Raw genomic sequence first — 54,857 nt, forward strand, 5'->3', positions numbered from 1 at the left:
AGCCTCGCACCGACGCATCGAGCCCCGCCGCGAAGTATCCGCGGCGGGGCTCGTTCGTCGATGGGACCGGGCCGTCAGGTGGCGTCGGCGTCGAAGGGCGGACGCTCGCCGGACTCGAGCGGCTTGGGGTCGGGTCGCGCGGTCGGCGGACGTGCGCTCCCGTTGCCGTTGCCGCTTCCGTTGACCGCCTTCGTGATGTCCAGGTCCTTGAACAGCGAGTCGTCGCCGTCGAGTAGATGCTTGGTGATCACCGTGCGCGGGGTCATCCCCCGCAATTGCTGCAGGTCGGACAGGGGCTTGCGCAGATCCTCGAACTCCGGGCCCAACTCGTCCTTGAGTTGCGCGGTGGCGCCGCCCGCGTAGTCACGCACCTGCCGCAGGGACTTGGTGACCCACGTGACGGCACCGGGAAGCCGCTCGGGTCCGAGGATAACGAGCGCCGCGACGAGGAGGACCATGAACTCGCCCCAGCCAATGTTGCCAAACACCTGACCAGACTACGTGTCTGTCAACCGCCGCGCCGCGACGAGTGCAGAATTCGGGGCGACTTCACAGCCGAGTCCGGGCATTCAGTCCGAAACCGGCGTCACCTGCACCTCGACCTCGCGCCCCGAACGGATCAACTGGACCGGAACGGACTGCCCGACGGGCTGCTGGTGAACCGCGACGACCAGTTCGTCGGCATTGGCGACGGTCCGGTCCCCCACCTTGACGATGACGTCGCCCTCGACGATGCCCGCCTGCTGCGCGGGGCTGCCTGCCTGCACGTTCGCCACCTGCGCGCCTGCGGTCTGCTCGTTGGTCACCGAACGGGCGTTGACCCCGATCTCCGAATGGTGCATCGCACCGGTGCGAATCAGTTCCTGCGCGACTCTGGTGACGTCGTCGACCGGAATCGCGAATCCGAGGCCGACCGAACCGCCGCTCTCGCTGCGGATGGCCGAGTTGATGCCGATGACGCGACCCTGGTCGTCGACGAGGGGGCCGCCCGAGTTGCCGGGGTTGATCGCCGCGTCGGTCTGCACCGCGTCGATCACCGCGTCGGTATCGGTGCCCTCTCCGCTCAGCCGCACCGGGCGGTGCAGCGCGCTGACGATGCCGCTGGTCACGGTCTTGCTGAGTCCGAGGGGTGACCCGACCGCGACGACGTCCTCCCCCACCTGCAGGTCCGCCGACTTGCCCAGCTGCGCGACCGTCAGATTGCCGACGTCGACCTTGAGCACGGCCAGGTCGGTCTTGGTGTCGCGGCCGACGATCCGGGCCTCGGCCCGGGTGCCGTCGGAGAAGACGGCACGCAAGGTGGCCTTGGCGGGATCGGTGGCGGCCAGCGACACGACGTGGTTGTTGGTGACGATGTAGCCCGCGCCGTCGACGACCACGCCCGAACCGGTGCCCGACTGGTCGCCGAGCGCGACCTGGATCGAGACCACGGACGGCAGCACCGCCTGCGCCACCTTGGCGACCTGACCGGCCTCGCGGTCACCGCCGCCGGACTGCGTCAGCTCGACCTTCTGACTGGTCAGCGCGCCGACGTTCTCCGCCGTCACGCGACCGATGATGCCGCCGACCAGTCCAATGGCGAGGGCGGCACCCACCAGGACGGCCAGGGCTCGCGGCGCGATGCGTTCACCGAACAGCACCTCGCGCACCCCGAGCTTCGCCGCCGGCGGCAGCGGGGCGGGGGGCGGTGTCCGCACGGCCGCACCGCCCAGCCGCACCGCGGAGGCGGGGTCGCGCCACGGGTCGGCGACGGCCGTGTCCGCGGGCTCGTCGGCGACGGCCGCGTCCGGGTCGCGCTGGATGGTCCCGGTCTCACCCTCGGGGCGGCCGAACGCCTCGGCCAGGACCGGGTCCGGCGGCCGGACGGACAGCGCCGGATCCGCCTCGGACCGTTCGCCGCCTGCATCCGGGGCGAAGGGCTCGCTGACCCCGGCCGGACGCGAGAACGCCGCGGCCGACGCGGCATCGACGGTGGGACGGTACAGCGGTCGCGGCGCCAGTCGCTCCGGAGTCGAGCCGTCGGGCGTGGTCGGCAGGGCGGAGTCCGAGTTCACGCGGCCGAGCACCGCTCGTAGTCGTCAGTCACGCGACCCAGTATCGCCGACGCCCGCGTGCCCGGGGCGCGCGACGCAGCATCTAACGCCGTCGGCGCCACGACGAGAGCGAATAGGAGGTGACCATCGACGAGATCGACGCCCGGCGCCTGCCGAACTGCACGTCACGGCTCGCGGGGTTCGACGGGTCGTTGCCCTCGTCGACGGGCGGGGTGCAGGTCGGGATCTGGCTCAGCAGACCCAGCAGCGAGCTGGGCATGCTGATCTCGGAGGCGCGTCGCAGCGCACCGCGGACGTGCTGCTGGGCGTCGACCGAGGCCGCACATTCCGGGCACAGCGACAGATGCTGCGCCGCCCGCAGGTAGGCGTTCATCTGCAGCTCGCCGTCGACGTACGCGGCAACCGCCTCACTGGCCAAGTGCTCGGTCGAGCTGAACTGGCGCGGTTTGCGGGCCTGCGTCATCCATCCCTCCTGCACTGTCACGCGACTGTCAACTTTCCTGTCCCCGACCGCCGGCCCTGTGCCGCGGTCAGGTGCTCTCGCAGGGCCTGCCTGCCGCGGTGGATGCGGCTGCGGACGGTGCCGAGCTTGACTCCCAGTGTGGCACCGATCTCTTCGTACGACAGACCTTCGACGTCACACAGTACGACCGCGGCGCGGAATTCCGGCGCGAGGGAGTCCAGCGCGGACTGCAGGTCCGGGTCGAGGCGGGCATCGTGGTAGATCTGCTCGGGATCGGGGCCTTCGGCGGGCACCCGCTCGTAGTCCTCCGGCAGCGCCTCCATCTTGATCCGGTTCCGGCGGCGCACCATGTCGAGGAACAGGTTGGTGGTAATCCGGTGCAGCCAGCCCTCGAAGGTTCCGGCCTGGTAGTTCGACAGCGAACGGAACACCCGGATGAACGTGTCCTGGGTGAGGTCCTCGGCGTCCTGGGCGTTACCCGACAACCGGTAGGCGAGTCGGTAGACGCGGTCGCCGTGCTCGCGGACGAGTTCGTCCCAGGACGGCATGGTCGACTGGTCTCCGCTGGCGTCGAAGGCGGCGGTGCCGCTCAGCTCGGCCGACTCGGCGACCTCGGGGCTCGTGACTGACTGGGCGTTGACCATCGAGATTGGTGGAACCTCCTGCTCGGGACAGCTGGTGGCAAGTGCGCGGACTACGTGCGCGTGTGGGGTACAACTCCCGGGTTGTCCGGATTGTTCCCTCGACGCGATCGCCGCGCCTCCCTCCGGTGCAGTCTGCGGATCTCGTGATGGCCTCAGCCTGTCGCATCGGAATGTGTGCCGAATGTGAGCAACCTGAGCGTCGCCTGAGAATGTCGGCGGAGCGCGCCCTGTGAGGGGCCCCGCAGAGCGCGCCTGGAGGCGGGCGGAGCGCGACGGCGATAACCTCGTGGTCGTGCAGACCAATGGCGACCAGATGCTGGCCCACACCGAGGACTCGGTCCTGGAGGACGACGTCCTTGTTTCCGCACGTGAACGCGCCGAAGACCTCGGCGCGGACCCGGTGCCGCCGTCGGTCGGAGCACTCCTGAGCCTGTTCACCCAGATGCTCGACGCCAAGACCGTCGTCGAGATCGGCACCGGCGCGGGCGTGAGCGGGCTGTGGCTGCTCGACGGCATGCGCGGCGACGGCGTACTCACCACCATCGACCACGAGCCCGAACACCAGCGCGCCGCCAAGGAGGCCTTCCGGGCCGGCGCCATCGCCCCGGGCCGGACCCGACTGATCAACGGCTGGGGCCTGGACGTGCTGCCGCGGCTCGCGGACAGCGCCTACGACCTGGTGTTCATCGACACCTCGCCGGACGACCACCCGCAGTACGTCGAGCAGGGCGTGCGACTGCTGCGCCCCGGCGGGGTGATCGTCCTGCACAATGCCCTGCTCGGCGGCCGGGTCGCCGATCCGGCGGCGCGGGACGCCACCACGCTCGCGGTGCGGGCGGCGGCCCGGGCGATCGCGGAGGACGAGCGGCTGACCAAGGTGCTGCTGCCGGTCGGCGACGGGCTGCTCTGCGCCTCCCGCGGCTGATCCCATCTTGACGACTCCTTGACGGGCCGAACCCTTGCCATCGCACTGAACACCCGTTTAGTGTTTTGAACATGCGTTCAGCCCTGTCCGATCGACCTGGCCCCGACCGGGACCTGACCACCCGCGCCCGCATCCGCGACGCGGCCATCACCGTCTTCGGCGAGCAGGGGTTCGCGACCGGGGTCCGCGCCGTCGCCGCGGCCGCGGGTGTGTCGCCGGGACTGGTCAACCACCACTTCGGATCCAAGGACGGCCTGCGCGCCGCATGCGACGCGCACGTCCTCGAGATCATCCGGGTGGCCAAGACCGAGTCCCTGACCCGGCCGAGCGCGGCCGGGCTGCTCCAGCAGCTCGCCGAGGTCGAGGAGTACGCGCCTCTGATCGCCTACGTCGTACGCAGCTACCAGGCGGGCGGCACGCTGGCGCAGTCGATGTTCGAGCACATCGTCGCCACCACCGAGCAGTACCTCGCGGACGGCGTGGCCGCGGGAACCCTTCGGCCGAGCCGAGATCCGGCCGCTCGGGCCCGCTACCTCACCATGCAGTCGATGGGCAGCACGCTGCTCTTCCTGCAGATGCGCGGCGAGCAGGGCGATTCGGTCGACTGGGGTCACGCGATCCGAGAACTCACCGACGAGATCATGTTCCCGGCCCTCGAGCTGTACACCGAGGGACTGTTCACCGACACCACGTTCCTCGACGCCGTCGTCGACCAGCGAGCCGAAACCACAAGCGACACAAAGAACTAGGAGAATCGATGACCGGCATCATCGAAGTCCACGACCTGCACAAGCATTTCGGGCCCGTGCGCGCACTCGACGGCCTGAACCTCGACGTCGCCGAGGGCGAGGTGCACGGCTTCCTCGGGCCGAACGGTGCGGGCAAGTCCACCACCCTCCGGGTACTGCTCGGGATTCTGCGCGCCACCTCCGGTCGCGCCCGGGTCCTCGGCCGCGACCCGTGGACCGACGCGGTCGACCTGCACCGGGACATCGCCTACGTGCCGGGCGACGTCACGCTGTGGCCGTCCCTGTCCGGCGGCGAGACCATCGACCTGCTGGGCCGAATGCGCGGCGGCATGGACGAATCCCGACGCGACGAACTCGTCGAACGCTTCGACCTGGACCCCCGCAAGAAGGCACGCACATACTCGAAGGGCAACCGGCAGAAGGTCTCGCTGGTGTCCGCCCTCTCGTCCAACGCCGGCCTGCTGCTGCTCGACGAGCCGACCTCCGGCCTGGATCCGCTGATGGAACAGGTATTCCGCGAGTGCGTCACCGAGGCGGCCGCGCGTGGCGTGACCGTGTTGCTGTCGAGCCACATCCTGTCCGAGGTGGAGGCGCTCTGCCAACGGGTCACCATCATCCGCGCCGGCAAGACCGTCGAGAGCGGCGCACTGTCGGACATGCGACATCTGAGCCGAACCTCGATCAGCGCCGAATTGCTGAGCGATCCAGGCGATCTCAGCAACCTCGAGGGCGTCGAGGACATCTCGCTCGAGAACCACACCCTGCACTGCCAGGTCGACGGCGAACACCTCGGCGCCCTGATCCGCGTCCTCGGCGACGCCGGTGTCCGCACCCTCGTCAGCAAGCCGCCGACCCTGGAGGAACTGTTCCTGCGGCACTACCAGATCGACGGACCCGAACCCACCGGGGAGAAGGTGTCGGCATGAGCACCGCCACGATCGCCGGCGGCGGACGCCGCGCCACGACTGCCACCCGCGGCGACCCGAACTTCGCCGGCACCCTGCTGCTGCTCCGCCTGGCGCTGCGCCGGGACAGGATCGTCCTGCCGCTGTGGGTACTGCTCCTCTCCCTGCCGCTGGCGTCGGTCTACGTGGGCAGCATCCAGAGCATCTACCCCTCCGAGGCGGATCGCGCGGCCTTCGCGGCCACCATCATGGGAAGCCCCGCACAGCGGGCCATGTACGGCAACATCTACAACGACAGCCTCGGCGCGGTCGGCATCTGGAAGGCCGGCATGTTCTACACGCTGATCGCGGTCGCGGTGATCCTCACCGTCATCCGGCACACCCGCGCGGAGGAGGAGTCGGGCCGGACGGAGTTGCTCGACTCGACGTCGGTCGGCCGGTACGCGGGCCTGACCGCCGCACTGTCGGTCGCGTTCGGCGCCTCGCTCCTGACCGGATTGATCGGGGCCGCAGGCCTGTTCACCACCGACGTCCCCCGCTCCGGGTCGCTGGCGTTCGGGCTCGCGCTGGCCGCCTCGGGCTTCGTGTTCACCGCCGTCGCCGCGGTCGCCGCGCAGCTCAGTGCCAGCGCCCGGGTCGCCCGCGGTATCGCCTTCGGGGTCCTCGGGACCGCGTTCGCGCTCCGCGCGGTCGGCGATGCCGGCTCGGGGGCGCTGTCGTGGCTGTCCCCGCTCGGCTGGTCACTCCAGGTCCGCCCGTACGCCGGTGACCGCTGGTGGGTGCTGCTGCTGCCGCTGGCGACGACGGTCGTGCTGACCGTGGCCGCGTACGCGCTCCTGCGCAGGCGGGACGTCGGTGCGGGGTTGATCGCCGAGCGCCTCGGCTCACCGACCGCAGCCCCCTCCCTCAACGGTCCGTTCGGGCTCTCGTGGCGGCTGCAGCGCGGCACGCTGATCGCGTCGACGATCGGGATCTGTCTGTACGCCTTGCTGATCGGCAGCGTCGTGCACGGGATCGGCGACGAGATCGGCAGCAACCAGACGGTGCTCGACATCGTCAACCGAATGGGCGGCTCGCAGGCACTGGAGGACTCGTTCGTCACCATCTCGTTCACCATGCTGGCGGTCGGCGCTGCGGCGCTTTCGATCTCGTCCGCACTCCGGCTGCACAGCGAGGAGAGCGCCGACCGCGGCGAGCTCGTCCTGTCCGGCGGGGTCGGCCGGACACGGTGGGCCTGGAGCCATGTCGTCCTCGCGATCGCGGGACCGGCGGTGGCGATGCTGGCAGCGGGACTCGTCGCCGGCATCACCTACGGCGTCGCGGCCTCGGACGTCGGTGGCACACTGCCCGGGGTGCTCGCCGCCGCGCTGGTGCAACTGCCGGCGATCTGGATGCTCACCGCCGCGGCAGTCCTGCTGTTCGGACTGGCGCCGCGCTTCGCCCCCGTGGCCTGGGGTGTGCTGGTGGCGTTCGTCGCCCTCTTCCTGCTCGGCTCGATCTCCGGTGTCCCGCAGTGGGTACTCGACCTCGAACCGTTCACCCACACACCGCGAGTACCCGGGGCCCAGTTCGAGCTCGCACCGGTGCTCTGGCTGCTCCTGATCGACGTCACGTTGATCCTGGTCGGACTGGCCGCATTCCGGCGCCGCGACCTCAGGTAGTTACCCCGAGATGGACAGTTGACCAACTTCGGGTCGCACGGCCGCCGACCGGCCGCGATCGGGGGCAGCATGGGATCTCGTGATCTACTCGAGCAACGTCCGGCCGGCGATACCGCACACGTGGACGGCCCGTGCGCTGTGCCGTGCCGAGCACCCCGATCAGATGTTCGTGCGCGGCGCCGCCCAACGCGAGGCGGCGGCCGCGTGCCGTCAGTGCCCCGTCATCGTTCAGTGCGGCGCCGAGGCCCTCGACAACAGAGTCGAATTCGGCGTGTGGGGCGGGATGACCGAGCGCCAGCGCCGAGCACTGCTCAAGCGCCACCCGAACGTCGAGTCGTGGGCCGAGCTGATGAGTTCGACCGAGCCGCTACGCGCGACCGCGGGCTAGGGCGCGACGCGCCCTAGATCCAGACGCCCTTGCCGATGGCGACGACTCCCCCGGAACTGATTGCGAACCGCTGACGGTCGCGCTCGAGGTCGACGCCGATGATCTCCCCCTCGCCGACCACAACGTTCTTGTCGAGGATGGCGCGGCGCACCACGGCGCCCTTGCCGATCCGGACGCCGGGCATCAGCACGCTGCCCTCGACGGTGGCGCCGTCGTCGACCATCACGTTGGAACTGAGCACCGAGTTGCGAACGGTCGCGGCGGAGAGGATGCAACCCGCCCCGACCACGGATTCCTGCGCCAGTCCGCCCTGCACGAACTTCGCGGGGGCCAGGTTCTCGGCCGCGCCGCGGATCGGCCAGCGCCGGTTGTAGAGGTTGAACACCGGGTGCACGGACACCAGGTCCATGTGCGCGTCGTAGAAGGCGTCGAGTGTTCCCACGTCGCGCCAGTAGCCGCGGTCCCGGTCGGTGGCACCGGGCACCACGTTGTCCTTGAAGTCGTACACCGAGGCCTCGCCCGCGGCGACCAGCGCGGGGATGATGTCGCCGCCCATGTCGTGGTCGGAGTCCGAGTTCTCCGAGTCCGCCCGAATGGCGTCGACCAGCACCTTGGTCGTGAACACGTAGTTGCCCATCGACGCGAACGTCACGTTGGGATCGTCGGGGGTTCCGGGCGGGTGCGCCGGCTTCTCCAGGAACTGGACGATCTTGCCCGACTCGTCGCTGTCGATGCACCCGAAGGCGAACGCCTCGCTGCGGGGCACCCGGATACCGGCGACGGTGACGCCCGCGCCGGAGGCGATGTGATGCTGGACCATCTGCTCGGGGTCCATCCGGTACACGTGGTCGGCGCCGAACACCACGATGTACTCGGGATCCTCGTCGTAGACCAGATTGAGCGACTGGAAGATCGCGTCGGCGCTTCCGGTGTACCAGCGCGGGCCGAGCCGCTGCTGGGCCGGGACCGGGGTGATGTACTCCCCCGCGAAACCCGACAGTCGCCAGGTCTGCGAGATGTGGCGGTCGAGGGAATGGGACTTGTACTGGGTGAGCACGCAGATCCGGAGGTAGCCGGCGTTGACCAGATTGCTGAGCACGAAGTCGATCAGCCGGTAGGCGCCGCCGAAAGGGACGGCGGGCTTGGCCCGGTCCGCAGTCAGGGGGTACAGACGCTTCCCCTCACCGCCGGCGAGCACGATTCCAAGCACATGCGGCTGGCTCCTCACCCTGCCAACCTATCGGCCGTGCCTGACCCCCGCTACCGGGACATGCCCGAGAACGGGACATGCCCGGGGTTTCGCCCGGCTCGGGACACACCCGAGGCTTCGCCCGAGGGTGAGCGGTGGCCCGAACACTGTCGGGCGGCTACCTTTAGCGCGTGCGCGTGGCGATGATGACCAGGGAGTACCCGCCGGAGATCTACGGCGGCGCCGGTGTTCACGTCACCGAGCTCGTGGCGCAGCTGGCCCGGCTCTGCGAGGTCGACGTGCACTGCATGGGCGTGCCCCGCGAGGGCGCCCTGGTGCACCAGCCCGACGCCGCGCTGGCATCGGCGAATCCCGCGCTCGCGACGCTGTCCGCGGAGCTGCGGATGGCCGCGGCCGCGGGCGGGGTCGACGTCGTCCACTCACACACCTGGTACACCGGCCTCGCCGGACATCTTGCGGGCGAACTGCACGGGGTTCCGCACGTGCTCACCGCGCACTCGCTCGAACCCCGCCGCCCGTGGAAGGCCGAGCAACTCGGTGCGGGATACCGGATCTCGTCCTGGTCCGAGGCGAACGCCGTTCGCCACGCGGATGCGATCGTCGCGGTCAGCGCCGGCATGCGGACCGACCTGCTCGACGCCTACCCGTTCGTCGATCCGAACCGGGTGCACGTGGTGCGCAACGGAATTGACACCGACGTCTGGTATCCGGAGCCCGGCGACGGCACGCCGTCGTCGGTGCTGGCTGCGCTCGGCGTCGACCCCGACGCGCCGGTCGCGGTGTTCGTCGGCCGCATCACCCGGCAGAAGGGGGTCGCCCACCTGATCGCCGCGGCCCACGACTTCGACCCGGATGTGCAACTGGTGCTGTGCGCGGGCGCACCCGACACCCCCGAGATCGCAGCGGAAACCGAGCACGCCGTCGCCGCGCTCGCCGCCGCGCGCGGCAGGGTGTTCTGGGTCCGGGAAATGCTGCCCACCGCACAGCTTCGCGAAATACTCTCCGCGGCTACGGTGTTCGTCTGCCCGTCGGTGTACGAGCCGCTGGGCATCGTGAACCTCGAGGCGATGGCGACCGAGACCGCCGTGGTGGCCTCCGACGTCGGCGGCATTCCCGAGGTCGTCGACGACGGCGTCACCGGCCGGCTCGTGCACTACAACTCCTACGAGCCGGAGGCGTTCGAGCAGGCACTGGCCGCCGCGGTCAACGACGTCTGCGCGGACCGCGGCGCGGCACGTGCGATGGGGCGGGCCGGGCGCGTCCGCGCGATCGCGGAGTTCTCCTGGGCGCAGATCGCCCGACAGACAGTGGCCGTCTACGAGGCCGCGGTCGTGGGGTACAGCGGCCGGTAGCGCGAGATCGTGACGGAGGCCGTCACGGTGGACGACTCGGGCAGTTCCTCGATGCGACGGGCCCGCGCCTGGCCGTCGAGGTGACGGGCGGACGGCCCCATCGCGACCAGGCTGTCGACGTCACTGTGCGAGAGGGCCATCTGGTACTCGACCTCGACGCGGTCGATCCGCTCGAAGTGCCCCGCCATCGCCGCCCCGAGTCGCGCGGTCTTGTTCTCGTCCACCCGCACCATTCCGAGCAACTCGACCAGCTCGCGCAGGTGCCGGTCGGTCGGCGTGAGCACCACCAGCGTGCCGTCCGGCCGCAGCACCCGGCGCAGTTCGGCCGCGTTCCTCGGCGCGAAGATCGACAGCACGTGGCTGGTCACCCGCTCACGCACCGGCAACTGGGTCCAGATGTCCGCGACCACCGACGCCGCGCGCGGATGGCTGCGGGCGAGCCTGCGGGCGGCAGCCTTCGAGACGTCCACACCGATCCCGCGGGCCGAGGGGAGGGCGTCGAGGACCGCAGCGAGGTAGTGGCCGGTGCCCGCACCCACCTCGAGCACGGCGGGCCGGTCGGACGGGTCGGCGACGCACGCGCGGGCGACCGCGTCCATGAGCGGATCGAAGTGACCGCCGTCGAGGAATCGCACTCGCGCGGCGATCATCTCGGCACTGTCCCCGGTGATCTTCGATGCCCCCGACAGCAGGCTCACGTAGCCCTGCTTGGCCATGTCGAAGCTGTGGCCGCGCCCGCATAGCAGGGTGCGGTCGGACACGTCGAGTTCGGCGCCGCAGTGCGGGCACGCGAGCAGGTCTACGACCTCGTCGAGCACGACTGCCGCACCTCCCCCGTGCGCCCCGCCCGGCGCGACAACCACAGCAAGACCCCGCCTGCCGTGACGGCGAGCGGGGCCCTGTGCACGTCGGTGATCACACCGACCGCGAGGAAGCTAACTGGTAACGCCCTTCAATTCGTCCCCCAGCGCGGCGGCTTCGTCCGGGGTCAGCTCGACCACGAGCCGACCTCCGCCCTCGAGCGGGACCCGCATGACGATTCCCCGTCCTTCTTTGGTTGCTTCGAGGGGACCGTCCCCGGTCCGGGGCTTCATGGCCGCCATTGCCTGCTCCCTCCAGATCTGCGCCGCCGTGCTCTGCGCCTAGGCTTACCGTCAGTCCCGGCTGCTTGTACCGGGTCCACCTGTGTCATTCTTCCCTATTGCAACTAGCGGCGGGTAGCTGAGTCGCCCAAAGCGCCCGTCGGACCCATCCGGCAACCGGTTTTCAGCGTCCGCGAACCCAGCAGTCGGCCAGGTGATCGTCGACCATGCCGGTGGCCTGCATCAGCGCATATGCCGTGGTGGGGCCCACGAATCGGAAGCCTCGACGCTTGAGTTCGCGTGCCATCGCGGTGGACTCGTCGGTGATCGCGGGAACCTCGGACACAGTACGGGCGCGCCGCAGCCGGGCGGGCGGGGCGAACGACCACAGCAGCGAGTCGAGGTCCGTGTCCGACATCGCGAGCACGGCGCGGGCGTTGGAGATCGACGCCTCGATCTTGGCCCGGTTCCGGATGATCCCGGGTTCGGCCAGCAGTCGCTCGACATCCTCGGCGCCGAACGCCGCGACCGCCTCCACGTCGAAGCCGGCGAAGGCCTCGCGGAAGGCCTCCCGCTTGCGGAGCACGGTGATCCACGACAATCCGGACTGGAACGCCTCGAGAGACACCCGCTCGAACAGCTCGTCCCGGCCGTGCAGCGGAGTCCCCCACTCCTGGTCGTGGTAGTCGCGGTAGAGCGTGCTGCCGTCCGTGTCCACGGCCCACGGGCAGCGCACCCTGCCGTCGTCGTACCCGGTGGTCGTCATCGCTTCTCCACCGGTCCGGGAGCCGTGGGTCGCGCCTCCCGCAACTGCGCCACCTCGGCTCGGAGCGCGTCGATCTCGGCGCCGAGCCGGTCCAGAGCCCAGTCCACCTCACTCGCCTTGTAGCCGCGCAGCGTCTGCTGGAACCTCAGCTGCTGCACGTCCGTTCCGGTGACGTCCCGGGCAGGCAGCGTGGTCGCGGTGGTTCCCGGCGGCAAGGGCTCCATCTGCTCGCCGCGTCCGAAGACCATGGACACCACCAGGAACAGCAACCCTCCGACGAGGGCCATGATCAACAGGTATAGCAACACCGTGAACATGACCCGATCCTGTCACGAGCCTCCGACACTGTGTTCAGGGACGCAGTGTGTTCATCGGCGGCCGGTCGGCCAGCGACACCTCGGTGGTCAGGGGCAGGAACGAGTCGCCGTCCGCCCTGAACTGGGTCAGCCCGGCACCCGAGTCCTCGATCCCGCAGCGGCCGAGCATGGTGCCGATGATCTGCCGGCTCATCACGCCGAGTTCGATCAGCGGTCGGTTGCGATGCTTGCGGACACCCAGATTCACCTGACCGATCGCGCTCAGCCCGAGCCGGTCGTAGGTGTCGAGCAGCAACCCGATCTCGACGCCGTAGCCGGGCGCGAACGGGACCGCCGACAGCAGCTCCCTCGTGCCCGCGTACTCGCCACCGAGCGGCTGCAGCACCGAGGTCAGTTCCGGACGCATGGCCGCCAGCAGCGGCCGCGCGACCAGTTCGGTCACCCGACCACCGCCGTTCGCGTCCTCGGTTCCGCTGACCCGCAGCGGTCGGCGGTAGTACCCCTTCACCAAGTGAATGCCGTCCACGGTGAGCAGCGGCCCGAGCAGCTTCGGCACGAACGCCGGATCCGGGTTGATCAGGTCGGCGTCCACGAATGCGATGAGGTCGCCGGTGCTCGCGGCGATCGAGCGCCACAGCACCTCACCCTTGCCCGGTACCGGTGCCAGCTCGGGGACCGCCTGCTCCCGGCTGATCACGGTCGCCCCGGCCGCTGCCGCCCGCTCGGCGGTCTCGTCGGTCGACCCGGAGTCGAGCACGATCAGCTCGTCCACCAGCCCGCCCAGCAGGGGGTGGATGGTGTCCACGACCGCGGAGACGGTCTTCTCCTCGTTCAGTGCAGGCAGCACCACCGTCACGGTGCGCCCGGCCTTGGCCGCCACCAGCTCGTCGACGGTCCAGTCCGGGTGATCCCAGCTGTTCGCCTCCGACCACAGGCGCAGCCCGCTCGCGTTCATCGTGCTCATGCCAACCCCCGTACGGTCCTGACCGGAGCTCTGGTGCCGACGATCGCGGCAACCATGTCCACCACCCGGCGGGTGGACGCCACCTCGTGGACACGGAACACGCGGGCGCCACGTGCCGCGGCCAATGCTGTCGCTGCCAATGTGCCCTCCAACCGGTCGGCGAGTTCCACCCCTAGAGTCTCCCCGACAAAGTCCTTGTTGCTCAGTGCCATCAGCACTGGCCATCCGGTCTTAACGAGATCGTCCACTCGTCGCAACAACTCGAGGCCGTGGAAGGTGTTCTTGCCGAAATCGTGGGTGGGATCGATGAGGATTGCGTCCTCCGCGACCCCCAGCACGCGGGCCCGCTCGGCCGCCGCGACGACCTCGGCGACCACGTCGGTGACCACGTCGGCGTAGCGAACCCGGTGCGGTCGCGTCCGGGGCACGGCGCCGCCGGTGTGCGAGCAGACGTATCCCGCACCGAGCTCCGCGGCCACCGCGACAAGTTCCGGATCGGCGCCGGCCCAGGTGTCGTTGATCAGGTCCGCCCCCGCGGCGCAGGCGAGCCGCGCGACGGGCCCGCGCCAGGTGTCCACCGAGATCAACAGGTCCGGATAGCGCCCGCGGATCGCCTCGACGAACGGCACCACCCGGCGGATCTCCTCGGCGGCGTCGACCTCGTCACCGGGCCCGGCCTTGACCCCGCCGATGTCGACCAGGTCCGCGCCCTCGGACACCGCGCGGTCCACGGCCGCCATCGCGGCCTCGTCGGTGAACGTCGCGCCGCGGTCGTAGAACGAGTCCGGGGTGCGATTGACGATGGCCATCACCAGGGCACGGTCGGTCGCCACGGGTCGGCCGCACAGGGTCGGCAGCGGTGCCGGCGGCAAGTCTGGTCGCTGCGCAGGCTCCGCTCCGGCGATCTCGGTCATGACTTCATAGTTGCATGCGTGGGGCGGGGCACTCACCGCATGCAGGCGTCGAGCGCAGCGCCGACGTCCGCGGTCACCACCAGCGCGTCGAGGGCCCGCTGCTGCACGAAGCCGCCCTCGCGCAGCCCGCCGAGCCATTCCAGCAGACCGGTGTAGTGACCGACCGGATCGAGCAGAACCATCGGCTTGTCGTGCATGCCCAGATACCCCGCGGTCCAGGTCTCGAACAGTTCCTCGAGCGTGCCGATTCCGCCGGGCAGCGCGATGAAGGCGTCGGCCCGGTCCTCCATGGTCTGCTTGCGCTGCCGCATGGTGTCGGTGACGATCAACTCGTCGGCGTCGGTGTCGGCGACCTCCCTGTGCACCAATGCCTTCGGGATGACGCCGATGGTGTGGGCGCCTGCCTCGCGGGCGGCCGCGGCCACCGCACCCATCATCGAGACGTTGCCGCCGCCGGAGACGAGTTGCATGCCGCGAAGACCGATCTCGGCTCCGACGCGGGCAGCGAGCTCGAGATACGAGTCGCCGACCGGGCCGGAGGCGCAGTACACGCAGACCGCGACCGGTCGCCCGGTCACCACTCCTCCTCGGTGCCCATCAGTGCCGCGGCGTCGACGCCGTGCTGGGACTCGACGACGATCCGCACGGCCTCCTCGACGCTGTCGGTCACGTGCAGCAGCTCCACGTCGGCCTCCGAGATCTTGCCGCTCACGACCAGCGTCGACTTGATCCACTCGACCAGGCCCGACCAGTACTCCGAGCCGAACAACACGATGGGGAACCGGGTGACCTTGCGGGTCTGCACCAGGGTGAGCGCCTCGAACAGTTCGTCGAGGGTGCCGAATCCGCCGGGCAGGCAGATGAATGCCTGGGAGTACTTGACGAACATGGTCTTGCGGGCGAAGAAGTAGCGGAAGTTGATGCCGAGGTCGACCCACTCGTTGAGGCCCTGCTCGAACGGCAGCTCGATGCCGAGGCCGATCGAGTAGCCGCCCGACTCGCTGGCGCCGCGGTTGGCCGCCTCCATCACGCCGGGTCCGCCGCCGGTGATGACGGCGTAGCCCGCCTCCGCGAGCGCCGCGCCGAGCGCGCGGCCCGAGTCGTACTCGGGGTGGTCCTCGGCGGTGCGCGCGGAACCGAACACGGTCACCGCGCGGGGCACCTCCGCGAGCGCGCCGAAGCCCTCGACGAACTCGCTCTGGATACGCAGCACCCGCCACGGGTCGGTGTGCACCCAGTCGGTCGGGCCGCGCTGGTCGAGCAACCGCTGGTCGGTGGTGCTGGTGTCCGCCTTGCGGTCGCGACGCAGGAGGATCGGGCCGCGATGCTTGACCGAAGCGCTGCCTCGCTTGGCGGTGCTGCGCTTCGCGGGCCGTCCGGGCGTCTTGTCGGGTGCCATGGCGGCAAGGCTAGCGGGTCGGCGCGGACTCCTCGCCCGCGCCGCGACCGCATCGTGAGGCGGTGCCGGTCGACGGTTCAGGCGCTGAGGTAGCCGCGCAGCACAGCGGTCACGTCGGCGATCTGCTGCACCGGGACGCGCTCGTCGCGCTTGTGCGCGAGATTCGGATCGCCGGGACCGTAGTTGACCGCCGGGATGCCCAGCGCGGAGAAGCGGGAGACGTCGGTCCAGCCGTACTTCGCGCGGAACTGTCCGCCCGCGGCCTCGATCAGCGCCGCCGCGGCGGGCGCCGACAGCCCGGGCAGCGCGCCGGCGGAACTGTCGGTGACCTCGAAATCGAGGCCGAGTCCGTCGACGACCTCGCGAACGTGCGCGATCGCCTGCTCGACGCTGCGGTCCGGCGCGAAGCGGAAGTTGACGTCGATCTCGGCGGCGTCAGGCACCACGTTGCCCGCCACTCCCCCGGAAATCCGGACCGCCGACAGACCCTCCCGGTAGACGCAGCCGTCGATGTCCACCGAACGCGCACGGTAGTCGGCGAGCCGCTGCAGCAGCGGCGCGAACTTGTGAATCGCGTTGTCCCCCAGCCAGGACCGTGCCGAGTGCGCGCGAACCCCGTTCGCGGTCAACCGAACCCGCAGCGTGCCCTGGCAGCCTGCCTCGATGAAGCCGCCGGACGGCTCGCCGAGCACCGCGACGTCCGCCCGCAGCCAGTCGGGAAGCTCGCGCTCGATGCGACCGAGCCCGTTGTACGTCGCGGCGATCTCCTCGCAGTCGTAGAACACCAGCGTCAGATCGTGGGCGAGGTCCGATACCGTCGCCGCGAGGTGCAGGAACACCGCGTCACCGGACTTCATGTCGACGGTTCCGCAGCCGTGCAGCACGTCCCCCTCGACCGGGTCGACCGTGCGCCTGCTGGGCACGTTGTCGGCGATCGGGACGGTGTCGAGGTGGCCGGCCAGCATGACCCGGCTGGGCAGGCCCCGGCTGGTGCGCGCGAGCACCGCGTTGCCGTTCCGGACGATCTCGAAACCGGTGGTCTGCGCGCGCAGCGCCGCCTCGACGGCGTCCGCGATCAGGGACTCGTCCTGAGACACGCTCGGGATGTCGACGAGCGCGGCGGTCAGGTCGACGGGGTCGGCGGACAGGTCCAGGCGCGGCAGTGAAGTCACCACGCCAGGGTAGGCCTAGCGGTCGAAGCCGCCCGGGATCTCGTAGATGTCGCCGTCGAAACCGGCCCGGAACAGCCGGCCCTCGGAGAACCCGCCGCTACCCCGTCCGTAGGTCAGCACGCTGGAGGCCCGGAGGCCACCGGCCAGCGCACAGAACTGGTTGGGCCCGTCCACCCGGAGGATCTCGCCGCCGACATCGGTCGGGACCACCGGCCTGCCGTGCGCGTCGAGCACCAGTCCGTCCGGCGCCGCCAGCACGTCCGCGCCGCCGAAGGTGACCAGGGACTCCGGCGCCCCGGGGCTCGCGGTCGGGATCCGGCTCACGCCGGGGTTCGTGAACGTGCGCGAGACGTAGAGGTAGCGGTCGTCCGCGCTGAGCGCGGCGCCGTTCGCGCTGGGCAGCACCGCCCAGTCCGGCTGGACGACCCCGTTCGGCAGCACCCGCCCCACCAGGGACGCGAGATCGTTGGTCGCGTAGACGGTGCCGTCGCGGGCCACCGCCAGTCCATTCGCCGCGGACAGCCCGGTCGCGAAGGGGTGCACCGCGCCGGTCGCGAGGTCGACCTTCACGATGCCTGCCGACCGCGCGATGTCGCCGACCGCGACCCGGGCGTCGCCGTAGCCGACCAGCAGAGCGCCGTCCGGAGCCCAGGCGAGCCCGCCACTCATCGCGCCGGGGACGGTCGCGATCGGCACCGCGGGCGCACCAGGGCGGTCGATCCGAAGGACTCGGGCGCTGCTCAGGTCGGTGAGGTAGAGCCGACCGAGACCGTCGACGATGGCGCCCTCGATCACCGTGCCCGGGGCGCTGCCGACCAGCACCGGCGCCTGACCTGCGCCGGGGCACACCGGCGCCGCGACCGCGGCGGGTGATCCGAGGGCGGCCACGGCCGCCGCGAACACGGCGCCCGCCGCCGCGATCCGGGTCGAGCGCACGAACTTGATCCCACGCATGGCTCCACGTCCTTCCGGCACGTCTCCACGACCCCCGCCACAGCCTTGCACGGATGCGCTCGCGTGAAGGTTCAATCGCGCGTGCCGGTACCCTGAGTGCCCGTGAGCATTCAGGGAGCATCCGCAGTCGGCATCGCAAACGTGACCACGGACGGGGTCGTCCTCGACACCTGGTACCCCGAGCCCGTGCTCGGCGAGTTCGCCGACACCGGCAGCGTCGTCCTCGACGGCGCCGACGTCCCGGCCGAGCTGGCCGCGCTGACCGGCGCCGACGACACCCGCGGCGTGCGTCAGATCGCCGTCCGCACCTCGATCGCCGACATGCAGGCCGCGCCGGTCGACGCGCACGACGCCTACCTGCGCCTCCACCTGATCTCGCACCGCCTGGTGGCGCCGCACGGCCTGAACCTCGACGGGGTCTTCGGCCTGCTCGCCAATGTCGTCTGGACCAACTTCGGACCGTGCGCGGTCGAGGGCTTCGAGCTGGTGCGCGCTCAGCTGCGCGCCCGCGGACAGGTCACCGTCTACGGGGTCGACAAGTTCCCGCGCATGGTCGACTACGTCGTCCCCTCCGGCGTCCGGATCGGCGACGCGGACCGGGTCCGGCTCGGCGCGCACCTGGCCTCCGGCACCACCGTCATGCACGAGGGCTTCGTGAACTTCAACGCCGGCACCCTGGGCAGCTCCATGGTCGAGGGCCGGATCTCCGGCGGCGTGGTCGTCGACGACGGCTCGGACGTCGGCGGCGGCGCCTCGATCATGGGCACCCTGTCCGGCGGCGGCAAGGAGGTCATCTCGGTGGGCAAGCGCTGCCTGCTGGGCGCGAACTCCGGCCTCGGCATCTCCCTCGGCGACGACTGCGTCGTCGAGGCGGGCCTGTACGTCACCGCCGGCACCAAGGTCACCGGCCCGGACGGCACCGTGGTCAAGGCCAAGGACCTCAGCGGCCAGTCCAACCTGCTCTTCCGCCGGAACTCGGTCACCGGCGGCGTCGAGGTCGTTGCGAAGGCGGGCACCGGCGTCGAGCTCAACGCCGCGCTGCACAAGAACGACTGACCGATGGCCGACGCAGTGCCGAGTACCCCCGCGAGCACCGACGAGGGCGACACCTCGCACCTCGGGCACGGGCTCAAGGTCCGCCATCTCACGATGATGGGCCTGGGCTCCGCGATCGGCGCGGGCCTGTTCCTCGGCACCGGCGTCGGCATCGCCAAGGCCGGGCCGGCGGTCCTGATCTCGTACATGATCGCCGGCCTGATCGTCATCTTCGTCATGCGCATGCTCGGCGAGATGGGGGCGGCCATCCCGGCCAGCGGATCCTTCAGCCACTACGCGCGGATCGGCATCGGCGAGTGGGCCGGATTCACGATGGGCTGGCTCTACTGGTTCATGCTCATCATGGTGCTGGGCGCCGAGATCACCGGCGCCTCGGCAATCGTGCACGGCTGGCTGCCCGGGATGCCGCAGTGGGTGATCGCGCTCGTCTTCGTCACCTTCTTCGCGGTGGTCAACCTGGCGAAGGTCAGCAACTTCGGCGAGTTCGAATTCTGGTTCGCCGCATTGAAAGTCGCCGTCATCGTCGCGTTCCTCGTGATCGGCGTCCTGCTCGTGTTCGGGATCCTGCCCGACACCGACCCGGTCGGCTTCACCAATCTGTTGGGTCAGGGCGGCTTCATGCCCAACGGCTTCGCGGGGATCGCGGCCGGACTGCTGGTGGTGGCCTTCGCCTTCGGCGGCATCGAGATCGTGACGATCGCGGCGGCCGAATCGCACGACCCCGAGCACTCGATCGCGACCGCGGTGCGCAGCGTGGTGTGGCGAATCAGCGTCTTCTACATCGGGTCCATCGCCATCATGGTGCTGGTGCTGCCGTGGAATTCCGAGCACCTGCAGAGCGGCCCGTTCGTCGCGGTGCTCAATCAGGCGCACCTCCCGTACGTCGCCGGCCTGATGGAACTGGTCGTCGTGGTGGCGCTGCTGTCCGCCTTCAACGCGAACGTGTACGGCACCTCCCGGATGGCGTTCTCGCTCGCGCGGCGCGGCGACGGTCCCGCGCTGCTGTCCAAGCTGTCCGCCACCGGGGTGCCGACCAACGCGGTGATCCTGTCGGTGTTCTTCGGATTCGTGTCGGTGCTGCTGAACTGGCTGCTGCCCGACTCGCTGCTGTCGATCCTGCTCAACGCGGTCGGCGCGGCCCTGCTGGTGATCTGGATCTTCATCGTGGTCTCCCAGCTGCGGCTGCGTCCGCGACTCGAGGCCGAGGGCGAGCTCACCGTGCGGATGTGGTGCTTCCCGTACCTGAGCTGGCTGACCCTCGCCGCCCTCGGCGCCCTGATCCTGCTGATGCTCACCGACGTGGACGCGCGCAAACAGCTGATCTCCACGGCGGTGCTCTTCCTGGTGATCACCGGACTGTCGGTGCTCAACGCGCGGCGTCGTCGTCGCGAGACGGCATAGGCTGCACACCCCGGCCCTCCGCTAGAACCTGTTACAACTTTCGCCCTTTCGACGTAGTGTCGACGGGGTCCGACCGTTGACGCAGAGCAGGAGAACACCGTGAGCTTCATCCTCGTCGAGCGACCGCGTGAGAACGTCGCGCTGGTGACCCTGAACCGCCCGGAGCGGATGAACGCCATGGCGTTCGACGTGATGGTCCCGCTCAAGGAGTCGCTCGAGGCGATCAGCAACGACAACTCGGTGCGCGCGGTGGTGCTCACCGGCGCCGGCCGCGGCTTCTGCTCGGGCGCCGACCAGGCCTCGGCGGGCAGCCCGCCGCACATCGACGGACTGACCCGACCGTCGATCGCCCTGCGCGCGATGGAGATCCTCGACGACGTGGTGCTCGCGATCCGCCGGATGCATCAGCCGGTGATCGCAGCGGTCAACGGGGCCGCGATCGGCGGCGGCTTCTGCCTCTCGCTGGCCGCGGACATTCGGCTGGCCGCCCCCGACGCGTACTTCCGCGCCGCGGGCATCAACAACGGGCTCACCGCGAGCGAGCTCGGCTTGAGCTACCTGCTGCCGCGGGCGATCGGATCGTCGCGGGCATTCGAGATCATGCTGTCGGGCCGCGACATCGACGCCGAGGAGGCCGAGCGAATCGGTCTGGTCTCGCGTCTGGTGCCCGACGAGGACCTGCTCGAGGAGTCCTTCACGCTGGCCGAACGGATCGCCGCGTTCTCGCGGCCCGGTGTCGAGCTCACCAAGCGAACCCTGTGGTCGAGCCTGGACGCCTCCTCGATGGCGCAGCACATGAACCAGGAAGGCCTCGGCCAGTTGATGATCCGGCTGATGACCGACAACTTCGAGGAGGCCACGCTGGCCCGGCGCGAGAAGCGGGACCCGGTCTTCCGGGACATGCGCTAGCGGCGGGCGGCCGCTAGCGCAGGCAGGCCAAGGCGTCGTCGAGCGAGTCCACGGTGTCGAGTCGGGACCGTTCCCGCTGGTCGTCGCGGAACTGCTGCAACGCCGGCCGGCCGTCGACCACCACACAGTCCACCGCGGCCGAACGCAGCCGCATGCCGATCTCGTTCACCGTTCCCACGACCCGGGAATCGACTGCGCCGATCGCCTCGATGTCCAGGATCACCGCCCGCACCCCCGTTCGATCCGCCTCCTCGACGACCATCCGGTACACCGCGACCGCAACCTCGTCGTCACGCAACGGCGGCATCCCGACCACGAGACAGCCCGACAGTTCCACCATCGGCACATCCGGATTCACAGCATCCCCCCATATCGGTCCCTCATGTCACTCGGCGTCCCCCGACCCCAGACACCTTCACCACTACACCCTGGTCAAGTGTCCAGGACCCACGTTAGGCGAAGCCGGCGGCAGGGAGCGACGCCGGGTGGCCGAACGGCGTCGCGCCCTGGTCGTGGGTCCCGCTCTCGCCGTACTTGACATGCCGCACAGTGCCGTTGGTGTCGATCAGCGACGGCGCGGGCCAGAAGCTGTTGCGGCAGTTACGGCGTGCGGAGTTCCCGACGGCACAGCTCCCCGAACACCAACGCGGACACCAGGAAGAAGACCGCACCGACCGGCCAGCCGAGGAAGGTTCCGGCGACCGCCCCGGTCACGGCGAACAGCGCGAGCTGGGCGTACAGCCGGATCGGGTTGCGCAGCCGTCGACGGGAGGTCGGCGCCATCCACACCGACCAGATTGCCGCCGCCACCACGGGCAGGGCGATCGCCGCGACCACCCGCCACAGCAGCGATTCGGTGGACTCCGCGCCCGCGAGGACGAGCAGGGTGAGCATCGCGAGCTCGCACAGGAACGCCACGACGTCGAGGGCACCGACTCGGGCCTGCGGTTGGTGACTCACGAGCCCGGTCACCCCTCGGCCGCCTTCACCAGGAGTTTGCCGAAATTCTTGCCCCGCAGCAGTCCGATGAACGCCTCGGGAGCGTTGGCCAGCCCGTCGACGACGTCCTCGCGGTAGCCGACCTTGCCGTCGCGAATCCAGCCCGACATGTCCAGCATGAAGTCCGCGAACGACTCCTTGACGAACTCGGACTGGATGAAGCCGCGCACGGTCAGGCTCTTGGTGAGGATGCGGCTCATCAACGCCGGGGCCCGGTCCGGGCCGGGCGGCGCCGAGGTGAGGTTGTAGTTCGCGATCAACCCGCACACCGGCACCCGGGCGTAGGTGTTGAGCAGCGGCAGAACCGCATCCCACACCTTGCCGCCGACGTTCTCGAAGTACACGTCGATTCCGTCGGGCACCGCGGCGGCCAACTGGTCCGCGAAATCGGCCGCGCGGTGGTCGATCGCGGCATCGAAGCCGAGCTCGCGCAGGTAGGCGCACTTCTCGGGGCCGCCCGCGATTCCGACCGCGCGGGCGCCCTTGATCCGGGCGATCTGACCGACCGCCGACCCGACCGGTCCGGTCGCCGCGGCCACCACGACCGTCTCGCCCGGCCGCGGCTTGCCGATCCGGAGCAGTCCGGCGTACGCGGTGAATCCGGGCATGCCGAGCACCCCGAGCGCCGTTTCCACCGGCGCGACGCTCGGGTCGATCTTGCGGACGTGATTCGCGTCCGCGACCGAATGGCTCTGCCAGCCCGAAAAGGACAGCACCACATCGCCGCTGGCGTAGCCGGGGTCCCGTGACTCGAGCACGGTGCAGACGGTGCCCCCGACCATGACGTCGCCTATCGCGACCGGGTCGGCGTACGACTCGGCGTCGCTCATCCGGCCGCGCATGTAGGGATCCAACGACAGGTAACGGGTCTCGAGCAGCAACTGTCCCTCGCCCGGCACGGGCATCGGCGCGGACTCGATCCGGAAATCGGACTGCTGGGGCTCGCCCACGGGGCGCGAAGCGAGCACGATGCGGGTGTTCTCTGCAGGCTGGCTCATATTTGTCGAGGCTAGTCCCGAATCATGGGAAAAGTCCTGAGGAACGAGCGTTCGTCGGGCGCAGCCGCCGAACCGTGACCGCACCGTGAACTCTCGGCGAACCGTGATCGTGCGGCGCGCTCTCGACTCGCCGACCCGGCCGGCCGACCCTATGCTCCGCCTGTGAATGCGAGAGTGACCCGCCGGACCATGCTGCTCGGACTCCTCGGGGGCGGCATCGGAGCGGCGAGTTGGGCGTACGTCGGCCCCTCGCTCGTCGGCCCGGCACCCGCCGACGCCGCCCTCCCCGGCGAAGGCTCCGCGGCGCCGTGGTTCACCGAGCCCGTGACTCCGCCGCCGCCGGACCCCGCGGCGGTGAAGGCGCGGTGGGCGACCGCGGTCCCGCACGAGTGGGGCACGGCCGTGACCGGGATCCGAACCCGGCTCGCGTCCGCGGGTCACCGTCTCGCGCTCACCTTCGACGCGTGCGGCGGGCCGGGGGGCGGCGGCGCGGTCGACACCGCGCTCCTCGACCTGCTCGAGCGTGAGCGAGTGGCCGCCACGCTGTTCCTCAACAGTCGCTGGATCGACGCCAACCCGGCGGTCGCGGTACGCCTGTCCGCCAACCCGCTGTTCGAGCTCGGCAATCACGGAACGCGTCACCTTCCGCTGTCGGTGACCGGGCGCAGCGCCTACGGCATCGCGGGCACCCGATCTGCCGCGGAGGTGGTGGACGAGGTGTCGGGAAACCACCAACGGCTGCAACAGATCACCGGCTCCGCACCGAGGTGGTTCCGGCCCGGAACCGCGCACTGCGACGAGGTCGCGACCGCGATCGTCCGCGACCTCGGTGAGGAGGTGGTCGGTTTCACGGTGAACGGCGACGCCGGCGCCACCCTGCCCACCGCGAAGGTTCAGGGCGCGCTGACCGCCGCGTCACCGGGGTCGATCGTGATCATGCACATGAACCGGCCCAAGGGCGACACCGCCGCGGGTCTGGCCGCCGCCCTGCCCGCATTGCGCCGCGCGGGAACGGAATTCGTCACCCTCACCGGCGCGGGCGGACTGGCCTAGGACCCAGGCGACCGACCCGGCGGCGCTCAGCCGAGCAGCTTCTTCTGCACCTTGCCCATCGCGTTGCGCGGCAACGAGTCGACCACTCGAATCTCACGCGGCCGCTTGTGCACCGACAGCTCGCTCGCCACGTGCTCGATGAGGGACTCCGGATCGACGGTGTCGCCGACGATGAACGCCACCACCCGCTGACCCAGGTCGTCGTCCGCGAGTCCGACCACCGCGACCTCTCGCACCGAGGGGTGTCCGAGCAGCGAGGTCTCCACCTCGCCCGCGCCGATCCGGTAGCCACCGGACTTGATCAGGTCGGTCGATTCGCGTCCGACGATCCGGTGGACGCCGTCGGCGTCGATCGCCGCGACGTCGCCGGTGACGAACCAGCCGTCCGCCGTCCACGAGGCCGCCGTCGCGTCGGGCCGGTTCAGGTAGCCGTCGAAGAGCATCGGTCCGCGCACCTGCAGACCGCCGATGGACTCGCCGTCGTGGGGCACCGGCGTCCCGTCCTCGCCGACGAGTCTGGTCTCGACTCCCCGGACCGGGATCCCCACCCAGCCGGGGCGGCGTTCACCGTCGGCGCGGGTGCTCAGGGTGATCATCGTTTCGCTCATGCCGTAGCGCTCGATCGGCGTCAGCCCGGTCAGCTCCTCGAGCCGAGCGAACACCGGCACGGGCAGCGGCGCGCTGCCCGACACCAGCAGTCGCGCCCCGCTCAGGGCGCGGGCCGACTCCTCGTCCTCGACGACCCGGGACCAGACCGTCGGGACGCCGAAGTACAGCGACCCGCGGGCCTCCGCGTAGGCCCGCGGGGTGGGCTTGAGCGTGTGGATCAGCCGGCTGCCCACCCGCAGCGGCCCGAGCAGCCCGAGGATCAGGCCGTGCACGTGGAACAGCGGAAGGCCGTGCACCAGAGTGTCTTTCTCGCTCCACTGCCAGGCCTCGGCGAGCGCGTCGAGGCCGGCGGCGATGGCCCCGCGACTGAGCAGCACGCCCTTCGGCGGACCGGTTGTGCCGGAGGTGTAGAGCACGAACGCGATCGACGACGGCGGTGGCTCGGGGTGGCTGTGCCAGTCGCGGGCGTGCACTCGCACCGGGACGATCGGCAGCGTGGCTGCTCGGGAACTCGGCTGAATGTCAGGGCCTTCGGGTGCCTGCCCGAGCCAGGCCTGCGCGCCGGAGTCGGACAGGATGTGGGCGAGCTCCGCCGGCCCCGAGTCGGGAGGCACCGGAACCACCGTCACGCCGGCCAGCAGGCAGCCGACCACCGCGATCACGGTGGATGCACTGGGTGTGGCCAGGACCGCGACCCGCTCGGCACCGCCGATGCGCCGGGCCAGGGCCCCGGCACCGCCGAGGACATCGCTGCGGGAGAGGACGTCGTCGCCGATCCGGACGGCGTCGGCGACGTCGTCGCCGCGGGCGACGGAGAGGGGGTTCAGAGAACGGAGCAGCACGACTGCCAGCGTCTCACAGCGGATGCGACGCGGCCTCCTCCCCCGCCACGGCACACTGGCGTCGTGGCCGGGGAGGCGGTCGGCGGGGTCAGTCCGGAACGGTGATCCGCCCGTCGAGCACGGCCTTGTTGATCGACTCGCGCAGCGCCGAGCAACGACCGACCCGCGCCCCGCGCAGAGTCAGGGCCGGATCCTCCCGGTACTCCTCACAGATGGCCTCGGGATGGTCGGTGTTCCACTGGACGCTCGTGTGCTGCCAGCTGCTCTTCTCGACGAGGACCCGGATCCCACAGCGCTCGCACTCGACCGGGTCCATCAGGCCGACGCCTCCGCCGCCGTCTTGCGCGCGAGGTTCTCGGCGACCTCCTTCTTCCAGGCCTCCACCGGCTTGGTGGTGTCGAGTTCGAACTCGAAGCGGTCCACCATGTCCGGCGTGACGTCGGCGACGTCGACGTAGAACTGCTCGTACCAGCGCCGCAGCTGGTAGACCGGGCCGTCCTCGCTGCACAGCAGCGGGTTCTCGATCCGCGTCTTGTTCTTCCAGATCTCGATGTCCTGCTCGAAGCCGACGCCGATGTAGCCGATCATCGCCTCCACCAACTGGTCGGCGATCTCGGCGGGCACCTGCTCGGTCTTCTTCACCGAAATGCCGTACATGAGCACGAACTTGTTCGGGCCGACCGGGTAGTGGCAGTTGATCAGCATGGACTCGACCTCGTACCGGTCGTACACGTACACCAGGTCGTCGGTCATGAAGGAGGGGCCGTAGTACGCGGCGACCGACCGGTTGCCCAGCAGCTTCGGCACGTCCGGGTCGTCCCACTCGACGATGTCCTCGCGGCTCTCGCCCGACTGCTCCTGGATGGCGACGTGGCCCTCGAAGACATTCTTGAAGTACGTCGGCATCCCGTAGTGCACGTAGTAGAAGTGCGCCATGTCCACGACGTTGTCGACGATCTCGCGGCAGTTGGTGTCGATCTCGATCGTCTTCCACACCCAGTCCGTCCACTCCGCGTCGGGCGTGCGGATCTCGGGGATGGCGACCTCCGGCGGGGGCGGGTTGCCCTCGGGGTCGTGCCAGACGAACAGCAGCTCGTCCTTCTCCATGGTCAGCCACCCGCGGGTGCGGGCGAGCGGCGGTACGCGCCGCGCGTACGGGATGCCGGTGCACTTGCCGTTGCCGCCCCAACGCCAGTCGTGGAACGGGCACGCGATCGAGTCGCCCTTGATGGTCCCCTGGCTCAGGTCGCCACCCATGTGCCTGCAGTAGGCGTCGAGGATCTTGATGTCGCCCTTGCTGTCCGCGAACACCACCAGCTTGGTCCCGAAGGCCTCGATGGAGTGCGGCACGCCGTCGCGGAACCCCTCGACGAGGCCCAGACAGTGCCAGCCTCGCGCGAAGCGATCGGGCGGAGTGCCCTGGTCGATGATGCGAACTTCGTCGGTCGCATCGGTCTCGACGTTGGTCATCAAGTGTCCTCTCGTTCAGCGACCCAACGCGGCCGCGGTGATACCGGTCACAACACTTCCAATCTCGTTCTACTAGAACGTGTTCACCAGAGAACCTCCCATCCACCGGGCACTTTGCTCACCGTCAGCCCCGCGTGGCCAGGGAACGCAGGAAAAAGGTCAGATTGGCGGGTCGCTCCGCGAGCCGGCGCATGAAGTAGCCGTACCACTGTCGGCCGTACGGCAGGTACACCCGCATCTGGACCCCGGCATCGGCCAACCGCGCCTGTTCGACATCGCGGATCCCGTACAGCATCTGGTGTTCGTACTCGTCGGAGCCGCGCGCGACTCGGCGCGCCGACGCGGCGGCCGCGGCGACCATCGCCGGGTCGTGCGAGGCCACCATCGGATAGCCCCGGCCGTCCATCAGGACCTCCAGGCACCGCAGGTACGACGCGTCCACCTCCGCCCTGGACTGGAAAGCCACCGACTCCGGCTCTCGGTAGGCCCCCTTGCACAACCGGATTCGCGATCCGGTCCCCGACAGGTTGCGGCAGTCCCCCTCGGTGCGACGCAGGTACGCCTGCAGGACGGCACCCAGCCACGGGTACTCGGCACGCAGCTCGGTCACGATCGAGAGGGTCGAGTCGGTGGTGGTGTGGTCCTCCGCGTCGACGGTGATCCACACTCCCGCCTCCTGCGCCGCCGCGCAGAGCTGGTGCGCGTGCTCGAGGGCGACCGCACCACCACCGGACGGCAACGACTGCCCGAGGGCGGACAGCTTGACGGACACCTCGAGCCGGCGGGTCCGGCCGGCGGGCGCGTGGGCCTGCGGCAGATCGCCGAGTTCGGCCAGCAGACCGCGGTACTCGTCGACCGTCGCCCGCGCCTGGGCGAGATCGGTGGTGTCCTCTCCGAGGTGGTCGAGGCTCACCATCCGACCCGAGTCCAGCAGTGCGCGGGCCACCGTGAGCGCCTCGGCTCGGGTCTCGCCCGCGACGAACCTGGTGACGAGGGACCGGGTGCCCGGTGCATGGGTGATCGCCGACTTCACCCGGGGCGAGCGGGCCGCGGCGAGGATGGCGGGGCGAAGCGGGTTCGCCAGCGCCCGGGGCACCACGGTCAGACCTCCGGCCCCATGTGCGGGTACCGGTAGTCGGTCGGAGGGACGAACGTCTCCTTGACCGTGCGGGCGGAGGTCCAGCGCAGCAGATTGATCGGCGAGCCCGCCTTGTCGTTGGTTCCGGACGCACGGGCCCCACCGAAGGGCTGCTGCCCGACCACCGCACCGGTCGGCTTGTCGTTGACGTAGAAATTGCCCGCCGTGAATCTCAGTGCGGCCGACGCCTTGTCGACGGCAACACGGTCGTCGGCGATCACCGCTCCGGTCAGCGCGTAGGGTGCGGTTGCGTCCACCACCTCGAGCAGCTTCTCGAACGCACCGGGGGCACCGTCGTCGTAGACATGCACCGATAGCACCGGTCCGAAGTACTCGGTGGCGAAGGACTCGTCGGCGGGGTCGTCGGCGAGCAGGACCGTCGGACGCACGAAGTACCCCTCACTGTCGTCGTACTTGCCGCCGACCGCGATCTCCACCCCCGCGGCGCCACGAGCGCGCTCGATCGCCGCGACGTTCTTGTCGTAGGCCGCGCGGTCGATCAGCGCGCCACCGAAGTTCGACAGGTCGGTCACGTCGCCGTAGCTGAGTTCGTCGGCCTCGGCGAGGAAGTCCGCGCCCATCCGCTCCCACACCGACCTCGGCACGTACGCACGCGAAGCGGCCGAGCACTTCTGCCCCTGGTACTCGAAGGCGCCGCGGATCAGGGCGGTGCGCAGGACGTCCGGGTCGGCGGACGAGTGCGCGACGACGAAGTCCTTGCCGCCGGTCTCCCCGACCAAGCGCGGGTAGCTCGCGTACCGGTCGATGTTGCTGCCCACCTCCCGCCACAGGTGCTGGAACGTGCGCGTCGATCCGGTGAAGTGGATGCCCGCCAGCCGTGGATCGCCCAGCGCCACATCGGATACCGCGGCGCCGGACCCGGTGACGAGGTTGATCACCCCGGGCGGCAGGCCGGCCGCTTCGAGCAGTTTCATCGTCCAGTACGCCGCCAGGGTCTGGGTGGTCGAGGGCTTCCACACCACGGTGTTGCCCATCAGCGCGGGGGCGGTCGGCAGGTTGCCCGCGATCGCCGAGAAGTTGAACGGGGTGATCGCGTACACGAAACCCTCGAGCGGCCGGTACTCCATCCGGTTCCACACGCCGGAGCTCGACGCCGGCTGTTCGGCGAGGATCTGCCGCGCGAAGTGCACGTTGAACCGCCAGAAGTCGACCAGCTCGCACGGGGCGTCGATCTCCGCCTGCTGCACCGTCTTCGACTGCCCGAGCATCGTTGCCGCGGCGAGGGTCTCGCGCCACGGACCCGACAGCAGGTCGGCGGCGCGCAGCAGCACGGCGGCCCTGTCGTCGAACGAGAGCGCCCGCCAGCCGGGCGCGGCCGCGACGGCGGCCTCGACGGCGGCGTCGGCGTCCTCGTGGGTGGCCTCGGTCAGGGTGCCGAGCACCGCACGCCTGCGGTGCGGCTGCACCACCTCGACCTGCGCACCCGCGCCGAGTCGGTGGACCCCGCCGATGACGTGCGGCAGGTCGATGCGGTCGGCCGCCAGTTCGGCGAGCTCGGTGGCGAGGATCGCACGCTCGCGACTGCCGGGCGCGTACGAGTGCACCGGCTCATTGGTGGGCGCGGGAACCTTCGTGACGGCGTCCATGCTGCCTCCTGCCCCGAGGAATCGCGCCCGGGGCGGCACCCCGGCAGCGTCTAGCGAGGAACTCAGGAACCAGGCTAACCGTCCCGGCCGGTGCGCGCAGTGGTGTGCCTACGGAGTCCAGACACTCCGCACGCGCACCACCGCGTGTCAGCCCAGTCGTGCGGCGGCGGCCGCGATCCGCTCGTCGGTCTCGGTCAGCGCCATCCGCACGTGGCGACGGCTGCCGGGGCCGTAGAAGTCGCCGGGGGCGACGAGGATGCCGCGGTCGGCGAACCAGTCGACGGTGTCGCGGCACGCCTCCTCGCGGGTCAGCCACAGGTACAGCCCGGCCTCGGAGTTGTCGACGGTGAACCCGGCACCGCGGACCGCGGCGAGCAGGACCTCGCGGCGTGCGCGGTACCGCTCCCGTTGCGCGTTCTCGTGCTCGTCGTCGTTCAGCGCCGCCGTCATCGCGGCCTGCACGGTAGTCGGCATGATCATGCCGGCGTGCTTGCGGACCTCGAGCAGTTCGGCGACGAGCACCGGGTCGCCGGTGACGAAGCCGGCGCGGTAGCTGGCCAGGTTCGAGGTCTTCGACAGCGAGTGCACGGCGAGCAGGCCGGTGTGGTCGCCGTCGCAGACCCGCGGGTCGAGGATCGAGCAGGCCTCGGCGTCCCAGGTCAGTCCCAGGTAGCACTCGTCGGACACCACGATCGCGCCGCGCTGGCGGGCGAAGTCGACGACCTTGCGCAGGTGGTCGATGCCGAGCACCTTGCCGGTCGGGTTCGACGGCGAGTTGACGAAGATCAGCGCGGGGCTCTCGGGGCCCAGCCGCATCGTGCCGTCGGCGCGCAGCACCCGGCAGCCGGCCAGCAGCGCGCCGACCTCGTAGGTCGGGTACGCGACCTCCGGAATCACCACCAGGTCGTCGGCGCCCAGCCCGAGCAGGCTCGGCAGCCAGGCGATCATCTCCTTGGTGCCGAGCGCCGGCAGCACCGCGGACGGGTCGATCCCCGTGACCCCGTACCGGCGGGCCAGCGCCGCCGACGCCGCCTCACGCAGCTGCGGGGTGCCGTGCGTGGTCGGGTACCCGGGCACCTCCGACACCGAGGCGAGCGCCTCGCGGATCAGGGGTGCGACCGGGTCGACCGGCGTGCCGACGGACAGGTTGACGATGCCGTCGGGATGCGCCTGCGCCCTGGCCTTCGCCTCGGCAAGCGAGTCCCACGGAAAGTCGGGCAGTCCCCGCGAGACGGGTGTACGGGGCAAGTCAGTCCTCGCCCATGGGCGGCAGGGCCTTGATGAACGGCGGGTCGTAGTCGACCTTGCCGAGCTTCGCTGCGCCACCCGGAGAACCGAGTTCGACGAAGAAGTCGACGTTCGCGCTCACGTACGCGTTCCACTGGTCCGGCACGTCGTCCTCGTAGAAGATCGCCTCGACCGGGCAGACCGGCTCACACGCGCCGCAGTCCACGCACTCGTCGGGGTGGATGTAGAGCATCCGGCCGCCCTCGTAAATACAGTCGACGGGGCACTCCTCGATGCACGCCTTGTCGAGCACATCCACGCACGGTTCAGCAATCGTGTAGGGCACTGCCGCTGCCTTTCTGAACGGACCTGATTCGTCGAGCGCACAACGTGAACGCTCACGAGTTACTAGTATCACCCCTCCGACGCGCACCCGGCCGGGCAGGGTGCCCTCAGAGTGCGTCAGACCGTGGTCGTCCCGAGTGCACCGCCGTACTCGACCGCCGTGCGCACCGTGTGCCCGTCGATCCACCGCCTGCCCTGCACGGCGGCATCGAACAACGCGCCGCGCTCTCCGAGATAATCGGCGATCGCACCGAGGAACGGCACGTGCCCGAGGGCCTGGAAGGGCCTCGACGACTGCGGCCGCTTGTGCAGCTCGTCCGGGATCGCCCGCAGCGTCTTCGCGGTCCGCCACATCCCGCTCAGCATCGCCAGCGGACGCCACGTCTCCGCCGACCTCTCGGGCAGCGCCGCGTCCCCCTTCTTCGCCAGCAGGGTGCGGGCGTCGGTCGAGCGCTTGCACAGGACCGCCGCCACCATGTCGACCTGGGCGGCGCGGTCGGTCACCCCGAGCTCGCGCGCGACGGCGACCAGCACCAGCGTCTGGTTGGCGAACCCGAGCAGATCCTGCAGCGGCAGGCGTTTCGCGAGCGGGCCCAGCACGCCCGGGAACGCGACGACGATGGTGTTGAGCAGTCCCAACCTGGTCAGCCACCACCGCGCCCGGCGTTCGTCGCTGGCCCTCACCCACGCCGCGGTGCCCGGCACCTCGGCCACGTCCAGCAACCACGCGGCGCCGTCGAGCGCCTTCTCGAGCACAGTCCTCGGCGTTCCGCCGGACTCCGTCGCCGAACCCTCCCGGGCCTGCAGCACGAAGGTCCGGGCCTTGATGCCCAGCGGGTCACTGCTCGCCAGGTCGAGCAGCGGATTGACACCCCACGCGGCTCGGTCCAGGACGGCGACGACGCGTTCGTCTCCGATGGGATCCTTGGCCTTCCGATCCTGTGCGGCCTTCCGATCCTGTGCGTTCATCGAACCCCCACCCTCTCGGCGTAGCTGGTCGTGCGCTGACGAGCCGGGCGACCGATCCCCTCCGCGATGGCGCGCAGTTCGGCGACCGTCTTCTCCGAGCCGTGCTGCGAACCCGCCATCCGCGAGATCGTCTCCTCCATCAGTGTGCCCCCGAGATCGTTGGCGCCGCCCTGCAACATCGCCTGGGTGCCCTCGGTGCCGAGCTTGACCCAGCTGGTCTGGATGTTCGGGATCCGCCCGTGCAGCATCACCCGCGCCAGCGCGTGCGCCGCACGGTTGTCACGGCGCGTCGGGCCCGGCCGCGACGCACCCGCCAGGTACAGCGGCGACGACTGGTGCACGAACGGCAGCAACACGAACTCGGTGAATCCGCCCGTGCGGTCCTGGATTCCGCGGAGCACGTTCAGGTGCCCGACCCAGTGGTGCGGCTGGTCGACGTGCCCGTACATCATCGTCGAACTGGACCGCAGGCCCACCTCGTGCGCGGTGGTGACCACGTCGATCCAGGTGCTGGTGGGCAGCTTGCCCTTGGTCAGCACCCAGCGGACCTCGTCGTCGAGGATCTCCGCCGCGGTTCCGGGAATGCTGTCCAGGCCCGCCTCGCGCAGGTCCGTCAGCCAGTCCCGCACGCTCTGCCCGCCACGGGAGGCGCCGTTGACGATCTCCATCGGGCTGAAGGCGTGCACGTGCATCGACGGCACCCGCGCCTTGACCGCGCGCACCAGGTCCGCGTAGCCGGTGACCGGCAGCTCGGGGTCGATCCCGCCCTGCATGCAGACCTCGGTCGCCCCGGCGACGTGCGCCTCCCACGCCCTGTCCGCGACCTCGTTCGCGGACAGGGTGAACGCATCCGCGTCGCCCTTGCGCTGCGCGAACGCGCAGAACCGGCAACCCGTGTAGCAGATGTTGGTGAAGTTGATGTTCCGGTTCACCACGTAGGTGACGTCGTCGCCGACCGCCTCCCGACGCAGCGCGTCGGCGAGCGCGACGAGGGCCTCGAGACCCTCGCCGTCCGCGGTGGCCAGCGCCCGGTACTCGTCGTCCGAGCAGCCCGCCGGGTCGGCCTCGGCGCTGCGCAGTGCAGCCAGCACGTCGGTGTCCACCCGTGCCGGCGCGCTCAGCGAGAGCACCTGTTCGCGGACCGTCTCCCAGTCACCGAACGCACTGCCCAGGTCGCTACGGGTCTCGGTGTTGCGACCTTCGGTATCGATCTCGGTGTTCAGGTCGACACGGCCGGTCGACTCCCAGGTCTCGTCCGGCTCCTGCCACGGCAGCCCGACCGGCCGGGTGTCCGGCCGGGCCAGGCCCGTCACCGGGTCCGCAAGGGCGTGCACGTGCGCGCTGATGCGCGGGTCGATCCACGGCGACCCCGCCAGCACGTACCTCGGCTGCGCCGCCGTGCGCTCGACGAGCTCGAATCCGGCCTCCGCGGTGAGCGCGGCGAGGGTGTCCAGGTTCGGCCAGGGGCGCTCGGGGTTGACGTGATCGGGGGTCAGCGGCGACACCCCGCCCCAGTCGTCGACGCCCGCGGCGATCAACGCGAGGCACTCCTCGCCCGAGACCAGGTTCGGCGGCGACTGGATGCGCATCGACGGCCCGAGCACCAGTCGGGCGGCGGCGATCGCGGCACGGAACTCCTCGATCCCGGCATCCGGCGTCTCGCGCATCGCGGTGTCGTCCTTGGCCAGGAAGTTCTGCACGATCACTTCCTGGACATGTCCGAAGGCCTTGTGCGACTGACGGATCGCCATGATCGACTCGGCGCGCTCGAGCATCGTCTCGCCGATGCCGACCAGGATGCCCGTGGTGAATGGCACCGACAGCCGGCCGGCGTCGGTCAGCGTGCGCAGCCGCACCGCCGGATCCTTGTCGGGGCTGCCGTAGTGGCACTGCCCCTTGTCGGTGAACAGCCGCGTCGAGGTGGTCTCGAGCATCATGCCCATCGACGGGGCGACGGGCTTGAGCCGGTTGATCTCCTCCCAGCTCAGCACCCCCGGGTTCAGGTGCGGGAGCAGTCCGGTCTCCTCGAGCACCCGGATCGACATCGCCCGCAGGTAGTCGAGAGTGGAGTCGTACCCGCGGGCGTCGAGCCACTCCTTGGCCTCCGGCCAGCGCGCCTCCGGCCGGTCGCCGAGGGTGAACAGCGCCTCCTTGCAGCCCAGTTCGGCGCCGCGGCGGGCGATGTCGAGGACCTCGTCGGCCTCGAGATACATCCCGTGCCCCTCAGCGCGAAGCTTGCCCGGCACGGTCACGAACGTGCAGTAGTGGCACTTGTCGCGGCACAGCCGGGTCAGCGGGATGAAGACCTTGCGCGAATAGCTGACGGTGTTCGGCCGCCCCACGGCCTCGAGGCCCGCGTCACGAACCCGCGCCGCGGACGCGCACAGGTCCTCGAGGTCCGCCCCGCGCGCATGCAGCAGCACGGTCGTCTCGTCGACATTCAGCGTGGCACCGTCGCGGGCCCGGCGCAGTGCGCGCCGCATCGCCGACGCGGACGGCGCGGCGACCTCCCGCCGGTCGCCCGACGGCATGGCCGGGTCGGGCAGGAGCGCGGGCGTGGTGGTGTGGTCGTCGCTCGTGGTCACGCGTTCGATCATGCGCCATCGGCGGAGACTTGTGCCACAGCAGGTCGGCGCTCAGCGCGCTCGCTCATCCCCGCGGATAGTCCTCGTCGTCCGGCACGCTGCGCCGCTGCTCGGCCACGTCCGCCTCGTTCACCTCCAGCGCGTCCGTCGCGACCTCCTCGACGGAGTCGTCGGAGTCGTCGGGTCCGGCGACCTCTGTGCCCTGCTCCACACCGTCCGCCTCGGGGACTTCGGCCTCGAATCGGTCCATGTGCACCTCCTGGTCGGCCCACCGTCCAGGCTAGTCCTGCCGAGGGCGGCGAGAATCGCCCGAGCGAGGCCACCGCGGATCGGGCAGGCTGAGGGTGTGAACAGCCCTGCACCCTCCGCCGTGACCATGGCCGATCCGCGGTGCCGGCCCAGCAGCAAGGCGCCGCGCCTGTGGGCGATCAACGCCGTCCTCGTCTGGATCCCGGTCTTCCTCGCGCAGCTGGTGTGGGCGGCCCTCGCCGGCCGGTGGACGAGCTGGCCGCACGTCGCGGTGTTCGCGGGCACCCTCGTGCTCGCTCTCGTGCACGTCCTCGTCGTTCCGCAGTGGCGGTACCGTGTGCACCGCTGGGAGGTCAGCCCGACCGCGGTGTACACCAAGACGGGGTGGTTCAACCAGGAACGACGCATCGCTCCGATCTCCCGGATCCAGACGGTCGACACCGAACGCGGGCCGATCGACCGGATGCTGGGGCTGGCCACGGTCACCGTCACCACCGCCTCCTCGGCGGGCGCCGTCAAGATCACCGCACTCGACCTGGACGTTGCCGACGCAACCGTCACCCAGCTGACCGAGATCGCGGGCCGCAACCTCGGGGACGCGACGTGAACATCCCCGAACGGGTCGATGCCGCGAACCCCGCTCCTGGAACTGCTCCCCCCGAGGCGTCGGGCGCGGAGGCGCTGGCCGCAGAGCGGGAGCAGCCCTGGCTGCGCCTCGACAAGCGGATGCTGCTGGTGCACCCGGTCAACGAGGTCGTCAGTCTTCTTCCGGTGCTGCTGATCTCGCTCGTCGTCGGCACCCGGACCGGCAACCACCTGTGGGGACTCGGTGCCGTCGCCGTGCTGGTCACGTATGCCGTCGCGCGCTGGTTCACCACCAGCTACCGCCTCGGCCCGGTGCACGTGCAGATGCGATCAGGCGTCTTCCAGAAGAAGCTGCTGTCGGTGCCGCGCAACCGGATTCGCTCGGTCGACGTGGAAGCCGGCGTTCTGCACCGCATGCTCGGGCTGTCGGTGGTGCGGGTCGGCACCGGCCGACGAACCGATCGACCCGGAGAATCGTCGACCTTCGAGCTCAACGCCCTCGACTCCCGCCTGGTGCCCGCCCTGCGTGCGGCTCTGCTCGCCCGGCACGTGGACGCCCCGGACGCCGCCACACCGCCCGACGCCACGGCCCGGACGGCGGTCGCGCCGGAGGTCGAGATCGCGCACTGGTCACCCGGCTGGGTCCGATACGCGCCGTTCTCCGTCACCGGGGTGGCCACCGTCCTCGCGGCGATCGCAGTCGCGTTCCAGTACGGCATCGGCCAGCAGGTCGTTCACTCGTCCGCCGTCTCGCGCGGACTCGACACCGCCCAGCGTCTCGGCATCAGCGTGGCCGTCCTCGCCGGCCTGGTCGTGCTGCTCGTGGTCGCGAGCGCGCTGGCCTGCGCGCGCTACCTCATCGCGTTCAGCAACCTTCGCGTCACCGACGACGGGCACGTGTTGCACGTGAGCCACGGTCTGCTCAAGACCCGCCAGACCACCCTGGACCGGACGCGACTGCGGGGCGCCACGCTGCACGAGCCGCTGCTGCTGCGGCTCGCCCGCGGCGCACGACTGGACGCGATCATGACCGGCGTCGCGGTGGAGGCGCGACATTCGTCGATGCTCCTGCCGCAGGCGCCGCTCGAGGAGGCCACGCGCATGATGGGAATCGTCTTGCGCGAGCGCGACTTTCCGGCCGATGTCACCACATCGCTCACCCAGCACGGGCCGGCCGCTCGCCGCCGCCGGTACACCCGGGCGCTGCTGCCGGTCGGCGCGCTCGCCGCGGTCGTCGCAGTCGCGGCCGCGTTCGGACGAAGCGCGGGCTGGCCGGAAGTGATCGTGCTGGCGCTCCTCGCCGGGTGTGCCGCCGCGCTCGCGCACGACCGCTACCGCGGCCTGGGCCATGCCACCCCGCCCGGCTGGCTGGTCACCCGTAGCGGGTCCCTGGACCGCGGCAGGCACAGCCTCGAGGCAGCGGGCGTCGTCGGCTGGACCGTGCGCCAGACCTTCTTCCAGCGGCGTGCGGGCGTGGCCACCGTGGTCGCCGCGACGCCCGCCGGGACCGGCCACTACGAGGTCATCGACCTTCCCGCCGAACAGGCGTGGACTCTGGTCGAGTCGGTGACGCCGGGAGCGGGCGACATCTGGGCCCACCGGGAACGACCGTGACGCGGTACCCCAGCCTCGCGGACATGGATGCCGACCTGATCGACTGCAGGCGCTGTCCCCGACTGGTCGCCTGGCGCGAGCGGGTCGCACACGAGAAGCGGGCGGCCTTCCGCGACGAGACCTACTGGGGCAGACCGGTACCCGGATTCGGTCCGTCCGACGCCGCGATGCTGATCGTCGGGCTCGCACCCGCGGCGCACGGCGGCAACCGCACCGGCCGGATGTTCACCGGCGACCGCAGCGGAGACGTGCTCTTCGCGGCGCTGCACGCGGTCGGACTGGCCAACCAATCGACCGCCGTCAGCTGCGACGACGGCCTGCGGCTGCGCGGAGTCCGGGTCACCGCACCCGTGCACTGCGCTCCGCCGGACAACAAGCCGACCACTGTGGAGCGGGACACCTGCCGTCGCTGGATCGACGAGGAGCTGCGGCTGCTGACGCCGACCCTGCGCTCGGTGGTCGTGCTCGGCGGATTCGGTTGGCAGGCACTGTTTCCGGTACTCGCCGACGCCGGCTGGGCGGTACCGAGGCCCCGGCCGAAGTTCGGCCACGGCGCGCGGGTGACGCTGCCGTCGGCCGCCGGCCACGCACTGGACGTGTTCGGCAGCTTCCACGTCAGCCAGCAGAACACCTTCACCGGCAGGCTCACGCCCGCCATGCTCGAGGCCGTACTGGCAGACGCGGGGCGCGCCGCCGGACTGTCGAGCTAGGAGCCGGAACTCCCGGCGCTTCCGCCGCCCCCGGTCCCCGGATCGCCGCCGGCGGCGGTTCCGGTCCAGCCGGCGGGCACGTGTCCGAGGCGCACCCGCTGCGGGTGGTCTCCGACCTGGACGGTCGCCACCTTCTGCCCCGTCGCGAAGTCGATCGCGCTCACCGCGTCGTTCGCACTCTCCGAGATCACGCAGTGGGTGCCGTCCCCGTCCACCGTGGCCCAGTACGGCTTTCCGGCCGGGACCATCGGGGTCTCCTGCAGGGTGGCGGTGTCCACCGTCGTCACGTAGTCGTCCATCGTCCCGGCGATGCACAGCCTGCGCCCGTCGGGGCTGATCGACATGCCGTGGTGCCGCGAGTCGTTGACCCAGGTCGTCCGGTCCGGGCTGGTCTTCGGGTTCTTGGGCAGTTCCTTGACCCTGGTGATCTTGTCGGCGGCGATGTCGTACTCGACGAAGCCGTTGAAGAACGACACCTGGAAGTACATCTTGCTCTCGTCGGGCGCGAAGGCGACCGGCCGCACCGCGTCCGAGAGATCCTTGCGACCGAAGGCGTCCAGCCTGTCCCGCATGTCGATGACCCGGACCGTCTGGAAGGTCTGAGTGTCGACCACCGTGATCTTGCGGTCGCCCTTGGTGAAGTCGAGCGACGGGTCGTCCAGCGGGGTGTTCACTTCGCCGATCGCCATGTTCCACAGGTACCGGCCGCCGTCGGTGAAGACGTTCTCGTGCGGCTTGTCGCCCGTCTTGAACGAGCCGGCCTGGACGCCCGTCTCGATGTCGAGAACGTGCACGGTGTTGCTCGTCGACGCCGAGACCGCCACCCGACGACCGTCCGGCGAGACCGCCATGTGATCGGAGCGGTAGCCGGACACGGGGAAGCGCCAGTTGATCTTTCCGCTTGTGAGGTCGATCGAGACGACGTCGGCGAAGCTCGGCCGGGACGCGACCACCGCGGACCCGTCGGGCGTGGTGTACATGTCGTCCACGTACTGGTCGTGTCCCTCGCCCGCGGTCAGCCGGATGCCCTGATAGAAGGCGTACCTGACCGGGTCGCTCTGGATCTCGCGCATTCGCTCGGCCCTGTCCGGGATCATGTTGACCCGGCCGATCTTGGCGTAGTCGCCGGTCGAGGCGATCACGTCGGCGGCACCCTCCCAGTTGTTGCCGACGAACAGCACCTCCTTCAGCCCGTCCGCGGGCGGCGGTGCGGCATTGGCGATTCCGAACGTTCCGAGCGAGAGCACTGCGACGGCAGAGGCCGCGGCCCATCGGATCGGAGGTCTGCGCAGATACCGAGTCGATGCCGCCGCCACGTGTCCACTCCTGTCGTCAAGCCGGGTTTACGCGCCGAAGGGTAACGACTGAACCTCGGCGAGGGAGCGGTTTCCCCGATACCGCCGGCCCGGCTACCGCGACCGCGCCGCCTGGCCCCGCGCCGCCTGGCCCCGCGCCACGGCGGCGTCGGAGGCGAACTTGAACAACAGGACCCCGGGCGGGACCAACCCGCACACCAGCAGCAGCAGGGTGCGCCAGTCCGCGAGCAGCAGGACATCGCCGCCGGGGCCGCCGAACATGCACACCGCGAAGCCGACGAACCAGCCGATCACCGGCAGCGCCGTCATCGCCGGGCGGTCGGTGACCGTCCGTGCGCCGACCACCAGGAGCACGTTGATCAGCGCGGCGGCGAGGGCGCTGACGGGGAACGGCACCGCACCCAGCCGCAGCGGGAGAAAGAGCACCGCGAGCACCGCGGTCAGCAGGCCGTCGAACACCAGCAGCGCCAGGATCACCGAGTCGAGGATTCCTGGCGTACCGGCGGTGCGCGGGCTGGCGGTCATGACGTCGATCGTAGAACCCGGGTCACCGAACCACGTTCTCGGCGGCGATCAGGGCACCGGCGGGTAGCCCAGCATGGTCAGCAGGTGGCTCTGCATGTCGACGAATCCGTACAGCGCACTCATGTACATGTCGTGGTACATCTGCGCGTTCGGCCGCAACGAATCCACGAAAGCCACGATCGCGTTCTGCACGTCCCAGTTCAACTTCGACACCCTTCGCCGGCCCCGACCGCTATGACCTACCTCACATCGTAGCCGGGTCGGCGGGCGTTACCCGGGGTCGGCCACGCGGCTCATGGACGCGTGCTCGCCACCCCGGTTCCACCCCGGCTTCCGGAAGCGGAAGATCAGCAGTGGAATCGCCGTGAAGACGACCAGACCGCCCGCGACCAGGGCGATGTAGCTGACGGGTCGCCGCCGTCATCAGACCGAGCGTCGACGCCGTCAGGTACGACTTCTTCGGTCTGCCCGTCGTCAGGTCGGGATCAACGGCGCCGACGGACATCAGTGATGGAACCCGATCCGGGTGTCGTCCGAGGGCGCACCGGAGGTCAGCCGCGTCAAGGCCGCCCTGATGTCGTCCGCCAGCAGCGCGATCTCGTCGCGGGAAACGCCGTGACGGACGAGAACTCGCTGGATCACCGTCTCCTCACGGTCCGGCGGCAGCGGGTAGGACGGCACCTGCCAGCCGCGAATTCGCAGCTGGTCGCTGAGGTCGTAGAGCGAGAATCCCGCCGTGGCCGGGTCGGTGAGCGTGTACGACACCGCGGGCAGCCCGCCGCGCCCGTCGTAGAGCAGCGTGAACGGACCCATCTCCCGGATCTGCGCGGCCAGGAACTGCGCGGTGTCCACGCAGGCCTGATGGACCCTGCGGTAGCCCTCCCTGCCGAGCCGCAACAGCAGGTAGTACTGGGCGACGATCTCGCCGCCGGGCCGCGAGAAGTTCAACGCGAAGGTCGGCATGTCGCCGCCGAGATAGCTGACCCGGAAGACCAGGTCGTCGGGCAGCAGGTCCGCCGAACGCCACACCACCCAGCCGACGCCGAGCGGCGCCAGCCCGTACTTGTGTCCCGAGGCGTTGATCGAGGCCACCCGCGGGACCCTGAAGTCCCACACCAGACCAGGCTCCAGGAACGGCGCGATGAATCCTCCGCTCGCCGCGTCGACGTGGATCGGCACGTCCCACCCGGTGTCGGCCTCGATAGCGTCGAGTTCGGCCGCGATTTCGGCCACCGGCTCGTAGTCGCAGGTGTACGTCACACCCAGGATGGCAACAACGCCAATCGTGTTCTCGTCCACGTACTTCCGAAGCTGATGCGGGCGCAACCCGGTCGCGCCCTTCTCGAGCGGCACCTGTCTCAGCTCCACGTCGAAGTATCGAGCGAACTTCTCCCAACACACCTGCACGGGGCCGCACACCAGGTTCGGGCGGTCAATCGCCTTCCCCTCGGCTCGGCGTCGCTCCCGCCAGCGCCATTTCAGCGCCAGGCCGCCGAGCATCGCGGCCTCGCTGGATCCGGTTGTCGAGCAGCCCATGGTCCCGCGACCGTCCGGCGAATTCCACAGGTCGGCGAGCATGTGCACGCAGCGCGACTCGATCTCGGCGGTCTGGGGGTACTCGTCCTTGTCGATCATGTTCTTGTCGAGGCAGTCGTTCATCAGCCGATGCACCTCGTCCTCGGACCAGGTCGAGCAGAAGGTCGCGAGATTCTGCGAAGAGTTGCCGTCGAGTGCCAACTCGCCACGGATCAGCGCATACGCGATCCTCGAATCCGAGGATTCCCGAGGCATTTGATACTTCGGCAGCACCGCCTCGCTCAGTGGCGTCGAATAGATGTCGTCGACGGTGTCTTCCTTTTTGCTCACCCGGTGCAGCGCCATCTACCTCGTCCTCCGTCATCCGGTATCGAAATTCGACAATGGATACAACGCGTCCAGAGCAGGTACCTAGGTGGAACGCACTCAGGGTAGCTCCGATCACATGGCTGCGTCGGGCGGACGAATCAGGCGATGCCCGAGAAGAGGTCCCGCTCGCGGCCGTCGGCCGCGGTCTCACCGCGGGTTCCCCGGACCAGGACGAAGTGTTCCTCCACGAGGATCGGCTGGGCGATGTTGTTGGAGAGGGCGTACTCCGCCCCGGTGGGCGACACCGTGACCTGGGTGGCATGCGCCGCCAGTGCCGACACCTTGCGGTCGAGGACGCCGCGGACGTCGATCGTGGTCGTCACCGACTCGTCGGGCACGCAGGGCAGTTCGCCGGGTTCGGGTATTCGCCAGCCGGACGGCAGCTCCCCGATCGATTCGATCCCACGCTCGAGCGAATCCGCCTCCGTGACAGTCCAGTACAGCTTCGACGGCACCCAGGGGATGCCGGCATGCGGGTACCGGACGGTGCCCGCCGCCTCGAAGGCAGCCGTCGTCAGCCGGTGCACCTGCATGTGGTCGGGGTGCCCGTAGCCACCCTCCGGGTCGTAGCAGACCACCACCTGCGGGCGCAGCTCCCGAATGACCGCCACCAGTGCGGCGGTCGCCTCGTCGCGGTCGGCACCGACGAAGGCGCGAGGATGGTCCGCCGACGGGGTGCCCATCATGCCGGAGTCGCGCCAGCGACCGGCGTGGCCGAGGAAACGCGGTCCCGCCACTCCGAGCGCCGCCAGCGCCGTCGAGAGCTCGAGCACACGGAAGCCACCGAGCTGATCTGCCTGCGCGGCAACGAGTCCCGCCCACGTCTGGCCGATCACCTCCCCCTCCTCCCCGAGGGTGCAGGTCAGCACGGTCACCTCGGCGCCCTGCGCGACATAGCGTGCGATGGTGCCACCGGTGGTGATCGTCTCGTCGTCGGGATGCGCGTGCACCAGCAGCAGCCGGCGCGAAGGCACGGAGTCGTGGGTGGTCACTTCTGCTTCCTCGACCAGGCCTCGGCGTCGCCGAAGACGCCGACCTGGATCGCGCCGGGCAACGTCACGCCCTGAACGTCGGGCCCGACAGCCTCCACCGTGGCGTCCTGCAACAGCGGCAGTACCGCCGCCAGGTCCCACAGGCGCGGTTCGGCATGCGCGATCGCCTCCCCCACGTCGGTGCTCCCCCGCAGCGCCTCGTCGATACTCGCCTGCAACGACGGGTCACACAGCCCCGAGATATTGCTCGGCGCGGCGAGATTCGGCTCCGCCTCGGATTCGGCGGTGGACGTGCCGGTCGCGCCAGGTGCCGGGGCGGGCCCGGCGGGCGGCGGGCAGCCGTAGCGGGAGGCCATCGAGGTGGCCGGATCCGAGCCGGCCCGCATCCAGCCGACCACCGCGTCCACCTTGCCGCCGACGAGCGCCTTGCCGTACAGCTCGTCGGGACGCGCTGTCGTCACCGTCGCGTTCACCCCGTTGCCGCGCAGCTCGTCCGCGGCGGTGTTCGCGACCGCGATCGCGGTGTCGTCGTTCTCCGGCGCCCCGATTACGACAGCCAACTGCTTGCCGTCCTTCACGATTCGCGCCGGCTCGGTAGCGGCCGGACCGTCGCCGGCGGTGTACACCCACCCCGCCTCGGCGAGCAGGCCCAACGACTGGTCGCGGGTCAGCGGCGGCGGGGCGGTCGGCGCGTATCCGGGGTCCGAGGGGGCGAGGACCTGCGCCCTGGCCACCGTCGCGTTCGATCCGGTGGGAGTGCCGACCGCGGCGAGCAGATCCGGGTTCAGCATCCCGAGGAGTCCACGACGGACCCGTTGGTCGGCCAGGGCGGGAACGCGGCCGTTGAGCGTCAGCTCCAGCGTCCGCGGTTGCGCAGCCGTCGCGGCATGGACCGTCGAGATGGCTGCCAGCTGTGCCTGCAACGGGCCGGCCCCGCGCACCTGCGCGACCTGCGCATCGCCAGACCGCATCGAGTCCGCCAGTTGCGCGTTCGAGCCGCCGCGCCGCATCAGGATCTGGTCGGCGGTGGCGGGCTTGCCCCAGAACCGGTCGTTGCGTTCGAGCAGGATCTCGTCGCGGCCGCGATCGATGGACTTGATGTGGAAGTGCGCTCCCGAGACCGGGATGTTGTCGGCGAGGCCGCGGGCGAAGCCGCCCGGTGAGTCCTTCACCAGGTGCGAGGGCAGCAGGTCGGTGAACAGCTCACGCCAGGCCGGATACGGCGAGCGCATGGTGACGGTGACGGTCTTGCCCCCACCGGAGGACCCGATGTCGTCGATCAGGGCATAGCCGGCGGGGTCGACGACGCCGGGCTGGCTGGTCATCTGCTGCCACAGGTAGCGGAAGTCCTCGGCGGCGATCGGCGCACTGTCGGACCACTGCGCCTCGTTGCGGAGCTGGTAGGTGATGGTGAACGGAGCCTGGGAGGTGACGTCCGCGGAGACGAGGAGCGAGTCGTCGGGCAGCCAGTCGGTGCCGCCGGGGCGCGTCGGGCTCGGCACCGGCCGGAACGGGCTGGGCAGCACCATGGAGGTAACCGCCGAGTTGACCGGCGACTGGTCCGCGAGCAGATGCGGGTTGAACCCGCTCCCGATCTCGTCGATCGCCACGACCACGGTGTTCTTGGTGGTGACGGCGGTGGTCGGCTTGGGACTGTCGGTGCTCTCCACGGGCGGGGGCGGATTGGCCGTGCAGCCCGCGAGGGTGATCCCCACGACCAGCGCGCCCGCCACCGGCAGCATCCGGCCGGAGCGGAGCCTGCGCAGCGACCACACATCGCCGGAGCGGAGCCTGCGCAGCGACCACACATCGCCGGAGCGGAGCCTGCGCAGCGACCGCGCATCACCGGAGCGGAGCCTGCGCAGCGACCACACATCACCGGAGCGGAGCCTGCGAAGCGACCACATGTTGTAGAGCCGTCCCGCTCGATGCACTCGCCAGTCCCTTCGATCTACCGCCGCGACAACTGTGCGCGGTCGACGAGTCCGCGGACCCGTCGACCGCGCACAGGCGCGAAGCGAAACCTTACAGCGCGGCCTTGTCGCGCGACTTCGCGCGCGAACGCTCACGGGCACGCTCGGTGGCGTTGAGGTGGACCTTGCGGACGCGGATCGCCTCCGGGGTCACCTCGACACACTCGTCGCCGGCGCAGAACTCCATCGCGGACTCGAGCGTCAGCTCGATCGGCTTCGCGAGGGTCTCCGTGACGTCGGCGGTCGCGGACCGCATGTTGGTGAGCTTCTTCTCCTTGGTGACGTTGATGTCGAGGTCCTCGGCGCGCGGGTTGATGCCCACGACCATGCCCTCGTAGGTGTCCGCGCCCGGATCGACGAAGAACGTGCCGCGGTCCGAGAGCTGGATCATGGCGAACGGGGTCACCGTGCCGGACCGGTCGGAGACCAGCGAACCGGTGTGGCGGGCGCGGATCTCGCCGGCCCACGGGGCGTAGCCGTGCGAGACGGCGTTGGCGATGCCGGTGCCGCGGGTCTCGGTGAGGAAGTCGGTGCGGAAACCGATCAGACCACGCGACGGGACGATGAACTCCATCCGGACCCAACCGGTGCCGTGGTTGGTCATCTGGACCATCTTGCCCTTGCGGTTCGCCAGCAGCTGGGTGATCGCGCCGAGGTGCTCCTCGGGGGTGTCGATGGTCAGTTCCTCGAACGGCTCGTGCAGCTTGCCGTCGACCTGGCGGGTCACGACCTGCGGCTTGCCGACAGTCAGCTCGAAGCCCTCGCGGCGCATCTGCTCGACGAGGATGGCCAGCGCCAGCTCACCACGGCCCTGCACCTCCCACGCGTCCGGGCGACCAATGTCGAGGACTCGGAGCGAGACGTTGCCGACCAGCTCGGAGTCCAGGCGAGACTTGACCATGCGCGCGGTCAGCTTGTGGCCCTTCACACGACCGACGAGCGGCGAGGAATTCGTGCCGATGACGACGGAGATCGCGGGCTCGTCGACGGTGATGGACGGCAGCGCGACCGGGTTCTCGGTGTCGGCGAGGGTGTCGCCGATCATGATCTCGGGGATGCCGGCGACGGCGACGATGTCGCCTGCGCCCGCGCTCTCACCGGGCTCACGGGTGACGCCGACGGTCTTGAGCAGCTCAGTGATCTTGACGGTCTTGACGCCGTCGGCGTGCATCCAGGCAACCTGCTGTCCCTTGCGCAGTTCGCCGTTGTGGATACGGACCAGCGCGAGGCGGCCGAGGAAGTCGGAGGCGTCGAGGTTGGTGACGTGGGCCTGCAGCGGCGCCGCGGAATCACCCTTGGGGGCCGGCACATGCTCCATGAGGACGTCGAACAGCACGTCGAGGTTCTCGGTGTCGGGGGCCTGGCCGTCCTCGGGACGGTTGAGCGACGCCTTGCCCTCGCGGCCCGACGCGTACAGGACCGGCAGGTCGAGCAGCGCCTCGGCGGCCTGGGCGGCCTCGTCGTCGAGGTCGGACGCCAGGTCGAGGAGCAGGTCCTGCGCCTCGGTGACGACCTCCTCGATGCGGGCATCGGGACGGTCCGTCTTGTTCACCACGATGATGACCGGCAGCGACGCGGCGAGCGCCTTGCGCAGCACGAAGCGGGTCTGCGGCAGCGGGCCCTCGGAGGCGTCGACGAGCAGGACGACACCGTCGACCATGGACAGGCCGCGCTCGACCTCGCCGCCGAAGTCGGCGTGGCCGGGGGTGTCGATGACGTTGATGACGGTGACCGTGCCGTCGGCGTTGTGACGGTGGACGGCGGTGTTCTTCGCGAGGATGGTGATGCCCTTCTCGCGTTCGAGGTCACCGGAGTCCATGACGCGGTCGACCAGCTCGGCGCGCTCGGCGAAGGCGCCGGACTGGCGCAGCATGGCGTCGACGAGGGTGGTCTTGCCATGGTCGACGTGCGCGACGATGGCGACGTTACGGAAATTGGTGGTGCTCACGCGGGGCGTTCTCCTGGCTGCTGACGGGGCCACACGAATTTGGTGTCGTACGGCTTCTGGCTGCCGCTACGCGCATGCGTGATTCCCATTCGCGATCCCCGTCCACCGAACAACGCTCGAAGCTTCACGATCGGTGCGCCGGCGCAGGGACTGCGGCCAGCAAATACAGTACCCGCCCTCGTCGCCACTTCTCGCCCCGCAACCGGCAATCAGCACCGTTGACCTGCGGATCGTGATCTACACCACTGCTACTGTCACGGCGACGAGACAAACCAACCCGACGGCCCCAACCGGGAATCCTTGCGCGCCGCGTAGTGGTCGAAGAACACCCGTGCGGTGAGCTCCCTGCGGTTCGAGACCCCGGCCTTGCCGCAGACGACCTTGAAGTGCTCCTGCACCGTGCACGGGGACAGATGCAGCGCTCGCCGCCGCGGCTCGGGCGATATCGAGCCTGTTCGACGAGCTCGCACCGTGGTCCGCGGGTCCGACGGTCCCGACCATGCTCGGTCCCGGCGAGTCGCTCGACCGCGCCTTCGACTCGTCCACGATGGACTCGCCGCGCCGTCTCGAGGAAGCCGTCGATCCGTCGTACGCGGTCCGCGGGAACTATCCGGTACACGGCCGCTGAGCAGTGGCGCGACGGGGGCCCGGCTTCATGGGGTGGCCGGGAACCCGTCGGGGTCGACATCAGCGAACCCCGGCCACTGAGGACACGCTAACCTCGACTGGAGGATTGCCTCCCTCGTTGTCGAAGCAGAAGGGCCCGGTCGCCGATGGGCAAGGTCAAGGCGAAGAAGGTCTCGAGCCTCAAGCCGAAGAAGAAGTGTTGCCGCAGCAAGAAGCGCTGCCTCAAGTGCCCGGTCGTCATCATGCGGATGAAGAAGCTCGAGAACGAGGGCGCCAAGGGCAAGGACCTGAGGAAGGGGCTCAAGAAGGCCCGCGCCGCCTGATGCTCACGTCGACATGGCCGCCGGGCACGGTCCGGTAGTCGGCAGTCGCACCGCCGCGCAGCACTTGCCGGCGGAATGGAATTCGAACGCGGCACTTCCACATCTGAATCTGCGCGCAAATCTGAATCTGCGCGGCCCCGATATGGAAACCAACCCGTGACAGCGCGGCAGAAATTCAGCGTTCAACATGGCCACGCCGGTTGATTTGGCGTTCGACCTTCGCGCGCGTGGTGCCGCCCGCTGTCGAAAACTCAGACGGTCACGTACGGGATTCGAGAAGATCCGTCAGGTCCGGCAGCCACACCGTGTCGTTCGGCACCAGATCCGCCGCGGCCAGCTGCTCGGCGTCGACCCACCGCACGGCGGCATGCTCGAGCGCCGTCGGGGTTCCGGACTCGAGCTCGACGACGTACGCCCGAAGCACCATTGCGCCGGGCAGCGGCACGTCCGCGCCGATTCGGCCGCGCACGACCGTCTCGACCCCCAGCTCCTCGCGCAGTTCCCGGCGCAGCCCCTCGGACGGGGTCTCCCCCGCCTCGATCTTGCCGCCCGGCAACTCCCACAACCCGGCCAACTCCGGTGGCGACACCCGCTGCGCCAGCAGCAACCGGCCGGCGTGCACGATCGCGGCCGCAGCGACCTCCCGTCGCTCGGCACTGTCGCCCACACCCCTCCGCATGGGACCATCATTGTCATGGCCGAGTTGCTGACCGACGCCGAGGTCGACACCGCGCTCGCCGGGCTGCCGCACTGGCAGCGGGTGGGATCGGAGATCGTCCGGGCCGTCGAACTGCCCACGTTCCCCGCCGCCATCGCCCTCGTCGACCGCGTCGCCGCAGCCGCCGAAGCCCGCAATCACCACCCGGACATCGACATCCGTTGGCGAACCGTCACGTTCACCTGTTCCACCCATTTCAAGGGCGGGCTCACGGAACTGGACGTGGCACTGGCTCGGGAGATCGATCGGCTCGCCGCCGAGTGAGCCGTCCGGCATAGATCACCCACGCGTAGAAGGCCACCGCTCCCACGACGTTCACCGCGCCCAGCCAGGCGAGCAGCGCGGGCCGGGAGATCAGCCAGATCGTCTCCTGGAAGAAGCTGAGCACCCAGGGCACACCGACCAGGATCGACACCAGCCAGCAGCCCGCGAGGATCCGCGAGCCCAGCAGGCCCGACAGCGGCCCGTGCACCAGCCAGATCAGCATGGGGATCAACCACACCCAGTGATGCGACCACGAGATCGGCGAGATCAGCAGTCCCAGCATCTGCACCACCAGCAGCGTGCCGAGCAGGTCGTCGCGACCGAGCGACCGCCACGCGAAGAAGGCGAGCGCCGCCAGTACCGCGACCGCGGTCAGCCACAGCGGCCCGCTCTGCACATCGTGCCCGACCACCCGGCTCAGCGCTCCCCGCACCGACTGGTTCCACACCGACCCGACCGGGCCGATCCGGGAGGCGTCACCGAGCAGGTGCTCGAAGTAGCGGCGCGCCTCGGAACCGATCAGGAGGTAGCTGACTCCGACCGTGAGTCCGAACGCGACCGCCGAGAACACCGCCGCCTTCCACCGCCGCCGGAGCACGAAGTAGAGGCCGGTGATGGCGGGCGTGAGCTTGATACCGGCGACGAACCCCACCAGTCCGCCGGCGACCCACCAGCGACTGCTGCGCACCGCGACCATCGCGCCCAGCGCGAGGAAGACGTTGACCTGGCCGTAGTCGAGCGTGGTCCGGACCGGTTCGGTCCACATACCCACGGCGGTCCAGACCAGCGCGATCGAGGTCCAGCGCGGTTCGAGGCCGCGGGTGCCGAGCAACAGCTCGATGCTCATCTTGACCAGCAGGTACAGCGCACCGATGGTGAGCAGCTGCCAGCACACCCCCACCAGCCCGAACGGGAGGTAGTGCAACGGCAGGAAGACCAGCGCCGCGAACGGCGGATAGGTGAACGGCAGGGGAAAGTCCGGGGTGAACTCCGAGTAGGTGTAGTCGTAGAGGTTCCCGCGCAGCAGCGCCGCCGAGCCGTCCACGTACACGTGGAGGTCGACCAGGTTCATGCCGTTGGGACTCAGCAGGCTCCACGCCATCCGGGCGAGCACCGAGACGGCCAGGAGCAGCGGTGCCAGGCGCAGGAGTCGCGCGACGCGGGCGCTCGTGCTGGGGCTTCGGACCGCGGATGCGGAGGGCGTCTCGGACACAGTGTTCGCGTTCTCCCGTGTGAGGTGGACCGACGGGGCGAACCCGAAGCCTTGAGTCCTCGGAGCCTACGTCAGTGGCCCCGGCCGACCCGAACCGGCAAATTCACATCCATAACAGTTGCATCAACAATCTCAATCTTCACTCCAGCCACAGGCTATTCTCACCGGGCAAGCATCGGTCGTACAGCGTGTGAATAGACTGCCCCGAACCACCTGGACCATCACCATCACATGGGACGGGCATTTCAATCGCTGTACAACGCCAGGTGGCCTGCATAGAGTGGCCCCTCGACACTGAGTGGCCGGCCAGGACCAGCCGACGCTCGAGAACAAAGGATGGGGACATCGTGCTTCGTACGCGACGACCGCGCAGAACGATCACCGCGCTGGCGATTGCCGCCACAGCAGCTATCGCCGTACCGGCGGGCGCGCTCGCGCAGCCCGCACCGGCACCCGCCCCGATCCAGCTGCCCGCCGGGTTGGACATCGAGGCCCTCGCGTCTCTCGCGCCCGCCATCCTCGGTGCCGCGGCAGGCCCGCTCGACATCGGCCAGCCGATCGACATCGCCGGCGGCCCGCAGGCGGACCTGCTCGCGCAGGCGAAGGCACTGCTCGAGTCCTCCAACCTGCCTCCGCAGACGAAGGAAACCCTCCAGAAGGTCATCACCTTCCTCGACGGCAGCGGTGGCGGCGGACCGGCGTTGCCGCCCAAGGACGGCCCGGTGATCGCACAGTTCCTGTACCCGACCATCGGCAAGGGCTGCATCGGCGCCAGCTCCGATTCGATCGGCACCGCGCTTGCCGTTCCCGGCCCCGCGCACCTGCCGCCTCCCGGCCCCGCCGCCGGCCAGGCAGGCTTCGTGTTCACCGCGCTCGGCACCAAGTCGGCCACGGCGCAGCAGCCCAACCCGCTGACCGTGTCCTGGGTGAACATCGACAACCGGACGTCCGGCAATGCGACCCTGACCACCGCCTCGCGGATCAACCCGGACGGTCCGGCGACGCTCTCCGCGATCGCCAACACCGGCCACGGCCGCGTGCTCGCGGTGATCTCGGGCGGACTGACCACGCAGGCCGAGGGCGCCGCCCCCATCACCTGCAGCTTCCTCCCGACGGTGGGGACGGTCTTCGTCCCCTGACGCCACGTACACGACGGAAGGGCTCCTCGCGCATCGCGAGGAGCCCTTCTGTCATGTGCGGCCCCTGTGGTACACCAGGGAATGGCCTCCCCCCAGAGTTCCCGAAAGCAGCACTCCTGGAAGTCGACCCACGCCAAGCGCTCGATCCTGTCGATCCGCTCCGAGGGTTCGATCCTGTCCATCGGCTCGGCGTACTCGATCCTCTCGATCGGCAGCGTGGGCTCGATCCTCTCGATAGGCTCCATCGGCTCGGCCGGTTCCGCCCTGTCCACCGGCTCGTTCGGCAGCCTCGGCTCGGCGCTGTCGGGCCTGTCGCGCTGGTCGGTGCTGTCCTGGCGGGCGGACGGCGACAGTGGCAGCGAACGACCTCTGCACGTGCTGGCCGAGGAGCCGGAACTGGCGACCTCCCCCACCGCACACACTCAGACCTGAACCGGCACAACATGATCGACGTAACGAGACGACCCACGACGGAGGCAGCGTGACCGAGCTGGACCACGGCAACAAGGCGACGGCGACCGAGGGCGGTCGATGGACTCGGGCGCAGCTCGAGGAGGCGTTCGCGGGCTACCAGCGCACGGTGGCGGAGGCGAAGCGGACCGGCGACTGGAACCTCTTCGCGGACATGTTCACCGAGGACGCGTCCTACATCGAGCACGCCTACGGCAACTTCTCCGGACGCGAGGAGATCCGCAAGTGGGTGATCCGCACGATGAACAGCTTCCCCGGCAGCCACATGACGGAATTTCCCGCGCTCTGGTACACGATCGACGAGCAGCGGGGCTGGGTGATCTGCGAGATCGACAACCCGATGCCCGACCCCGGCGACGGCAGCGCGCACGGGGCGTCGAATCTGACCATCCTGCACTACGCCGGTGACGGCCTGTGGTCCTGCGAGGAGGACGTCTACAACCCGATGAAGTTCCTCAAGATGGCCAAGCGGTGGTGCCGCAGCGCCGAGGCCGCCGGCGCGCTGCCGGACGATGCCAGGCAGTGGCTCGCGGCGGTCGGCGCCTGACGGTCGGCCGCCGGCTCAGGGCTTCGTCGGCGGCGGGGTGGACGGTGCCGTCGACCCCGCCGAGATGCCCTGGTAGATGTCCGACGCCACGGCGTAGAGGAAGTCGATGACCACGTTCATGGGATGTTCTCCGTCTCGATTGAATCGGTTGTCGTGTCCTGTACGTCGTACAACCGGACCCGCGCCGTTACGGCCCGAATTCCCGGGTCCGGCGGCCGCCGAGGTCTACGCTTGGCGACTATGAAAATCGCAGCAGCAGTAATCGCCGCCTCTGCCATTTCACTCGCCGTCGCGGGCTGTAGTTCGGACAGCAGCGACACCACGACCACCACCGCGAACTCGGCCAAGGACAAGGCTTCCGCCGCAATGAGTTCGGCCGCGAGCGCCGTCGGCGGAGCGGTGTCCTCGGCCAGCGCGGCGGCCGGCAGCGCCGTGAGCAAGGCCCAGGGTGCGGTGGACAACGTCAAGACGACCACCTTCACCGTGGCTTTCAAGGCTGGCTTCCCCAGCCTCGCCGAGGGTCGCGACGATGCGGCAATCGCCGACATCCTCAACCAGACCTGCGCGGACATCGACGCCAACCAGGACGAGACCAAGGTCGTGACCGGCCTCGAGACCCGGGCCGGGAACAACGGCGTGCCCGCGACTCAGGAACAGGCGCAGCACATCTACGACCTCGCCAAGCCCCTCTGCTGACCGAGCTCCACCAGGTGGGTGGTCACTGAGCTGCGTCGTCCGGGCGTCAGCTCGGTGACCACTGGCCGTACTGGGCCCGCAGGATCGCATTGAGGTCGACACCGACACCGTCGATGGCACGCTTGTCGATCTCGTACTGGTGCAGGTGCGCGGACGGATGCACGTATCCCTTCGGGGTACCCCAGTTGTGCTGCCAGTAGTACGCCCCCAGGCCTTCGTCGACCAGGGCGTCGAGGGTCGGCGAGTTCGCGTACACGCCGGTGTTCGCGTGGCCGAGAACCGATTCCCAGCCCTGCAGGTAGGGCATGATCAACGCCTCGACGTCGGCATCGCTCGGGTTGTCGTCGATCGAGGCGTAGATCGGAGCGCCGTCGGGACCGCCCGCCGCCCGGTGCAGTTCGAGTCCGCGTTGCGCGTGCCGCTTGCCGGCCTCGAGACCTCCGCGCCAGTCGGCCGTGCTGCCCTTGCCGAACTGGTAGCACGAGACCACCTCCAGCCCCGCCGCGGCGAGAGCGGTCGCCTCGTCGGCGAGCATCGGCTTGCCGGTCATCCACTTCGCGTCGGGCCTGCGGTCGGAGACGTAGCGGATCGCGCCCGCGTGACCGGCGGCCTTGATCGCCTGGGCATCGGGCACGCCGCCCGCGTAGTCGACGAGCGTGCCGAGGTTGGGTGCGGCCTGCGCAAGGGAATTCGACCCGAGCGCGGCGATACCGAGGGCCGCCGAACCGACAGCCGCGTACCTGAAGAGTTCTCGACGGGAAACCTGCACGTTGCCTCGCATCTTCGATGGCCGGACTACCGGTGCGCCTGACGTTTCGAAACCACGGCCGCCGGTAGTGTTGACGGTTTTGTGCATTTCACCACAGTCACTCTGGTGTCGCCAGTCACACCGGTTTCACCAGTCACAACAGTAGTCATCGGGCAGGGAGACCGCGGAACCGATCGGCGGTAGTCTCGGGAGGTATCCACACCCTTCCCTCCCCGAGGAGGACGAGGCTGTCATGGCCAAAGAAACGTGGTGGGTCATCGCACCCGAGAGCCGATTCTCGTTCGAGCAGCAGGCAAACGGCGATCTCGTCGTCACCGACACGTCGGCGGCGGAGCAGCACGTCCTGCACGGCTACGAATGGATGCACGTCAAACACGGAGACGAGGGACAGCACCGAATCAAGGTGCACGGCGAGGGACCGCCGCCGTTCGGGCAGTGGGTAGCCCTCGACGAGGGTTGAGCCCTCCCCACCACTCCGGCGTTCCACATCCTGAGCAAGGCTCACGAATTAGCCGTCGGCCCCGACGCCCGCCGCGTAGCCTTCCCGCGGGGGTCGATCGGCGCCGCGGTGCTCGCTGCGCGGTGCCGGAGGTCAACGGTGCGCGCATCGGCGCGCGGCGCAGCAATATCGGGGAGGAACCTTCCACATGCCGTACATGGCATTCGGGCTGATCACACTGCTGCTGTGGGTCTTCTGTCTGGTCGACGTGCTGACCAGGCAGGACTGGGAGGTTCGCAATCTCCCCCGGATCGGCTGGATCCTGATCGTGCTGCTGGTGCCCACGATCGGCTCGATCCTCTGGCTGGTCCTCGGCCGTCCGGACGGGCCGGCTCGCCCGCCGAACCAGCGTCCGCACCCGTCCACGTTCGGGGAGTACGAACGGCCAGGTCGACACATCGCACAGAATCCCGACGACGACGAGGCCTTCCTCCGGCAGTGTCGCGAACGCGCGGAGGAGCAGCGTCGGATCGCGCGGCAGCAGCGCCTCGCGCGTGAGGCCGGGGACGAGTAACCCGCCGGAATAAGGTGCGCCTGCATGTAGTTACCAGGGGTCATGACCGAGCCCAGCACCCCCTTGCCCGTAGACGGACTTTTCGAGCCTTTCGCCGTCAAGTCGCTCCAGCTGAACAATCGATTTGCCATGG

Annotated in this window: 62 protein-coding genes (1 of these 62 running past the window's edge); 23 read left to right on the forward strand and 39 right to left on the reverse strand. The window is 69.8% G+C overall.

Features of this window, described 5'->3' with window-relative positions; translation table 11 throughout:
* Positions 1-74: 74 nt before the first annotated feature.
* The 4 genes from tatB to sigE all read right to left on the reverse strand — a co-directional run bounded on the left by tatB (position 75) and on the right by sigE (position 3,161).
* A complete protein-coding gene (tatB, locus tag ACFXGJ_RS05870) occupies positions 75-488 on the reverse strand; it encodes a Sec-independent protein translocase protein TatB (protein WP_378617407.1) in 414 nt (137 codons plus the stop codon).
* An 81-nt stretch (positions 489-569) separates the two neighbouring features.
* Positions 570-2,054: a S1C family serine protease gene (locus ACFXGJ_RS05875; RefSeq protein ID WP_378617408.1), complete on the reverse strand. Its 1,485-nt coding sequence runs from the start codon at positions 2,052-2,054 to the stop codon at positions 570-572.
* A gap of 82 nt (positions 2,055-2,136) precedes the next feature.
* Positions 2,137-2,517 (reverse strand): RNA polymerase subunit sigma-70, encoded by a 381-nt coding sequence (locus ACFXGJ_RS05880; protein WP_378617409.1) that lies wholly within the window; start codon positions 2,515-2,517, stop codon positions 2,137-2,139.
* Between the two features lie 17 nt (positions 2,518-2,534).
* Positions 2,535-3,161 carry an RNA polymerase sigma factor SigE gene (sigE, locus tag ACFXGJ_RS05885; protein ID WP_378617410.1) on the reverse strand — a complete coding sequence of 209 codons (627 nt, stop codon included), beginning with the start codon at positions 3,159-3,161 and terminating at the stop codon, positions 2,535-2,537.
* A 313-nt stretch (positions 3,162-3,474) separates the two neighbouring features.
* Between sigE and ACFXGJ_RS05890 the strand changes: the two genes are divergently transcribed.
* The 5 genes from ACFXGJ_RS05890 (at position 3,475) to ACFXGJ_RS05910 (ending at position 7,789) form a co-directional block, all read left to right on the forward strand.
* Positions 3,475-4,086, forward strand: a complete 612-nt coding sequence (locus tag ACFXGJ_RS05890; RefSeq protein ID WP_378617463.1) for an O-methyltransferase — start codon at positions 3,475-3,477, stop codon at positions 4,084-4,086.
* Positions 4,087-4,157: 71 nt separating this feature from the next.
* Positions 4,158-4,835, forward strand: coding sequence for a TetR family transcriptional regulator (locus ACFXGJ_RS05895; protein WP_378617411.1), 678 nt, complete (start codon positions 4,158-4,160; stop codon positions 4,833-4,835).
* A gap of 8 nt (positions 4,836-4,843) precedes the next feature.
* The gene (locus ACFXGJ_RS05900; protein ID WP_378617412.1) at positions 4,844-5,761 is read left to right on the forward strand and encodes an ATP-binding cassette domain-containing protein; all 918 of its coding nucleotides are present in this window, start codon (positions 4,844-4,846) and stop codon (positions 5,759-5,761) included.
* Entirely contained in the window at positions 5,758-7,401 is a 1,644-nt protein-coding gene (locus ACFXGJ_RS05905) for an ABC transporter permease (RefSeq protein ID WP_378617413.1), read from the forward strand. Before ACFXGJ_RS05900 ends, ACFXGJ_RS05905 begins: the two co-directional genes overlap by 4 nt.
* Positions 7,402-7,480: 79 nt before the next feature.
* Positions 7,481-7,789 (forward strand): WhiB family transcriptional regulator, encoded by a 309-nt coding sequence (locus tag ACFXGJ_RS05910; RefSeq protein ID WP_378617414.1) that lies wholly within the window; start codon positions 7,481-7,483, stop codon positions 7,787-7,789.
* A 13-nt stretch (positions 7,790-7,802) separates the two neighbouring features.
* Here the strand turns inward: ACFXGJ_RS05910 and glgC are convergent, their stop codons facing one another.
* On the reverse strand, positions 7,803-9,017 hold the full coding sequence (gene glgC / locus ACFXGJ_RS05915; RefSeq protein WP_378617415.1) for a glucose-1-phosphate adenylyltransferase: 1,215 nt from the start codon (positions 9,015-9,017) through the stop codon (positions 7,803-7,805).
* Positions 9,018-9,169: 152 nt separating this feature from the next.
* Between glgC and glgA the strand changes: the two genes are divergently transcribed.
* Complete coding sequence (gene glgA / locus ACFXGJ_RS05920) at positions 9,170-10,351, forward strand: glycogen synthase (RefSeq protein ID WP_378617416.1); 1,182 nt, start codon at positions 9,170-9,172, stop codon at positions 10,349-10,351.
* On the opposite strand, the gene ACFXGJ_RS05925 is transcribed toward glgA, so the two are convergent.
* From ACFXGJ_RS05925 to ACFXGJ_RS05970, 10 genes are all read right to left on the reverse strand, one after another.
* Positions 10,315-11,169, reverse strand: coding sequence for a putative RNA methyltransferase (locus ACFXGJ_RS05925; protein ID WP_378617417.1), 855 nt, complete (start codon positions 11,167-11,169; stop codon positions 10,315-10,317). The two genes, glgA and ACFXGJ_RS05925, sit on opposite strands and share 37 nt — an antisense overlap.
* Before the next feature lie 117 nt (positions 11,170-11,286).
* A complete protein-coding gene (locus ACFXGJ_RS05930; protein ID WP_003406247.1) occupies positions 11,287-11,454 on the reverse strand; it encodes a DUF3117 domain-containing protein in 168 nt (55 codons plus the stop codon).
* A gap of 163 nt (positions 11,455-11,617) precedes the next feature.
* The gene (locus ACFXGJ_RS05935) at positions 11,618-12,199 is read right to left on the reverse strand and encodes a DNA-3-methyladenine glycosylase I (protein ID WP_378617418.1); all 582 of its coding nucleotides are present in this window, start codon (positions 12,197-12,199) and stop codon (positions 11,618-11,620) included.
* Complete coding sequence (locus tag ACFXGJ_RS05940; RefSeq protein WP_378617419.1) at positions 12,196-12,516, reverse strand: DivIVA domain-containing protein; 321 nt, start codon at positions 12,514-12,516, stop codon at positions 12,196-12,198. The genes ACFXGJ_RS05935 and ACFXGJ_RS05940 overlap by 4 nt, the downstream gene beginning before the upstream one ends.
* A gap of 34 nt (positions 12,517-12,550) precedes the next feature.
* Entirely contained in the window at positions 12,551-13,480 is a 930-nt protein-coding gene (locus ACFXGJ_RS05945; protein ID WP_378617420.1) for a glucosyl-3-phosphoglycerate synthase, read from the reverse strand.
* Positions 13,477-14,394: a dihydropteroate synthase gene (folP, locus tag ACFXGJ_RS05950; RefSeq protein ID WP_378617421.1), complete on the reverse strand. Its 918-nt coding sequence runs from the start codon at positions 14,392-14,394 to the stop codon at positions 13,477-13,479. The genes ACFXGJ_RS05945 and folP overlap by 4 nt, the downstream gene beginning before the upstream one ends.
* A 32-nt stretch (positions 14,395-14,426) precedes the next feature.
* A complete protein-coding gene (locus tag ACFXGJ_RS05955) occupies positions 14,427-14,975 on the reverse strand; it encodes a TIGR00730 family Rossman fold protein (protein ID WP_378617422.1) in 549 nt (182 codons plus the stop codon).
* Positions 14,969-15,793 carry a TIGR00730 family Rossman fold protein gene (locus ACFXGJ_RS05960; RefSeq protein WP_378617423.1) on the reverse strand — a complete coding sequence of 275 codons (825 nt, stop codon included), beginning with the start codon at positions 15,791-15,793 and terminating at the stop codon, positions 14,969-14,971. Before ACFXGJ_RS05960 ends, ACFXGJ_RS05955 begins: the two co-directional genes overlap by 7 nt.
* Positions 15,794-15,870: 77 nt before the next feature.
* Positions 15,871-16,956 (reverse strand): succinyl-diaminopimelate desuccinylase, encoded by a 1,086-nt coding sequence (gene dapE / locus ACFXGJ_RS05965; RefSeq protein ID WP_378617464.1) that lies wholly within the window; start codon positions 16,954-16,956, stop codon positions 15,871-15,873.
* 24 nt (positions 16,957-16,980) lie between these two features.
* Entirely contained in the window at positions 16,981-17,919 is a 939-nt protein-coding gene (locus ACFXGJ_RS05970; protein WP_378617424.1) for an SMP-30/gluconolactonase/LRE family protein, read from the reverse strand.
* A gap of 102 nt (positions 17,920-18,021) precedes the next feature.
* Between ACFXGJ_RS05970 and dapD the strand changes: the two genes are divergently transcribed.
* The 3 genes from dapD (at position 18,022) to ACFXGJ_RS05985 (ending at position 21,285) form a co-directional block, all read left to right on the forward strand.
* Complete coding sequence (gene dapD, locus ACFXGJ_RS05975) at positions 18,022-18,975, forward strand: 2,3,4,5-tetrahydropyridine-2,6-dicarboxylate N-succinyltransferase (RefSeq protein ID WP_378617425.1); 954 nt, start codon at positions 18,022-18,024, stop codon at positions 18,973-18,975.
* Between the two features lie 3 nt (positions 18,976-18,978).
* Positions 18,979-20,376, forward strand: coding sequence for an amino acid permease (locus ACFXGJ_RS05980; RefSeq protein WP_378617426.1), 1,398 nt, complete (start codon positions 18,979-18,981; stop codon positions 20,374-20,376).
* A 99-nt stretch (positions 20,377-20,475) separates the two neighbouring features.
* Complete coding sequence (locus ACFXGJ_RS05985) at positions 20,476-21,285, forward strand: enoyl-CoA hydratase (protein WP_378617427.1); 810 nt, start codon at positions 20,476-20,478, stop codon at positions 21,283-21,285.
* Positions 21,286-21,298: 13 nt separating this feature from the next.
* On the opposite strand, the gene ACFXGJ_RS05990 is transcribed toward ACFXGJ_RS05985, so the two are convergent.
* From ACFXGJ_RS05990 to ACFXGJ_RS06000, 3 genes are all read right to left on the reverse strand, one after another.
* Complete coding sequence (locus ACFXGJ_RS05990) at positions 21,299-21,625, reverse strand: hypothetical protein (RefSeq protein ID WP_378617428.1); 327 nt, start codon at positions 21,623-21,625, stop codon at positions 21,299-21,301.
* Positions 21,626-21,885: 260 nt separating this feature from the next.
* Positions 21,886-22,245: a YrdB family protein gene (locus ACFXGJ_RS05995; RefSeq protein WP_378617429.1), complete on the reverse strand. Its 360-nt coding sequence runs from the start codon at positions 22,243-22,245 to the stop codon at positions 21,886-21,888.
* A gap of 8 nt (positions 22,246-22,253) precedes the next feature.
* Positions 22,254-23,282, reverse strand: coding sequence for an NADP-dependent oxidoreductase (locus ACFXGJ_RS06000; RefSeq protein WP_378617430.1), 1,029 nt, complete (start codon positions 23,280-23,282; stop codon positions 22,254-22,256).
* Positions 23,283-23,444: 162 nt separating this feature from the next.
* Here ACFXGJ_RS06000 and ACFXGJ_RS06005 point away from each other — a divergent pair, with 162 nt between their 5' ends.
* Positions 23,445-24,335 carry a polysaccharide deacetylase family protein gene (locus ACFXGJ_RS06005; RefSeq protein ID WP_378617431.1) on the forward strand — a complete coding sequence of 297 codons (891 nt, stop codon included), beginning with the start codon at positions 23,445-23,447 and terminating at the stop codon, positions 24,333-24,335.
* A 26-nt stretch (positions 24,336-24,361) separates the two neighbouring features.
* Here ACFXGJ_RS06005 and ACFXGJ_RS06010 read toward each other — a convergent pair whose 3' ends face one another.
* The 10 genes from ACFXGJ_RS06010 to ACFXGJ_RS06055 all read right to left on the reverse strand — a co-directional run bounded on the left by ACFXGJ_RS06010 (position 24,362) and on the right by ACFXGJ_RS06055 (position 35,377).
* Positions 24,362-25,786, reverse strand: coding sequence for an acyl-CoA synthetase (locus tag ACFXGJ_RS06010; protein WP_378617432.1), 1,425 nt, complete (start codon positions 25,784-25,786; stop codon positions 24,362-24,364).
* Positions 25,787-25,874: 88 nt separating this feature from the next.
* Positions 25,875-26,102: a hypothetical protein gene (locus tag ACFXGJ_RS06015; protein ID WP_378617433.1), complete on the reverse strand. Its 228-nt coding sequence runs from the start codon at positions 26,100-26,102 to the stop codon at positions 25,875-25,877.
* Positions 26,102-27,256, reverse strand: a complete 1,155-nt coding sequence (locus ACFXGJ_RS06020; RefSeq protein ID WP_378617434.1) for a Rieske 2Fe-2S domain-containing protein — start codon at positions 27,254-27,256, stop codon at positions 26,102-26,104. Before ACFXGJ_RS06020 ends, ACFXGJ_RS06015 begins: the two co-directional genes overlap by 1 nt.
* A 124-nt stretch (positions 27,257-27,380) precedes the next feature.
* Positions 27,381-28,355 carry a proline dehydrogenase family protein gene (locus ACFXGJ_RS06025; RefSeq protein WP_378617435.1) on the reverse strand — a complete coding sequence of 325 codons (975 nt, stop codon included), beginning with the start codon at positions 28,353-28,355 and terminating at the stop codon, positions 27,381-27,383.
* Positions 28,356-28,357: 2 nt separating this feature from the next.
* On the reverse strand, positions 28,358-30,001 hold the full coding sequence (gene pruA, locus ACFXGJ_RS06030) for an L-glutamate gamma-semialdehyde dehydrogenase (protein WP_378617436.1): 1,644 nt from the start codon (positions 29,999-30,001) through the stop codon (positions 28,358-28,360).
* 147 nt (positions 30,002-30,148) lie between these two features.
* A complete protein-coding gene (gene dapC / locus ACFXGJ_RS06035) occupies positions 30,149-31,249 on the reverse strand; it encodes a succinyldiaminopimelate transaminase (protein ID WP_378617437.1) in 1,101 nt (366 codons plus the stop codon).
* Between the two features lies 1 nt (position 31,250).
* Positions 31,251-31,574, reverse strand: a complete 324-nt coding sequence (fdxA, locus tag ACFXGJ_RS06040; RefSeq protein ID WP_142095390.1) for a ferredoxin — start codon at positions 31,572-31,574, stop codon at positions 31,251-31,253.
* A gap of 116 nt (positions 31,575-31,690) precedes the next feature.
* Positions 31,691-32,542 carry a hypothetical protein gene (locus tag ACFXGJ_RS06045; protein WP_378617438.1) on the reverse strand — a complete coding sequence of 284 codons (852 nt, stop codon included), beginning with the start codon at positions 32,540-32,542 and terminating at the stop codon, positions 31,691-31,693.
* Positions 32,539-35,139 carry a bifunctional FO biosynthesis protein CofGH gene (locus ACFXGJ_RS06050; protein ID WP_378617439.1) on the reverse strand — a complete coding sequence of 867 codons (2,601 nt, stop codon included), beginning with the start codon at positions 35,137-35,139 and terminating at the stop codon, positions 32,539-32,541. Before ACFXGJ_RS06050 ends, ACFXGJ_RS06045 begins: the two co-directional genes overlap by 4 nt.
* A 52-nt stretch (positions 35,140-35,191) precedes the next feature.
* Positions 35,192-35,377, reverse strand: coding sequence for a hypothetical protein (locus ACFXGJ_RS06055; RefSeq protein WP_378617440.1), 186 nt, complete (start codon positions 35,375-35,377; stop codon positions 35,192-35,194).
* Between the two features lie 126 nt (positions 35,378-35,503).
* On the opposite strand from ACFXGJ_RS06055, the gene ACFXGJ_RS06060 reads away from it, so the two are divergent.
* From ACFXGJ_RS06060 to ACFXGJ_RS06070, 3 genes are all read left to right on the forward strand, one after another.
* Positions 35,504-35,983 (forward strand): PH domain-containing protein, encoded by a 480-nt coding sequence (locus ACFXGJ_RS06060; protein WP_378617465.1) that lies wholly within the window; start codon positions 35,504-35,506, stop codon positions 35,981-35,983.
* Between the two features lie 119 nt (positions 35,984-36,102).
* Positions 36,103-37,575 (forward strand): PH domain-containing protein, encoded by a 1,473-nt coding sequence (locus ACFXGJ_RS06065; protein ID WP_378617466.1) that lies wholly within the window; start codon positions 36,103-36,105, stop codon positions 37,573-37,575.
* A gap of 23 nt (positions 37,576-37,598) precedes the next feature.
* Positions 37,599-38,285 carry a uracil-DNA glycosylase gene (locus ACFXGJ_RS06070; protein WP_378617441.1) on the forward strand — a complete coding sequence of 229 codons (687 nt, stop codon included), beginning with the start codon at positions 37,599-37,601 and terminating at the stop codon, positions 38,283-38,285.
* On the opposite strand, the gene ACFXGJ_RS06075 is transcribed toward ACFXGJ_RS06070, so the two are convergent.
* The 8 genes from ACFXGJ_RS06075 to ACFXGJ_RS06110 form a co-directional block, all read right to left on the reverse strand.
* Positions 38,282-39,601 (reverse strand): YncE family protein, encoded by a 1,320-nt coding sequence (locus ACFXGJ_RS06075; RefSeq protein ID WP_378617442.1) that lies wholly within the window; start codon positions 39,599-39,601, stop codon positions 38,282-38,284. The genes ACFXGJ_RS06070 and ACFXGJ_RS06075 overlap by 4 nt on opposite strands.
* 93 nt (positions 39,602-39,694) lie before the next feature.
* The gene (locus ACFXGJ_RS06080) at positions 39,695-40,126 is read right to left on the reverse strand and encodes a hypothetical protein (RefSeq protein ID WP_378617443.1); all 432 of its coding nucleotides are present in this window, start codon (positions 40,124-40,126) and stop codon (positions 39,695-39,697) included.
* Positions 40,127-40,174: 48 nt separating this feature from the next.
* On the reverse strand, positions 40,175-40,330 hold the full coding sequence (locus ACFXGJ_RS06085) for a hypothetical protein (RefSeq protein ID WP_378617444.1): 156 nt from the start codon (positions 40,328-40,330) through the stop codon (positions 40,175-40,177).
* Positions 40,331-40,630: 300 nt separating this feature from the next.
* The gene (locus tag ACFXGJ_RS06090; protein ID WP_378617445.1) at positions 40,631-42,007 is read right to left on the reverse strand and encodes a glutamate decarboxylase; all 1,377 of its coding nucleotides are present in this window, start codon (positions 42,005-42,007) and stop codon (positions 40,631-40,633) included.
* 122 nt (positions 42,008-42,129) lie between these two features.
* The gene (mshB, locus tag ACFXGJ_RS06095) at positions 42,130-43,005 is read right to left on the reverse strand and encodes an N-acetyl-1-D-myo-inositol-2-amino-2-deoxy-alpha-D-glucopyranoside deacetylase (RefSeq protein WP_378617467.1); all 876 of its coding nucleotides are present in this window, start codon (positions 43,003-43,005) and stop codon (positions 42,130-42,132) included.
* A 14-nt stretch (positions 43,006-43,019) separates the two neighbouring features.
* On the reverse strand, positions 43,020-44,765 hold the full coding sequence (locus ACFXGJ_RS06100; RefSeq protein ID WP_378617468.1) for an ABC transporter family substrate-binding protein: 1,746 nt from the start codon (positions 44,763-44,765) through the stop codon (positions 43,020-43,022).
* Positions 44,766-45,048: 283 nt separating this feature from the next.
* Complete coding sequence (gene typA / locus ACFXGJ_RS06105; RefSeq protein ID WP_378617446.1) at positions 45,049-46,944, reverse strand: translational GTPase TypA; 1,896 nt, start codon at positions 46,942-46,944, stop codon at positions 45,049-45,051.
* A gap of 254 nt (positions 46,945-47,198) precedes the next feature.
* Positions 47,199-47,342 (reverse strand): hypothetical protein, encoded by a 144-nt coding sequence (locus ACFXGJ_RS06110; protein ID WP_378617447.1) that lies wholly within the window; start codon positions 47,340-47,342, stop codon positions 47,199-47,201.
* Between the two features lie 101 nt (positions 47,343-47,443).
* Here ACFXGJ_RS06110 and ACFXGJ_RS06115 point away from each other — a divergent pair, with 101 nt between their 5' ends.
* Together ACFXGJ_RS06115 and ACFXGJ_RS06120 are read left to right on the forward strand one after the other, a co-directional pair.
* The gene (locus ACFXGJ_RS06115; RefSeq protein ID WP_378617448.1) at positions 47,444-47,572 is read left to right on the forward strand and encodes a hypothetical protein; all 129 of its coding nucleotides are present in this window, start codon (positions 47,444-47,446) and stop codon (positions 47,570-47,572) included.
* 145 nt (positions 47,573-47,717) lie between these two features.
* The gene (locus tag ACFXGJ_RS06120) at positions 47,718-47,894 is read left to right on the forward strand and encodes a hypothetical protein (protein ID WP_378617449.1); all 177 of its coding nucleotides are present in this window, start codon (positions 47,718-47,720) and stop codon (positions 47,892-47,894) included.
* Between the two features lie 259 nt (positions 47,895-48,153).
* On the opposite strand, the gene ACFXGJ_RS06125 is transcribed toward ACFXGJ_RS06120, so the two are convergent.
* A complete protein-coding gene (locus ACFXGJ_RS06125; RefSeq protein ID WP_378617450.1) occupies positions 48,154-48,573 on the reverse strand; it encodes a (deoxy)nucleoside triphosphate pyrophosphohydrolase in 420 nt (139 codons plus the stop codon).
* Positions 48,574-48,588: 15 nt separating this feature from the next.
* Between ACFXGJ_RS06125 and ACFXGJ_RS06130 the strand changes: the two genes are divergently transcribed.
* Positions 48,589-48,876: a 4a-hydroxytetrahydrobiopterin dehydratase gene (locus ACFXGJ_RS06130; protein ID WP_378617451.1), complete on the forward strand. Its 288-nt coding sequence runs from the start codon at positions 48,589-48,591 to the stop codon at positions 48,874-48,876.
* Here ACFXGJ_RS06130 and ACFXGJ_RS06135 read toward each other — a convergent pair.
* A complete protein-coding gene (locus ACFXGJ_RS06135) occupies positions 48,821-50,089 on the reverse strand; it encodes a mannosyltransferase (protein ID WP_378617452.1) in 1,269 nt (422 codons plus the stop codon). The genes ACFXGJ_RS06130 and ACFXGJ_RS06135 overlap by 56 nt on opposite strands.
* A 347-nt stretch (positions 50,090-50,436) precedes the next feature.
* Here ACFXGJ_RS06135 and ACFXGJ_RS06140 point away from each other — a divergent pair, with 347 nt between their 5' ends.
* The 4 genes from ACFXGJ_RS06140 (at position 50,437) to ACFXGJ_RS06155 (ending at position 52,942) form a co-directional block, all read left to right on the forward strand.
* On the forward strand, positions 50,437-51,228 hold the full coding sequence (locus tag ACFXGJ_RS06140; RefSeq protein ID WP_378617453.1) for a hypothetical protein: 792 nt from the start codon (positions 50,437-50,439) through the stop codon (positions 51,226-51,228).
* 81 nt (positions 51,229-51,309) lie between these two features.
* Positions 51,310-51,660: a hypothetical protein gene (locus ACFXGJ_RS06145; RefSeq protein WP_378617454.1), complete on the forward strand. Its 351-nt coding sequence runs from the start codon at positions 51,310-51,312 to the stop codon at positions 51,658-51,660.
* Positions 51,661-51,718: 58 nt separating this feature from the next.
* On the forward strand, positions 51,719-52,246 hold the full coding sequence (locus tag ACFXGJ_RS06150) for a nuclear transport factor 2 family protein (protein ID WP_378617469.1): 528 nt from the start codon (positions 51,719-51,721) through the stop codon (positions 52,244-52,246).
* 240 nt (positions 52,247-52,486) lie between these two features.
* Positions 52,487-52,942: a hypothetical protein gene (locus ACFXGJ_RS06155; protein WP_378617455.1), complete on the forward strand. Its 456-nt coding sequence runs from the start codon at positions 52,487-52,489 to the stop codon at positions 52,940-52,942.
* Between the two features lie 46 nt (positions 52,943-52,988).
* Here the strand turns inward: ACFXGJ_RS06155 and ACFXGJ_RS06160 are convergent, their stop codons facing one another.
* Positions 52,989-53,723, reverse strand: a complete 735-nt coding sequence (locus ACFXGJ_RS06160; protein WP_378617456.1) for a DUF1906 domain-containing protein — start codon at positions 53,721-53,723, stop codon at positions 52,989-52,991.
* A gap of 220 nt (positions 53,724-53,943) precedes the next feature.
* Between ACFXGJ_RS06160 and ACFXGJ_RS06165 the strand changes: the two genes are divergently transcribed.
* The 3 genes from ACFXGJ_RS06165 to ACFXGJ_RS06175 all read left to right on the forward strand — a co-directional run.
* Positions 53,944-54,171, forward strand: a complete 228-nt coding sequence (locus ACFXGJ_RS06165) for a maltose regulon activator MalT (protein ID WP_378617457.1) — start codon at positions 53,944-53,946, stop codon at positions 54,169-54,171.
* Positions 54,172-54,358: 187 nt separating this feature from the next.
* Positions 54,359-54,724, forward strand: coding sequence for a PLD nuclease N-terminal domain-containing protein (locus ACFXGJ_RS06170; protein WP_378617458.1), 366 nt, complete (start codon positions 54,359-54,361; stop codon positions 54,722-54,724).
* 42 nt (positions 54,725-54,766) lie between these two features.
* Positions 54,767-54,857, forward strand: the 5' end (the start) of a protein-coding gene (locus ACFXGJ_RS06175; protein ID WP_378617459.1) for an NADH:flavin oxidoreductase. The gene runs 1,046 nt beyond the window's last position; only the first 91 of its 1,137 coding nucleotides appear in the window; its start codon is at positions 54,767-54,769; its stop codon lies off the right edge, out of view.

Source organism: Rhodococcus sp. NPDC059234 (genome assembly GCF_042754225.1).
Taxonomy (GTDB): Bacteria; Actinomycetota; Actinomycetes; order Mycobacteriales; family Mycobacteriaceae; genus Rhodococcus_G.

Excerpts from the sequence above, each read along its gene's own strand:
- ACFXGJ_RS05880 (WP_378617409.1), bottom strand. The coding sequence starts at position 2,517 with ATGACGCAGGCCCGCAAACCGCGCCAGTTCAGCTCGACCGAGCACTTG.
- sigE (WP_378617410.1), bottom strand. The coding sequence starts at position 3,161 with ATGGTCAACGCCCAGTCAGTCACGAGCCCCGAGGTCGCCGAGTCGGCC.
- ACFXGJ_RS05890 (WP_378617463.1), top strand. The coding sequence starts at position 3,475 with ATGCTGGCCCACACCGAGGACTCGGTCCTGGAGGACGACGTCCTTGTT.
- ACFXGJ_RS05895 (WP_378617411.1), top strand. The coding sequence starts at position 4,158 with ATGCGTTCAGCCCTGTCCGATCGACCTGGCCCCGACCGGGACCTGACC.
- ACFXGJ_RS05900 (WP_378617412.1), top strand. The coding sequence starts at position 4,844 with ATGACCGGCATCATCGAAGTCCACGACCTGCACAAGCATTTCGGGCCC.
- ACFXGJ_RS05905 (WP_378617413.1), top strand. The coding sequence starts at position 5,758 with ATGAGCACCGCCACGATCGCCGGCGGCGGACGCCGCGCCACGACTGCC.
- ACFXGJ_RS05930 (WP_003406247.1), bottom strand. The coding sequence starts at position 11,454 with ATGGCGGCCATGAAGCCCCGGACCGGGGACGGTCCCCTCGAAGCAACC.
- ACFXGJ_RS05935 (WP_378617418.1), bottom strand. The coding sequence starts at position 12,199 with ATGACGACCACCGGGTACGACGACGGCAGGGTGCGCTGCCCGTGGGCC.
- ACFXGJ_RS05940 (WP_378617419.1), bottom strand. The coding sequence starts at position 12,516 with ATGTTCACGGTGTTGCTATACCTGTTGATCATGGCCCTCGTCGGAGGG.
- ACFXGJ_RS05945 (WP_378617420.1), bottom strand. The coding sequence starts at position 13,480 with ATGAGCACGATGAACGCGAGCGGGCTGCGCCTGTGGTCGGAGGCGAAC.
- folP (WP_378617421.1), bottom strand. The coding sequence starts at position 14,394 with ATGACCGAGATCGCCGGAGCGGAGCCTGCGCAGCGACCAGACTTGCCG.
- ACFXGJ_RS05960 (WP_378617423.1), bottom strand. The coding sequence starts at position 15,793 with ATGGCACCCGACAAGACGCCCGGACGGCCCGCGAAGCGCAGCACCGCC.
- ACFXGJ_RS05970 (WP_378617424.1), bottom strand. The coding sequence starts at position 17,919 with ATGCGTGGGATCAAGTTCGTGCGCTCGACCCGGATCGCGGCGGCGGGC.
- ACFXGJ_RS05980 (WP_378617426.1), top strand. The coding sequence starts at position 18,979 with ATGGCCGACGCAGTGCCGAGTACCCCCGCGAGCACCGACGAGGGCGAC.
- ACFXGJ_RS05990 (WP_378617428.1), bottom strand. The coding sequence starts at position 21,625 with ATGGTGGAACTGTCGGGCTGTCTCGTGGTCGGGATGCCGCCGTTGCGT.
- ACFXGJ_RS06000 (WP_378617430.1), bottom strand. The coding sequence starts at position 23,282 with ATGAGCCAGCCTGCAGAGAACACCCGCATCGTGCTCGCTTCGCGCCCC.
- ACFXGJ_RS06015 (WP_378617433.1), bottom strand. The coding sequence starts at position 26,102 with ATGGACCCGGTCGAGTGCGAGCGCTGTGGGATCCGGGTCCTCGTCGAG.
- ACFXGJ_RS06020 (WP_378617434.1), bottom strand. The coding sequence starts at position 27,256 with ATGACCAACGTCGAGACCGATGCGACCGACGAAGTTCGCATCATCGAC.
- pruA (WP_378617436.1), bottom strand. The coding sequence starts at position 30,001 with ATGGACGCCGTCACGAAGGTTCCCGCGCCCACCAATGAGCCGGTGCAC.
- ACFXGJ_RS06045 (WP_378617438.1), bottom strand. The coding sequence starts at position 32,542 with ATGAACGCACAGGATCGGAAGGCCGCACAGGATCGGAAGGCCAAGGAT.
- ACFXGJ_RS06050 (WP_378617439.1), bottom strand. The coding sequence starts at position 35,139 with ATGATCGAACGCGTGACCACGAGCGACGACCACACCACCACGCCCGCG.
- ACFXGJ_RS06055 (WP_378617440.1), bottom strand. The coding sequence starts at position 35,377 with ATGGACCGATTCGAGGCCGAAGTCCCCGAGGCGGACGGTGTGGAGCAG.
- ACFXGJ_RS06060 (WP_378617465.1), top strand. The coding sequence starts at position 35,504 with ATGGCCGATCCGCGGTGCCGGCCCAGCAGCAAGGCGCCGCGCCTGTGG.
- ACFXGJ_RS06065 (WP_378617466.1), top strand. The coding sequence starts at position 36,103 with ATGCTGCTGGTGCACCCGGTCAACGAGGTCGTCAGTCTTCTTCCGGTG.
- ACFXGJ_RS06070 (WP_378617441.1), top strand. The coding sequence starts at position 37,599 with ATGGATGCCGACCTGATCGACTGCAGGCGCTGTCCCCGACTGGTCGCC.
- ACFXGJ_RS06080 (WP_378617443.1), bottom strand. The coding sequence starts at position 40,126 with ATGACCGCCAGCCCGCGCACCGCCGGTACGCCAGGAATCCTCGACTCG.
- ACFXGJ_RS06090 (WP_378617445.1), bottom strand. The coding sequence starts at position 42,007 with ATGGCGCTGCACCGGGTGAGCAAAAAGGAAGACACCGTCGACGACATC.
- ACFXGJ_RS06100 (WP_378617468.1), bottom strand. The coding sequence starts at position 44,765 with ATGCTGCCGGTGGCGGGCGCGCTGGTCGTGGGGATCACCCTCGCGGGC.
- ACFXGJ_RS06115 (WP_378617448.1), top strand. The coding sequence starts at position 47,444 with ATGCTCGGTCCCGGCGAGTCGCTCGACCGCGCCTTCGACTCGTCCACG.
- ACFXGJ_RS06120 (WP_378617449.1), top strand. The coding sequence starts at position 47,718 with ATGGGCAAGGTCAAGGCGAAGAAGGTCTCGAGCCTCAAGCCGAAGAAG.
- ACFXGJ_RS06125 (WP_378617450.1), bottom strand. The coding sequence starts at position 48,573 with ATGCGGAGGGGTGTGGGCGACAGTGCCGAGCGACGGGAGGTCGCTGCG.
- ACFXGJ_RS06130 (WP_378617451.1), top strand. The coding sequence starts at position 48,589 with ATGGCCGAGTTGCTGACCGACGCCGAGGTCGACACCGCGCTCGCCGGG.
- ACFXGJ_RS06145 (WP_378617454.1), top strand. The coding sequence starts at position 51,310 with ATGGCCTCCCCCCAGAGTTCCCGAAAGCAGCACTCCTGGAAGTCGACC.
- ACFXGJ_RS06155 (WP_378617455.1), top strand. The coding sequence starts at position 52,487 with ATGAAAATCGCAGCAGCAGTAATCGCCGCCTCTGCCATTTCACTCGCC.
- ACFXGJ_RS06160 (WP_378617456.1), bottom strand. The coding sequence starts at position 53,723 with ATGCGAGGCAACGTGCAGGTTTCCCGTCGAGAACTCTTCAGGTACGCG.
- ACFXGJ_RS06165 (WP_378617457.1), top strand. The coding sequence starts at position 53,944 with ATGGCCAAAGAAACGTGGTGGGTCATCGCACCCGAGAGCCGATTCTCG.
- ACFXGJ_RS06170 (WP_378617458.1), top strand. The coding sequence starts at position 54,359 with ATGCCGTACATGGCATTCGGGCTGATCACACTGCTGCTGTGGGTCTTC.